The sequence below is a fragment of the Alistipes megaguti genome (assembly GCF_944320325.1).
GTDB lineage: Bacteria > Bacteroidota > Bacteroidia > Bacteroidales > Rikenellaceae > Alistipes > Alistipes megaguti.
This window is the reverse complement of record NZ_CALUHA010000021.1, coordinates 1-43,227: the sequence shown is the minus strand read 5'-3', so window position 1 is coordinate 43,227 and position 43,227 is coordinate 1. Positions and strand designations below refer to the sequence as shown.

Annotated in this window: 30 protein-coding genes and 1 tRNA gene; 11 read left to right on the top strand and 20 right to left on the bottom strand. The window is 60.8% G+C overall.

Going from position 1 to position 43,227, the window contains the following annotated elements:
• The 10 genes from PUQ42_RS07005 to PUQ42_RS06960 all read right to left on the bottom strand — a co-directional run.
• Positions 1–1,063, bottom strand: a 1,063-nt coding sequence (locus PUQ42_RS07005) for a TolC family protein (RefSeq protein WP_273372290.1), incomplete at its 3' end; no start/stop codon positions are given.
• A 26-nt stretch (positions 1,064–1,089) separates the two neighbouring features.
• On the bottom strand, positions 1,090–1,725 hold the full coding sequence (locus PUQ42_RS07000; RefSeq protein WP_273372288.1) for a TetR/AcrR family transcriptional regulator: 636 nt from the start codon (positions 1,723–1,725) through the stop codon (positions 1,090–1,092).
• Between the two features lie 263 nt (positions 1,726–1,988).
• A complete protein-coding gene (locus PUQ42_RS06995) occupies positions 1,989–3,185 on the bottom strand; it encodes a DUF4855 domain-containing protein (protein ID WP_273372285.1) in 1,197 nt (398 codons plus the stop codon).
• A 53-nt stretch (positions 3,186–3,238) separates the two neighbouring features.
• Complete coding sequence (locus tag PUQ42_RS06990) at positions 3,239–5,356, bottom strand: hypothetical protein (protein WP_273372282.1); 2,118 nt, start codon at positions 5,354–5,356, stop codon at positions 3,239–3,241.
• A gap of 97 nt (positions 5,357–5,453) precedes the next feature.
• Complete coding sequence (locus PUQ42_RS06985) at positions 5,454–7,739, bottom strand: alpha-N-acetylglucosaminidase (RefSeq protein ID WP_273372279.1); 2,286 nt, start codon at positions 7,737–7,739, stop codon at positions 5,454–5,456.
• A 162-nt stretch (positions 7,740–7,901) separates the two neighbouring features.
• On the bottom strand, positions 7,902–8,984 hold the full coding sequence (locus tag PUQ42_RS06980) for a hypothetical protein (RefSeq protein WP_273372276.1): 1,083 nt from the start codon (positions 8,982–8,984) through the stop codon (positions 7,902–7,904).
• Positions 8,985–9,021: 37 nt separating this feature from the next.
• Positions 9,022–10,995 (bottom strand): RagB/SusD family nutrient uptake outer membrane protein, encoded by a 1,974-nt coding sequence (locus PUQ42_RS06975; protein WP_273372274.1) that lies wholly within the window; start codon positions 10,993–10,995, stop codon positions 9,022–9,024.
• A gap of 11 nt (positions 10,996–11,006) precedes the next feature.
• Positions 11,007–14,147 (bottom strand): SusC/RagA family TonB-linked outer membrane protein, encoded by a 3,141-nt coding sequence (locus tag PUQ42_RS06970; RefSeq protein ID WP_273372271.1) that lies wholly within the window; start codon positions 14,145–14,147, stop codon positions 11,007–11,009.
• Positions 14,148–14,222: 75 nt separating this feature from the next.
• Entirely contained in the window at positions 14,223–15,395 is a 1,173-nt protein-coding gene (locus PUQ42_RS06965; protein WP_273372269.1) for a n-acyl-d-glucosamine 2-epimerase, read from the bottom strand.
• A gap of 17 nt (positions 15,396–15,412) precedes the next feature.
• A complete protein-coding gene (locus tag PUQ42_RS06960; protein WP_273372293.1) occupies positions 15,413–16,735 on the bottom strand; it encodes an MFS transporter in 1,323 nt (440 codons plus the stop codon).
• Between the two features lie 250 nt (positions 16,736–16,985).
• Between PUQ42_RS06960 and PUQ42_RS06955 the strand changes: the two genes are divergently transcribed.
• Positions 16,986–18,236, top strand: coding sequence for an ROK family transcriptional regulator (locus PUQ42_RS06955; protein WP_273372267.1), 1,251 nt, complete (start codon positions 16,986–16,988; stop codon positions 18,234–18,236).
• Between the two features lie 73 nt (positions 18,237–18,309).
• Here PUQ42_RS06955 and PUQ42_RS06950 read toward each other — a convergent pair whose 3' ends face one another.
• Positions 18,310–19,998, bottom strand: a complete 1,689-nt coding sequence (locus tag PUQ42_RS06950) for a peptide MFS transporter (protein ID WP_122120590.1) — start codon at positions 19,996–19,998, stop codon at positions 18,310–18,312.
• A 240-nt stretch (positions 19,999–20,238) separates the two neighbouring features.
• Between PUQ42_RS06950 and PUQ42_RS06945 the strand changes: the two genes are divergently transcribed.
• Positions 20,239–22,284: an alpha-amylase family glycosyl hydrolase gene (locus PUQ42_RS06945; RefSeq protein ID WP_273372262.1), complete on the top strand. Its 2,046-nt coding sequence runs from the start codon at positions 20,239–20,241 to the stop codon at positions 22,282–22,284.
• A gap of 238 nt (positions 22,285–22,522) precedes the next feature.
• On the opposite strand, the gene tpx is transcribed toward PUQ42_RS06945, so the two are convergent.
• From tpx to PUQ42_RS06910, 7 genes are all read right to left on the bottom strand, one after another.
• Entirely contained in the window at positions 22,523–23,035 is a 513-nt protein-coding gene (gene tpx / locus PUQ42_RS06940; protein ID WP_087405451.1) for a thiol peroxidase, read from the bottom strand.
• A 138-nt stretch (positions 23,036–23,173) separates the two neighbouring features.
• The gene (locus PUQ42_RS06935; protein WP_273372258.1) at positions 23,174–24,487 is read right to left on the bottom strand and encodes an amidohydrolase; all 1,314 of its coding nucleotides are present in this window, start codon (positions 24,485–24,487) and stop codon (positions 23,174–23,176) included.
• A gap of 22 nt (positions 24,488–24,509) precedes the next feature.
• Positions 24,510–24,986 carry a DUF1573 domain-containing protein gene (locus PUQ42_RS06930; RefSeq protein WP_273372255.1) on the bottom strand — a complete coding sequence of 159 codons (477 nt, stop codon included), beginning with the start codon at positions 24,984–24,986 and terminating at the stop codon, positions 24,510–24,512.
• Positions 24,987–24,993: 7 nt separating this feature from the next.
• Positions 24,994–25,683, bottom strand: coding sequence for a TonB family protein (locus PUQ42_RS06925; RefSeq protein WP_206384450.1), 690 nt, complete (start codon positions 25,681–25,683; stop codon positions 24,994–24,996).
• Positions 25,684–25,687: 4 nt separating this feature from the next.
• A complete protein-coding gene (locus PUQ42_RS06920) occupies positions 25,688–26,095 on the bottom strand; it encodes an ExbD/TolR family protein (RefSeq protein ID WP_087309124.1) in 408 nt (135 codons plus the stop codon).
• Positions 26,096–26,101: 6 nt separating this feature from the next.
• Positions 26,102–26,776 carry a MotA/TolQ/ExbB proton channel family protein gene (locus PUQ42_RS06915; RefSeq protein ID WP_087309123.1) on the bottom strand — a complete coding sequence of 225 codons (675 nt, stop codon included), beginning with the start codon at positions 26,774–26,776 and terminating at the stop codon, positions 26,102–26,104.
• A gap of 26 nt (positions 26,777–26,802) precedes the next feature.
• On the bottom strand, positions 26,803–31,530 hold the full coding sequence (locus PUQ42_RS06910; protein ID WP_420534954.1) for a translocation/assembly module TamB domain-containing protein: 4,728 nt from the start codon (positions 31,528–31,530) through the stop codon (positions 26,803–26,805).
• Between the two features lie 61 nt (positions 31,531–31,591).
• Between PUQ42_RS06910 and tsaD the strand changes: the two genes are divergently transcribed.
• Both tsaD and PUQ42_RS06900 read left to right on the top strand, forming a co-directional pair.
• Entirely contained in the window at positions 31,592–32,614 is a 1,023-nt protein-coding gene (tsaD, locus tag PUQ42_RS06905; RefSeq protein WP_122120582.1) for a tRNA (adenosine(37)-N6)-threonylcarbamoyltransferase complex transferase subunit TsaD, read from the top strand.
• Between the two features lie 225 nt (positions 32,615–32,839).
• Positions 32,840–33,394 carry an outer membrane beta-barrel protein gene (locus PUQ42_RS06900; protein WP_273372244.1) on the top strand — a complete coding sequence of 185 codons (555 nt, stop codon included), beginning with the start codon at positions 32,840–32,842 and terminating at the stop codon, positions 33,392–33,394.
• Positions 33,395–33,524: 130 nt separating this feature from the next.
• Here PUQ42_RS06900 and terL read toward each other — a convergent pair whose 3' ends face one another.
• Together terL and PUQ42_RS06890 are read right to left on the bottom strand one after the other, a co-directional pair.
• Entirely contained in the window at positions 33,525–35,027 is a 1,503-nt protein-coding gene (gene terL, locus PUQ42_RS06895; RefSeq protein WP_273372241.1) for a phage terminase large subunit, read from the bottom strand.
• Between the two features lie 141 nt (positions 35,028–35,168).
• On the bottom strand, positions 35,169–35,456 hold the full coding sequence (locus tag PUQ42_RS06890; RefSeq protein ID WP_273372239.1) for a hypothetical protein: 288 nt from the start codon (positions 35,454–35,456) through the stop codon (positions 35,169–35,171).
• Between the two features lie 139 nt (positions 35,457–35,595).
• Between PUQ42_RS06890 and PUQ42_RS06885 the strand changes: the two genes are divergently transcribed.
• The 7 genes from PUQ42_RS06885 (at position 35,596) to PUQ42_RS06855 (ending at position 43,227) form a co-directional block, all read left to right on the top strand.
• Positions 35,596–36,267: an XRE family transcriptional regulator gene (locus PUQ42_RS06885; protein WP_273372237.1), complete on the top strand. Its 672-nt coding sequence runs from the start codon at positions 35,596–35,598 to the stop codon at positions 36,265–36,267.
• A 155-nt stretch (positions 36,268–36,422) separates the two neighbouring features.
• Positions 36,423–37,265, top strand: a complete 843-nt coding sequence (kduI, locus tag PUQ42_RS06880) for a 5-dehydro-4-deoxy-D-glucuronate isomerase (RefSeq protein ID WP_087309117.1) — start codon at positions 36,423–36,425, stop codon at positions 37,263–37,265.
• Between the two features lie 321 nt (positions 37,266–37,586).
• Positions 37,587–38,381 carry a gluconate 5-dehydrogenase gene (locus tag PUQ42_RS06875; RefSeq protein ID WP_087405443.1) on the top strand — a complete coding sequence of 265 codons (795 nt, stop codon included), beginning with the start codon at positions 37,587–37,589 and terminating at the stop codon, positions 38,379–38,381.
• 696 nt (positions 38,382–39,077) lie between these two features.
• Positions 39,078–40,922, top strand: a complete 1,845-nt coding sequence (locus PUQ42_RS06870) for a 2-oxoacid:acceptor oxidoreductase subunit alpha (RefSeq protein WP_273372233.1) — start codon at positions 39,078–39,080, stop codon at positions 40,920–40,922.
• Positions 40,923–40,926: 4 nt separating this feature from the next.
• On the top strand, positions 40,927–41,958 hold the full coding sequence (locus tag PUQ42_RS06865; protein WP_273372230.1) for a 2-oxoacid:ferredoxin oxidoreductase subunit beta: 1,032 nt from the start codon (positions 40,927–40,929) through the stop codon (positions 41,956–41,958).
• 98 nt (positions 41,959–42,056) lie between these two features.
• Positions 42,057–42,938 (top strand): carbohydrate kinase family protein, encoded by an 882-nt coding sequence (locus PUQ42_RS06860; protein WP_122120578.1) that lies wholly within the window; start codon positions 42,057–42,059, stop codon positions 42,936–42,938.
• Between the two features lie 212 nt (positions 42,939–43,150).
• Positions 43,151–43,227: transfer RNA gene (locus tag PUQ42_RS06855), tRNA-Ala, on the top strand.

Genomic DNA, 43,227 nt, shown 5'->3' with positions numbered 1-43,227 from the left:
CCAGCTGCTGCCGCGCATAGGTGCGCTGCAGGGAGGTCTGCGCAATCTGGTTCTTCAGCTCCCGCGACCGGTTCATGCGCGTCAGCCCCGCAAAGACCGGCACCGACAGCTGCACCCCCACCGAGATCGGATGGGTCCAGAAATAACGCGAATCGTCCCCGCTGCCGAAACCCATGAAGGGCTCCATGTCGTTGCCCGTCCAGGAGGCCGTGCCGAAGGCCGCCAGCGTCGGCAGACGTCCGGCGTTGGCCGCCCGCAGCGACCGCCTCAACAACTCCTCCTGCAGTTCGAGCATGCGCAGGCTGCTGTTGCGCGACACGTCGGCCGTCAGACCGTCGGTCCCGGCCAGCACCTCGCCGCGCAACGCGTCGAGCGACCCCTCGACCTCGATCTCCACCTGCTCGGGGATCGACAGGTACATCTTCAGCATCAGCTTGGCCAGCTTGATCGAATTCTCGGTCTGGAGGATCGTCGGCCGCAGGTTGCTCAACTGCACCTGGGCCGTCAGCAGGTCATACTCCGACATCAGGCCGTGGTCGTACTGCACCTGCGTGTCGTCGACCGTGCGCTGCACCGTGGCCTCCGATTCGCGCAGCACCGCCAGCGACTGTTCGGCCAGCAGGATGTTGTAGAAGGCCTTGCGCACCTCGGCCACCAGGTCGATGCGCGACGAACGCGCCGCCTCGACCGCCGCCGCACGCTGTGCGTCGTTCATCTTCAGTGTCCGGTAGACCGACGGCGCAAAGAGCGGCAGCGTCAGGTCGCCCTGCAGCGCAAAGGTGTTGTCGGCGCCGAACGACAGCCCGCCCCGCATCTCCGACTTGACGATCGAACGCGTATAGTTGCCCGAAGCCGTGAGCTGCGGCAGCAGCGATCCCCACGTCTGGCGCCGCACGTAGTCGTAGCGCGCGACCTCCATGTCGGCCACCTTCACGGTCGGGTTCTCACTCAGGGCCAGTTCGAGCGCCTGCTCCAGCGTCAGGCGCATCTGCCCCGCCGCATCAGAAACGCCCGCAAGGAGAGCAAGCATCCCCACGGCGAGCGTATACAGCATTTTTTTCATGGCGTGTCGGATGTTTTTGTCATGAGCTAGGATTTCGGCACTCCGCAGGCCGGCGAAACATAGCGTTTGCGGTAGTCGTCGACCAGCCGCAGCCCCTCGGGGGTCGATATCCCCCGGAAAAAGGTGCTGACGACCTGCAGGTAGGCCTCGCGTTCGCTCATGCCGTCGGGCAGCAGCAGATCCTTGCGGTCGGTGACCGCCGAGGCCGTATAGTAGAGGACCGAAATGGCCAGCTCGATATTGATCGCAGCGACAAACAGACCATCGGCAATGCCCCGTTCGAGCATCTGTCGCAAGTCGCGACGGCTCTTGGCCGCGCCTTCGCTCATCAGCCGATCGTACACCGCCGGATAGAACTTCCGCAGGCTGTTCAGCACGCGATGGATGGACTCCGAGTCGTTCAGCACGCAGTCCAGCACCCGGAACATCGCCTCGAGGACATTGCCCGCACCGGCTCCGGCCCGTTCCCGTTCGAGGCGTTTGCATTCGAACCAGTGTTCCATGGCCAGATAGAGCAGGCTCTCCTTGTCGCCGAAGAGCTCGTAGAGCATACGTTTCGAGACGCCCAGCTGACGGGCGATATCGTCCATGCGGACGGATTTGATTCCCTCCGACACAAACATCTGCATCGCCTGAGCGACGATACGATCCTTCTGATCCATGGTATAGAGTGTTGTCCGAATACAAAAATAAAAAATAAACCGGAACAACCAAAAGAGTTTTCCGGTTTATCCCGCAAAGATTCGGCCAAACCGTCGTCCGGCCGGGACCTGCCCCTTTCAAAACGAGCCTGCCCCTTTCAAAAAAAGCCCTCCCGCCCCGAAAGGACGGAAGGGTCAAATGGCGGATCAGGCCGCGATCGGAACCGGACCGGCCGCGATCAGAATTTGCGGATCTGCCCCGATCGGAACCGGACCGGCTGCGATCAGAATTTGCGGACAGGCCGCGTGATCAGCCAGTCGCAGAACTCGTAGTAGAGCGAGTGCACATTGTCGTTGGTGGAGTATTTCATGCTCCGCACGGCATCGTCGCCCACATAATAGGCCATGTTCTGCGTCTCCCAAGCGCCGTACTCCTTGAAATACTTCATGTAGCTGCGCAGACGGTCGGCCTTGACCGAATCGTTGAGCAGCGTGTCGTCGAACTCCATCTCCAGATTCATGTTGTACTTGCGCGCCAGCTGGCAGGCTTCGTCAAGCTGCGAAACCGGCGTGTTCAGATTGAAGAAATAATTGGGCTGGAGATAGGCCGTGTTGAACCCGAATTCGGCCCAGCGGTAGTATCCCTCCGCACCGAAATAGGGAATCCAGTTGAAGCTGTACTTGAGGCTGCTCAGGTAATCGCCGACCGGTTTGAGGATCTCGGACGAGGTCGAAGCCGTCTCGGCCACCCAGTAGAACCCTCCCAGTTCGATGTGCCGGTAGTTCTTGGCGTAGAAGCGCTCGCGGATCGAATCCACATACCACTTGACCGCCTTGATACGGTCTTCGGTCTCGTGGAAATTCATCGCCTCGCCGTCGAGGTTCCCCCAATAGACGCTCAGCTGCGAATTGGGGCCTTCGGTGATGATCGGCTCGGGGATGAAGATGACAACGCCCAGCTTCCGGTCTTTCAGACCCAGTTCATCCGACACCTCGGCATAGGCCTGCTCCAGGGCATCCAGCGGCGCTATCTCCGTATTGAGCCCCGTCTTCTCGAAATAGTAGTCGATCAGCGCCTGCCAATCCTCCTTGTGGGCCGAATTGAGGCCGTACCCGTCGGCAAAGGCCCTTTCGGTGGCCACCACTCCGTTGTACTGCCCCGAATACATGAACTCCAGGAACAGGAAGGCATCGAAAAGCAGATGCTTACCGCCCTCCTGATCCTCGTAGAGCAGATAGTCCTTGATGCGATCGGTATCCCACGTGCTCGAAGCCTTCCGGTGAGGAGACCCGCCGTAGGCCAGCACCATGTCGTAGTACTTCGGGATCGAGACCCGCTGTGCCTCGTCTCCGTAATAGTCGAGCTTCTCGTCCGACGACGATCCGCTGCCGGGCAGCTGTTTCGGAATCTCGTATCCGTTGCTGCATGCCCCCAGCAGAACAATCGTCATGGCCGTGAGCGTTCTTCCCAAATAACTCATATTCGTTGTGTATTTTCTGGTGAAATTTTGCGAAAGTTAGAAAAAAAAGGCGTTTATTCGAGCATCTTCTCGAAAAGATCCCGATCGTTCCTGCCGATGGTCGAGCCTTCGGTCAGATCCCAATACGAGGTGTTCATCTCCATGAGGGCCTGCGTGGTCACGATCCAGCTCTGGATCCACCCCGTCAGGGTCGACAGCGCACCCCAGCCCACATCGGCATCCGAAGCCCAGTAATCCCAGTTCTCGTAGTTGAAGGCCCGGAACCAGGCGCCGTCGACATTCCGCACCCGGTCGCTCTTCGCCTGGATGCGGATCAGGAAATCGGAGAGCTGCTCCGTGGCCCGGATCATCGTCTCGGAACCGGTCGCGTGAGCCGCCTCGTTCAGCCCGAAGAAGGCAAAGTTGCACGTATACAACATGTCGGCAATCGGATCTCCGTTGTCAAAGATCAACGGAGCCTCGCCCGTTCCGTAGGCCGCATTCGACGCAACCTTGCCGAACGAACCGTAGGAGGCATCGCCCAGCTCCTCGCGGATCGCCCCGCACGGCTGCTGGTTCTTGAGGAACTCCGACACCATGAACTCCAGCCATTGACGGTGCTCATCCGTCGGCGACACCCGGTAGAGCCATGCCAGCGGCAGAATCATCCGCGCCTTCTCCTGCTGCAGACCGTTCGTCCAGTTCCAGCGGTCGGGATAGGCCTCCATCATCCGCGAAATGGCATCCTCGCACATCGTCAGCAGCGGCTCGTAACCCGTCTGCCGGTAGAGCCACAGGTAGCAGGCCCACAGCCACGACTCGAAATGCGCATGCAGATTGATCAGATCGCGCTGGTGATAATAGCGCCAGCCGTGTTTCTGGATATCCTCCTCGAGCAGGCACCCGAAGCGGAAGCCGTGAATGCCCGTCGTCCGGTAATTGGCCAGAATCGCCTCCATGATCTTCCGGTCCCACTTGGGGTTGCCGAGCAGATCCGCCGCCAGCGTCATGCCCAGGATCGAGCGCGCATTGTCATCCCCGTAATAGGTGTTCCGCGTGGTGACCGCCCAGCTCAGAAGTCCGTAGGTGGGGCTCTTCGGGTCGTTGCGCGGCCCGTCGCGGAACTCGTCGAACGAATAGTCGACCAGATTCGACGCAATGCGCCGGTAGGACTCCCGGTCGAAGAGCTCGCCGGCGATGGCAAAGGCCATCGATGCCTCGCCCTGCACGTCGTTGCGCATCCAGTAGCGATAGGCCTGGCGGCCGTTGCCGTCGATGGCCGAGCAGTGCCCCTCGAGAATGCCCAGGGTTCCGTCGCCGTCGGCCGCATCGTCCGGAAGCGACGGCCCGACAGGCATCCGCCCGTCACCCTGGTAGCGGTCGAGCCACTGCGCCTTCCAGGAGGAGTCCACCAGGAAATGGCCGTTGAAGAACCACTGGACTCCCCGCCGCACCGAGGCCAGACGGGCCGAATCGGGCAGCTCCTGATGCTCGCCATAGGTCGGATGGACCAGCGACTCCCAGGTCCGGAACTTGACGGGATGCCCCAGAAGATCCCCCATGAGCGTCTCCCAGAAGGACTTCCACCGGAAATCCGGCGCAAAACGAACCCGTGCGTAGTTGCTCAGCTGCGAGGTGCTGACCCACAGATTCTCCTCCGCCTTGTAGACCAGCGGATAATTGGGCGTTTCGGCCAGTCCGTAGACGGCCGTATCGAAACCGGCCACCTTGGCAATGACCATCAGCGGATGCTCCGCCTGCTGGCGGATGTACCAGCCCCGGTTGACGGAGAGCAGATCCATCGGACACAGCTCCGGCGAGAGGCTGTCGACCACCACGACCCGTTCGAAGGTGATCGTGTCCGGCTGCGGAACAGTATCGCTCAAAGTGGCATATTCGGCAAAGACCCGCAGCCGCTTCTCGCGGATCAACGCCCGCTGGGCGGGGGTCAGCGCCTGGGCCCGCTCCGGATAGCCCGCGCTGAGCAGCAGCACGGCCGAAGCCTCCGGAGCCTGCTCCAGAACCCGCTGCACGTCATCCTTGCGGACTACGCGGTAGCCCTCGTCCTCGAGCAGCGAGAGCAGATCGTTCTCCCCGCCGGCGCAACAATAGACCGTATCGGCCTGTCGGCAACCCGGCAGCGCGAACAGCAACAGCCCGGCCAAAGCTCCGAGTACCGACCATCGCCTCATTCGGGTCGCATCAAATTTGAATTTTCTCCACATAATTTTGGTTGGGTAGTGAAACAATGTATCTCAGTTGATGGGTTTGCCGGGATCGGCGTCCCCGTCATTCGAACAGGGGCCGGTAGCGTTCATGAAGCCGGCGGCACACGGCCACCTCATCCCCGGCGGGATCGACCGCATACCGGTCCGAACCATCGGTCCAGCGCTTCTCGAAGTCCAGACAGGTCCTCTTGAAGGCTTCGCTGTCGAATCCCCGGCCCGAGGCCAGCGCCTCCCGCTCGGCCTCGTAGAAGAGGGCGAACCGATGGCGGTAGAAATCCCGCACCAGACCGGCCCACTGCTTGCTCGCATAGTCATTCAACGGACTCCCGGGCTTGCCCCACAGGGTGATCTGCGTCTTCGCATTCCACTCGTAGAGGACCTTCTCCGCCGCATTGGTCCCCAGGGCGCGGGCCGACTCGACCCACGGTCCGAGCAGGAACTCCCGACGCGTCGAGAGCAGCGTGTCCAGGTCGAGAATCAGCGTCAGCACCCGCTCCGTCCCGCGGTCGAAGGCCTCCGTATCCGCGGCGTGCCAGGCCCGCTGCGTCTCGAAATGCAGGCTGTCGAGCAGCTCGACCAGCGACTGCCGGGTCACATCCACCAGATCGTAGCGGAAGCCGTCGCTCGGCGCCAGCTCCTCCGCACGGCCGATCAGCAGATCCCACGCCCGCAGCAACGAATCCCGGACAAAGAAGTTCCGCGGACAGCTCAATTTCGCACGGTCGGCCTCGAAGACCGGACGCTGCGTCAGCACCGACTGCTTCCCGCCGTCGGGGTTCGTGTGGTTGGAATAGACCGAATGGAGCAGGCTCCGCCAGGCCTCCGACACGTCGGCCACCGTCGCCGAGGAAGCATCCCGCAAACCGTAGCGGTTGTGCAGATACCCATCGAGAAACGAGAGGCGGTCGACGGGCGTATCCCGCCAGACATTCTCCAGCATCAGTGCAAAGATAAACGGATTCTGGTTGATTCCCTCCATCGTAAGCCCGATTCCCTTCAGGTTTCCCGCCTCGGGATCGTGCAGCAGCCGGGCAGGTTCGCCGGCAACCGTATCGGAGGTGCCGCTCAGACATTGCCGCTGTCCGAAATTCTGAAGCATGCACCAGATCCAGCTCTTGCCGTGGAAGGACTCGGCACGCTGCCAGACGGGGCTGTAGTCGGCAAAGAGATCGAGCAGCAGCATGCGGTCGTCGGGAACGGCCCCGAGCAGCGCCTCGATCCGCTCCGGAGTCCAGAAATCGGACTGGTGGTAGAACAGCCACGCCTGCATGAGCCACACCGCCTGCGGATCGACCGACCGCATCCCCTCATAGACGGCTGCCGACATGCGGGCCAGATAGGTCGAATCGGAGTCCGGCGGCAGATTCTCGTTGAACGTGTCGGCCGTATAGAGATGGTTGGTGCCGTACGTGGCGATCTGCTCCTCGAGAAACAGCCGGGCGATGCGCCCGAACATCTCCTCCGAAGGATTCAGCAGCGTGACGGCCGGATAGTCGAGCCACTCGGTCTTGCTCACCTTCACGCCGGGAAAGTGCTTCTCGAAATCGGGCGGAACGTGCCCCGTAAAGGCCGGAAGCACCGGCATCATGCCCAGCGAACGCTCGCCGGCCAGGATGAAGCGCTGAAGCGCCTCGTGCCGGTCGATGAACCGCTGCGGAAGCGGCCCGCCCCAGCCGTCGAGATTCCCCATCCAGAACCAGTTGAAGAAGGCCGGACCGCTGAAAAACCGCTCCAGCTCCCGGTCCGTGAAGCCCAGACGACGGTAGACCTTCTGCCAGACCGTATTCTGTCCCGTCAGGGCCAGCGGCAGGTTGATGCCGTTGAGCGCCATGAAGTCGATCTCCTGCTGCCAGCGGGTCTCGTCCCACCAGCTGATCGAGTAGTTGAACGTGCAATAGTTCAGATAGTAACGGTAGGTGTAGGGCGAACTCTTCTCCTCGCGCGACTCCGGGCGCGGCAATCGCGCCGGAAGCTGCGTGTGACGCCCGCACCAGCTCAGATGGTAATCGCAGTAGCGCTTCAGATAGTCGTGCAGCGCACTGGCCACGCTCACCCCCGTATTGCCCTCGAGGACGATCCGGCGGTCGGCATCCGTATAGTAGGCAAACCAGTCCCGGCCGTTGCGCTGCCCTGAAGTGATGACCACCCGGAAATCGGAGGCATGTGACCCCGTAATCCGACCGACCAGCGCCTCGGCGGCCCTGGCCTGCTCGCGGGGCGTATATTCGGACTTCGGCGTCCCGCCCCGACAGGTGTCAATCCCCGCGAACATCGTGCCCAGAACAGCCAGCAGCACCACTGCCGCCCGGCGGAACACCCGCTGTGCGAGACGACTGCCTGCCTTCATTTTGAATATCTTCCAATCAAACATAATCCTTTTCGTCAAACCCGACCCCGCGCGGACAACTCCGCCGTCGGGCCGGATACAATGCGACCGGAGCGCCCCGGACGGAGAATCCCCGTCCGAGGCATCCCGACCGCTCTGTCAGACATCGCAATCTGCCACACGCTATTTGATTTCGTAGGCTGTCACGTCCATTTCGGAGAGTGCGAAACGATAGTTCCAGGCATCGTCTTCATGGTTATAGAGAGCCCGGTTCGTGAGCTTCAACCGATAGTAGCGCGACGTGGGGGCCTCATCGGCTTCGAACTCGATGATCGACGGAACCTGCGGATCGGTCGCTCCGGCAACGGGTGCCGGCAGCTTGGATTTCTCCGTCTCGTCGATGCGTCCAACAAACTCCCAGTTCTCCCACTGGCCGACATTCGGATCGACAGCCACATACTCCTGGGGCCGTCCGCTCGGGTGCATCTTGACCTCGATCTCGTCCGTGCCTACATACCGGTAGATGTCCACATAGACCGTATATTCCCATCTCGAATAATCCCAATAGGGCCACAGCGTGAGTTTGGCCAACGTCGTGGGACGGCCGAAATCGATGATCGGGGCGGCCGAATACTTGTCCTTGATCTCCTCGGGAATCACCTCGCCCTCATTCTCGACGTTCACGCTCATGCCGAAATAGGCCCAGTCCCCATAAGTCTGCCAGGCTTCGGCTCGCACGCCGTTCACCAGATAGGAGAATCCGAAGTTCTCGGTTACCCGGTCTGCCGGCAGATCGCCGTAGGTTCCGAGAATGGCGCTCATCTTCGTCTTGTCGGCCTCGTACTCGGTGACCACCACCTCGACGTTCACAATGGCCGAGATCGTGTAGGTGACATCCTCCTTCAGGTTGGACAGCACCAGCGTGATCGGATTGGTCAGGTCAGCCGACATCTCTTCGGGATACTTGTCCAGCTGGGCAAGCCGCTGCGCATACTCGAAGCGAAGCGTGATCTGCGACAGATCCACCTGCTTCTTGAACTCCAGCTGAACCGTGTGCTGCTGGTTGTCCACCCCGCCGTTCAGGTCGGCTACCGCCTCAACCTCCTCGCCGGTCTCGGGCGAATGGCCGACGGCCGTCACCGACTTGATGATATTCTCCAAGGCATGCTCGGGAATCTCTTCACTGAATTTCGCCTCCTTGTCGCAGGAGACCAGCCCTGCCGCGAGGATCAGCCCCGCAGCCAGAATGGATATGATACGTTTCATGGTTTTTGCTTTCAATTTTCGGTTCTACTCTTCAATTCTACCACTTGGGATTCTGAACCAGACCGGGACTCTTGTCCAGCTCCGTCTGCATGATCGGGAACAACGAGTAGCAATCCTTCCAGATACGGCGGTCGGCCGGATTACCGTCGTTCAACCCCGTACGCTTGTAGAAATCCGTGTAGGCAAAGCTGTTCGTTGCCGGATCGCCGCCCCGGACATTCAGACCCCAGATGGTCGCATCCTTGAGCACCGAACTTGCCAGCTTGCGGCGGCACAGCGTGAAATAACGGTCGCCCTCGATGGCCAGCTCGACCTGACGCTCGCGAATGATATACTTGCGCTGAAGCTCCTTGTTGCCCTCAAGCCCCGAGATCGTCGTATAGATGCTCGGCAGTCCGGCCCGCTTGCGCAGCAGATCCCAGTACTTGCGGATCTCCGGATCGCTCGGATTGACCTCGTTGAGCGCCTCGATATAATCGAGCAGGATCTCTCCGTAGCGGACGTACATCGTCACGTAACGACCCGTCGGGCTGAAATCGTTGATGCTCTCGTTCGGCACGATGAACTTCTGCGGGCACATGCCCGTGCGCGAATAAGAGTCCGTCTCGCCGGTGTTCGAGATGCCGCCGTAGTACATCTCGACCCGTCCGAAACCGTCCTGCTGGCCCGGCGAGTTGAAGTTGTCGCGGACCGCCTTGTCGGTCGAGTAGACCAGCTGGATGCGGTGGTTGTAGTTGATCGTGGCGTAGAATCGCGCCTCGCGGTTGGCAAACATGTAGCCGTCACCGGCCGAATGGCCCCACGCAACACGGTTCTTGTAGTCCTTGAGCAGCGCCGTGCGGTTGGCCCCCGTGGGATCATTCTCCAGGTCGTAGTTGTTCGGATTGAAATGGGGACCGTTCTCCGTCGCCAGGGTCAACTCCTTGGCTTCGTCCGGAACATACTCCGTTCCGTCCTCCATGTAGAAGGCATCCGCCAGATTGAGCGTCACGCCGATGATCAGCTGCGAAAAACCGTTCTTGTTGACCGGCGTGCAGTACTGCATCCACGTACTGCGGCCGCAGTGTCCTCCCACATTGAAGATCGATCCGAAGAGAACCTCCTTGTTCCAACCCACGTTGAACAGATCGTAGAACGACTTGAAGGGGTTGTAGTCCGAGGATTCGAGCGAAACGTTGTCGGCCGTATAGAGCCCGATGTGGTCGGGATTCTCCTCGGCCAGGTCGATCACGTCGCGGGCCGCATCGGCTGCCAGCTTCCACTTGTTCGGATCGTAGGTCGAGCTGGCCAGCGGCGTGCCGTCGTGGTTGCGGAAATCGGCATAGTCGGGGTTGCCGTTCCACTGCTCCGAGGCGGCCAGCAACAGCGCCTGCGCCTTGACGGCCCGGCAGGCCACCTTGGTGGCATGACCGCACTCCTCGGAGTCGGCCGGCCAGAAGGTCGGAAGCATCGCCTCGGCACGGTCCATGCACTCCACCACGTAGGAGATGCACTCGTCGAAGGGCGTTCGCGGCATGTTGGCAAAGTCCGCCGAGTTCGACGGCAGGCTACGCAACAGTACCACCGGCCCGTACAGCCGCAGCAGGTCGAAATAGTAGTAGCCGCGCAGGAAGATCGACTCGCCCACGTAGCGCGTTTTCAGATCCTCGGACAGCTCCTTGCACCGATCGATGTTCTGCTCGAAGACAAAGGTCGCACGGATAGCCTTGTAGTTGAGCGACCAGCGGTCCGGATAACCGAGCGATGTGGGGCTCCAGTCTCCGCGGGCCATGCCGTAGGGGCGCAGATTGGCCGAGGAGATCTCGATATCGTCGACGATGCCGATCCAGGGATCCTGCTCGGAACGGCACGCCTGACGAAGGGCCGAATAGCAGTTCGTAAGATATTTGAGGACTTCGGTCCGGTTGGTCCAGACCATCTCGTCGGTTTTCTGGTCGTCGGGCATCTTGTCCAGATAGTCACATCCGGCAAGCGCCGCCGCCATCGCAAGCATAATGATATATCTCTTCATAATCGGAATTGTTAAAAGGTGAGTCTCAGACCAATGTTGTACTTGCGGGAAAGCGGATACTGGCTTCCGTCCTGCGAACCCGTCTCAGGATCCCACATGTCCCACTTGGAGTGGGTCCAGAGGTTGCTGCCCACGAAGTAGATCCGAAGCGCCTGACATCCCCACGACTTCAGCCACGGAGTGCGCAGCGTATAGCCGACCTCCATGTCCGAAAGACGGATGAAGCTGCCGTCGTAGATCGTCCGGGTCGATTGAACCTGGTTGTTGGTCGAGCTGGCCGCCGAAAGACGCGGATAGCGTGCATTGGGATTCGGATTATCCACACTCCAGTGGTCGACCTGGTTGGCAAAGAGGTTGTTGAGTCCGATACCCTCGCGGAACGGGAAGTACAGACCGCCCAGATAGTAGGTCACGCGTGCCTGTCCGCGGAAGAAGAGTCCCAGATCCAGCCCCTTCCAGCGGAACTGTGCTCCGAAACCGTAGTTCACCTCCGGGATGTTCGAGTAACCGATGGCCACGCGGTCGTGTTCGTCCACCTTGCCGTCGTTGTTGTAGTCCAGATACTTGACATCGCCCGGACGAACCGTTCCGTAGGACTGCTCGGGACTCGACGCGATATCCTCCTCGTCCTTGAAATAGCCCAGCGCAATCAGACCGAAGCACTGTCCGATCGGACGTCCCGTCTCCATGCGCCAGGGATCCGTCTGAGGCTCATCCTTCTCGATGATCCGGTTGCGGGCGAACGAGAAGTTGCCGTACAGGCGGAAGTCGACCGGCCCGACATGGTGGTTGAATTCACCCGTCAGCTCGAAGCCGTGGTTCTTCACACGGCCCATGTTGGCCAGCGGCGTGACGTTGAGTCCGGCAATCGCCGAAATCGTCTGTCGCTGGATGAGAATATCCCAGCGGTTCTCCCAGAAATAGTCGAAGTCGAACGAGAACATCGAATTGAAGAGCTTGATCTCCATACCCACGTCCCGCTTGAGACCCTTCTCCCAGGTCAGATCCGTGATACCCTCCTTGTCCTCACCGGTTACGCCCGGGCTAATGGCATTCGGGCCGAAGCTGTGGGCATAGAGCGTACCGTCCGAGGCTATGATACCCGATCCCCACGTCGAAAGATAGGCGAAACGGTTGCCTCCGGCCAGTGCGTCGGAACCTACCAGACCCACCGATCCGCGGAACTTGAGGTGGTTCACATACGGCCGGATCGGCTCCCAGAACGACTCGTTGGAGACCAGCCAGCCCAGGGCGCCGGCCGGGAAGAAGCCGAACCGGTGTCCCTTCTCGAAGTTCTCCGAACCGTTGTAGCCGGCGTTGAACTCGGCAAAGTAACGGTCGTCGAACGAATAGGTCGCACGGAAGGCCAGACCCTGCTTGCGGTAGGGAAGCGAGAAGATCGCCGAGCCGGCACTCAGGTCCACGTAGTTGCGCTGGTAGTACATGGCCATCGCACCCACACGGTGCCGATCGTTGAAGTTGCGGTCGTAGTTGATCTGAGCCTTCAGCTCATCGGCCCGGTTGCCCGTCGTGGAGTGTCCGTAGGAGAGGAACTCCTGACCTTCACGCACCGAAAGATCGTAGAGACCCGTATCGTCATTGACCCCAAGAACCATATAGGTCGACGAGGTCTTGGTCCGCGCCTGGATCGACTGCGTGTAGTAGTCGTACGAGAAGGAGACGTTCGCACTCAGTCCCGGCGTCAGCATGCTCAGATCCTGCTTGAGGATCACCTGCGAGAGAATCTGCGTATTGTAGGTCTTGTTGTATCCCGAACCGAAGAGTCGCTCGGCCGGGTTCGTGCCGCCGGTCGAGGAGGTTCCCCAGCCCCACTCCACTTCGCCGGACTCGTCGTAGCCGATCGGCACCCGTACGGGCATCGACGTCGGGTTCATGTTGTAGACGTGCGTGAACAGCGAACTCACCTTCGACGAATATTCCGTCGACGAAGCAACCGTCGCCGGCTGGTGGGCATCGGTCATGTTCGCACCGAGCTCCAGCGTCAGAACCGTGCTCTTGGTCAGGTTCATGTCGATGTTCGAACGGAAATTGTAGCGCGACACGTGGATGTTCGTGCTGTAATCCGTATCGGGATTGGTGTAGAGGTTGCCGTTGTCGCGGATGTAGGCCGCCGTCACGTAGTAGCGCGCACGCTCACCGCCGCCCCGGATGCTGATCGAGGCCGAGGCGTTGCTCGAATTCTTGGTGAAGATCTGGTCCATCCAGTTCACATTCGGGTAGAGATAGGGATCGGATCCGTTTGCCGTGGCGGCAATCTGCTGGGGCGTGTAGAACTCGGAGCCCAACGCCTCGTTGTACATGCGCATGTAGTTCGGACCGTCGATGAACTGCGGCAGCTGGCCCATGCGCGAAACACCGGCCTCCATCTTGACGTCGATCTGAGGCGTCTGCGCCGCCTGACCCTTGCGCGTGGTGACCAGCACCACGCCGTTGGCCGCACGCACACCGTAGACCGCCGTGGCCGATGCATCCTTCAAGACGGAGATCGACTCGATCTCCTCGATGGCCAGATTGCTCATGTCACGCTCCACGCCGTCGACCAGAATCAGCGGCGCCGTGGCATTCAGCGAGGAGAGGCCGCGAATCCAGAACTCGGCATTGTCCATGCCCGGCTCACCGCTGCGCTGAACAACCACCGCGCCCGCAATCTTGCCGGCCAGCGAGTTCGTCAGGTTGCGGTTGGGGATCATCAGCTCGTCCTTGGCTACCGACGAGATGGCTCCGATGACGGAGGCCTTGCGCTGATGACCCATACCTACGACCACGGCGGCTTCCATCTCTACGGTGTCCTCCTCGAGAACCACCTCCAGGGCCAGACGCCGGGGTACGGCCTGCTGCTGGGGCTTGTAGCCCAAAAACGAGAAGTCGAGTTTGGAGTCCAGCGAGGGCACCTCGATCTCATAGTAACCGTTGGCATCGGTTACCGTACCGGTCGTCGTTCCCGATACGACGACACTCACACCGGCGATGGGTTTTCCCGAAACGTCCATCACCTTACCGCGGACGATCAGCTCGTCCTGTTCGGCGGACGCCGCCGCAATCCGCCCGCTCCGTGCGCCCGACTCCGCGGCCTCGACCATGGCGGGCATCGAAAACAGAACGAACAGTCCGATGCAGAACAGCGTCTTCATGTTAGTAGTTTTGTCTGTCATATTGTTGAGTTTATTGAGTTGTTGTTCAGGTTGTGTGCGCGAATGACCCGCCGGTCAGTTCTCGATCCGGGAGAGGATCGTCGATATTTGATACAGGCCTCTGGGTACATGGAAGCAGCCCTTCCATTTGCCCCCCTTGAGCGGAAGAAGCACCTCCCCGCGGCGGTTCAGATAACCGAACCACTCGGGATACTCCTGATCCCGGAAATGGGTCCACATGTAATCGTCCAGCTTCTCGAACCACTCCAGACACTTCGCATTGCCGGTCAGCTGGTAACCCTTGATCATCGCGATGGCCGACTCGAGATGCACCCACCAGAGCTTCTGGTCCCACTCAAGTTTCTGGGGCGGATAGCCGCAACGGTCCATGAAATAGAAGATCCCGCCGTACTGCTTGTCCCAGCCCCGCTCGATGACCGACAGCGAGATCGACACGCACTTCTCGATGAGCGCCCGGTCGTTCAGCCGCAGCCCCAGATTCATCATGAACCACAGCGCCTCCAGATCGTGGCCCGGGTTGATCTCGCGGCCTTCAAAGCAGTCGATCAAGCTCCCGTCGCTGGCGTTGACATTCTCGACCATGCAGCCCAGCTCCGGGCGGTAGAACGTCCGCAAGATCTCGTCCAGACAATCCTTGATCGTGGTATCGAGAATCTGCTTGTCCTCGAGAATATCCTCAACCTCCAAGGCCATGTTGCAGATGATCATCGGAAGGGCAAATCCCTTCATCGCCCGGGTGCTTGCGATCGTCTTCTCCCAGATCCCCTTGGGCGAGTTGCGCCGTTCGAGGATGCGGCGGAAGGTCTGGCGCGCAATCTCCGCATATTCGGCATTGCCCGTCGCCTTGGCCAGCTGCGCGAAGGCCATGCAGGCAAACGTGTTCGAGAAGATGTTGTAGGGCTGAACCAGCGGCCGGCCCGCCCGATCGAGCGAAAAATAGAAGTCGTAGTTGCCGTTGTGGCCGTGCTTCTTCAGGAATTCGGCCCCGTGGACGGCCACGTCGAGCCACTCCTGACGCTTCTCCAACTGATTGTACAGCATGGCGAACATCCACACTTCACGCCCCTGCAACCAGACGAACTTGTCCGTGTCATAGACACTGCCGTCCCGGTTCAGACAGGTAAAATAGCCCCCGCACTCCCGATCGAGCGAATGATTCACCCAGAAGGGAAGCACGTTGTCGAGCAACTCCCGCCTGTACCTCTCGGATGTTTTCTTTAGATCCATAAGCTTTTATCGTTTAATTACCTGGATTCCGTCTTGTGCGCATACCAGTATGCCTCGATCTCCTCCAGAGACTTACCGGTCGTCTCGGGAATGAGTTTCCAGACGATCAGCATGTAGGGCACGCAGATCACCGCAAAGAGCAGGAACGTACCCTGGGGTCTGAGCGTCTCGAGCAGCACGGGGGTCAATTGGCCAATGAGCCACGTACCGATCCAGAGCGAAAACTCCGCAATCGACATGGCAATCCCCCGCACCCGGGATGGAAACATCTCGGAGAGCAGAACAAATATGACCGCACAAATCGAAATCGCACAAAAGAATATGTACAACAGAAAAAACACCAGAAGAATGTAGCTCGAGAGCGCCCGGCCGAACTGAAAATACCAGGCTATGCCGAGCAGCGTGACAATCATGCCCGTCACCCCGAAATAGACCAGCCGCTTGCGTCCGACCCGGTCGATGATGAAGAAGGCGATGAGCGTCGTGACCACATTCACCAACCCCACCAGCACCTGGTAGAAGAGCGAATCGCCCGAGGCCAGCCCCGACTCCTCGAAGATCGAGGGCCCGTAATAGAGAACCGCATTGACCCCCATGAACTGACCCAGGATGGCAATGGCCGCTCCGATCAGCACGGCCTTGCGGATCGGCGGCCGGGAGACGGTCTTCAGCTCCGCAAGCAGCGAACGCTTCCCGTTGCCCCGCATCGAAAGCCACACGGGACTCTCGGGAATGAACAACAGCAGCACGATGAACGCAACGGCCGGCAGCGTCTCGGCGAAAAGCATCCCCCGCCAGCACTCGTCGACGAAGACCTTCGCGAAGAGCCCCTCACGGATCCCGTCGGCCGTCTGCGCATACTCCAACAGAAAATAGTTGACTACATACGCCGCCAGGAATCCGACGGTGATGGCCAGCTGATAGAGCGATACCAGGCGTCCGCGGTGCCGGGCCGGTGCGATCTCGCTGATGTAGGCCGGCGCCACAACGGCCGAGATACCGATGCCGATACCCCCGACCACCCGATACAGAACAAGAGCCGCAAACGAATTGCTGACCGTACACCCCACGGCCGAAACCGTATAGAGAATCGACGAGAGGATCAGCGCCCGTTTGCGCCCGACCCCTTCGAGCAGTCCCGAACCCAGTACGCCGACGATCGAGCCGAACAGCGCACAGCCCACATAGGTGCCCTCCATCGAGGCCGTCAGGTGAAACTGGTTGACCACCATCGAGATCGTTCCGGAGATCACCGCCGTATCGTAGCCGTAAAGGCCGCCGCCGAGCGCCACCACAAAGGCTATGAAATAAAAATAGCTCATCGACCGCTCGATTTCCATGTTTCGTTTGGGTTCCATCATCTCTTGTTCGGTTTGTTCATCACAAATAAAATACATTTGAAATAAAAAAATAATTTTCTTGATTCATTTATTAAACAGCCGGCGATCTTATACCACAACATACTGTTATACAGATAAATAAATAAAACATACTTGTATTTATATAAAAAATCATTTTTTATTTTAAGATCAAAAAGTTGCCTTTTTTAATAAAATGATTTATTTTTATATCAAAATTGATCCTCCTGCCATGATCTCCAATTCAACGCTTCCGCGCGAAGCCTTCTCCGGTTCCGAAAAACGGTATGCCAATGCCGCCATGAAAAAAAGCATCATCGACTGCTTCTTCCAGCAGGGACAACTGATGATCCCCGAGATTGCCCGGCTCACCGGTTACAGCATCCCGACCATTGCCCGATACGTCCGCAACGGCGTCGAGGCCGGCTACGTGCGCACCTCGAAAACTTCGCCCCAATCACAGCTCCGCGGCCGTAAGGCCACCTGGTACAGACTCAATCCCGATTCGGCCTATTTTCTCGGCGTGGACCTCAAACACTACATGATGGTCATCAGCCTGATGAACCTCGAGGGCGACACCGTCGCCGAGCAGGAGTACCGGGAGCTCCAGTTCGCCAACACGCCCCAGTTCTTCGAATCCATGTGCCACCAGGTCTGCGACTTCATCCGGAATTCCGGCGTGCAGGAGCGCATCGCAACGGCCTGCTTCAACATATCGGGCCGCGTCAACTTCAGAAAGGGTCTCAGCCACAGCATCTTCGCCTTCGAAAACAACGAAGACAAACCCCTGGCCGAGATTCTCAGCGACGGGATCGGCGTCCGCTCCGTCATCGAAAACGACACGCGTGCCATGCTCTACGGCGAATTATACAAGGGAAACATCAAGGATTACAAGGACTGTCTCTATGTCAACGTCAGCTGGGGACTCGGGCTGGGCATACTGACCAATGGCGAGATCTATCGCGGAGCGGATGATTTCGCCGGTGAGTTCGGGCATACAAAAGTCTTCGACAACGAAATAATCTGTCATTGCGGGAAAAAGGGGTGTCTCGAAACCGAGGTGTCGGGCAATGCCGCCATCCGAATCCTCTCCGAACAGCTCGCCGCCGGAAAAACCTCGATCATCAAGCCCGGCAGGACGGATTCCGACTCTCCTTCGATTCTGGACATCATCCAGGCGGCCAACAACGAAGATCCGCTTTGCCAGGACATCATGGAGGAGATGGGTCGGAAACTCGGCCTGCAACTGGCCAATCTCATCAACATCTTCAACCCCCGGGCCATCATCATCGGAGGAAGCCTCTCGAAGGAGAACGACATTCTGTTGGAATCCGTCAAAATGAGCATCAAGAAGTATTCGCTCAAGCTCATCCATCGCAATCTGGTAGTCGTCAACTCCTCCAACCCCGACCGGATCGGCGTGACGGGGGCCTGCCTGATTGCCCGGGAGAAATTCGTACAGGACAAGTTGACCTGGATCTGAACACCGGTTTGCTGATTCGAAGAAGCGGGCCCGGACGACGATCGTCCGGGCCCGCTTCAGTGTTGGATCGGCCTCAGGCCGCTGTGGCATTCTCGAGTTTGCGCATGATCGAGAAGATGAAGAGCGCCGAGAGCAGGCACAGCACGATCAGCACGCTCCAGACCATCCACAGCGCCATGCCGCTGCCCCACAGATAGCCGATCAGCGAGGTGGCGTAGTTGCCGATGGCCGTGGCGGCGAACCAGCAGCCCATCATCATACCCTTGTACTTCGGAGGGGCCACCTTCGAGACAAACGAGATTCCCATCGGCGAGAGCAGCAGCTCGGCGAACGTCAGCACCAGATAGGTCGAAATCAGCCAGTTCTGCGAGACAAACTGATCACTCGCCCCGGCAGCCTTCACCTCGGCCGGCGACATCAGTCCCACCGAACCGATGGTCAGGATCAGGAAGCCCAACGCGGCGATGATCATACCCAGACCGATCTTGCGCGGAGCCGAAGGCTCCTTGCCCTTGCGGGCCAGGGCCGTGAAGATGGCCACCGAAATCGGCGTCAGACCCACCACGTAGAAGGGGTTGAACTGCTGGAACTCCTGCGGCAGGATGTGAACCGGATCGGGCGTAAGCGTATAGCGGTAGATCAGCACGCCGGCGGCTACGACCACGGCGGCGGCCGAGATCAGTTTGCCGCGCCCCTTCTCCGACTGGAAGAAGCCCACGATGCCGTAGACTCCCACCAGCACCAGCACCAGATTGAAGATATCGAAGCCCATGCGCGTAATGCCCGTCGCCTCGGAGGTCGTGTAGTCACGCGCGAAGAAGGTCATCGTCGAGCCGTTCTGGTGGAAGGCCATCCAGAAGAAGATCACCACCGCGAAGACAAGCATCAGCGCCGTGATGCGCGACTTGGTCTGTGCCGGAGTCAGTTCGGCCGTCTTCACACCGGCCGAGGTGGCGGCGGCTGCCTGCTGCTTGGCCGTCACGTCGGCATGCTTGAACGTCTTGCGGAAGCCCACGTAGATCAGGTAGGAGACAACCAGCGAGAGGCACGCCACACCAAAGCCCATGTTGTAGGCCGTCGAAAGCTTGTCGATATAGTGGCGCGAGAATTCGCCCAGATCGGTGATCGTCGTACTCATCGAGGCGGCCAGCTCCTGCAGTTTGGCCAGCGGTTCGGCGGGCATCTGATCGCCCAGCTCGAGGTACTGGTGAGCCAGGGCCGGAATCTGTCCGTTGTAGATCAGACCGTCCTGGGCCAGGAAGTGGTTGGTGATCCATTTGGCCATGCCCGGGGCGAACATCGCGCCGATGTTGATGGCCATATAGAAGATCGAGAAGGCGTTGTCGCGTTTGGCCTGGTAGGCGGGGTCGTCGTAGAGGTTGCCCACCAGCACCTGGAGGTTACCCTTGAAGAGGCCCGTACCGCAGGCGATCAGCGCCAGGGCGCCGAACATCATCGCCTGACCCGCAAAGCCCGTACCCGTCGGGATCGAGAGCAGCGCATAGCCCGCAAACATCACGAAGATTCCCAGCGTGACCATCTTTCCGAAGCCGAACCGGTCGGCCAGAATGCCGCCGAAGAAGGGCATGAAATAGACCGCAGCCAGGAAGATGCCGTAGATCTGGGTCGTAACCGCTTCGGTGTAACCGAATTTTGCCTGCAGAAACAGCGTGAAGATCGCAAGCATGGTGTAGTAGCCGAAGCGCTCGCCCGTATTGGCCAGCGAAAGGGCGTACAAACCTTTGGGTTGTCCTTTGAACATAGTTGATTTTGGATTTTAGAGAGTGTTGCTTTTTTGGTTTGACCACAAATTTAGAATTTTTTTCGAGAATTACGAAGAACACGGGTTACCGTTTCGCAAAAAAAGGGGCCCAAAATCCGCATTTTTCACCGACTGACCCCGCCGATCTGAAAAAAATCCGCTCCCGATCCGACAAAAAACTCCCCGGCAGATGATGCCCGGCTCCGGGATTTTTCGTACATTTGTATAAACGACTCCCCTATGGAAAAAGAGAATACGACCCCGAAACGACTCCCGATCGTCGAACACGACGAGTGGCTGCAGCCCGTCGAGGAGCAGATGAACGAGCGCCATGCCCGCTACAGGGCCAAAATGGACGACATCGTCCGCTCGGCCGGCTCGATCGTCGACTACGCCAACGGCTACCGCTACTTCGGCTGGCAGTGGGACCCCACGCTCGACGGATGGTGGCTGCGCGAGTGGCTGCCCGGGGCGCAGGACGTCTACGTCTTCGGCGACTTCAACAACTGGCAGCGCACCGAGATCCGCATGCACCGTGACCAGGCCGGGGTCTGGAGCGCCTTCTTCCCCGCGGCGATGTACCGCGACCGACTTACCCACGGATCGCTCTACAAGATCCATGTCCACGGCGATAACGGCTGGATGGACCGCATCCCGGCCTATGCCCGCCGCGTGGTGCAGGACGAGCAGACGAAAAACTTCACCGCCCAGTTCTGGCAGCCGGCCGAGCCCTTCGACTGGCAGGGCGACGCCTTCGACGCCTCGACGCTCGGCAGCCTGCTCATCTACGAGGCTCACGTCGGCATGGCCCAGGAGCGCGAAGGGGTGGGCACCTACCGCGAATTTACGGAGAAGATCCTCCCGATCATCAAGCGCGACGGCTACAACGCCGTGCAGCTGATGGCCATCGCCGAACACCCCTACTACGGTTCGTTCGGCTACCACGTCTCGAGCTTCTTCGCCCCCACGTCGCGCTGCGGAACCCCCGAGGAGCTGAAGGAGCTGATCCGCCGCGCCCACGAGATGGGGCTGGCCGTCATCATGGACCTCGTCCACGCCCACTACGTCAAGAACCTCAACGAGGGAATCAACGAACTCGACGGTACGGACCACCTCTACTCGCGTCCGGGCGAGGAGGGAAACCAGCCCTACTGGGATTCGAAACTTTTCGACTACGGGAAACCGGAGGTGCAGCACTTCCTGCTCTCGAACGTCAAGTACTGGCTCGACGAGTTCCACTTCGACGGATTCCGCTTCGACGGCGTCACCTCGATGATCTACCACCACCACGGTTACGTCACGTTCGATTCGCGCGACCGCTACTTCGACGCCGGCGTCAACGAGGATGCCATCACCTACCTCACGCTGGCCAACCGCCTGATCCACGAATTCCGCCCGGCGGCCGTCACCATTGCCGAGGATGTGAGCGGAATGCCCGGCATGTGCATCCCGATCGACGACGGCGGCATCGGATTCGACTACCGTCTCGGCATGGCCATCCCCGACTTCTGGATCAAGCTGCTGAAGGATATTCCCGACGAGGAGTGGAACATCTGGGAGATGTGGTCCGTCATGACCGACCGTCTGCCCCAGGTCAAGACCGTCGCCTACGCCGAATCGCACGACCAGGCCCTCGTAGGCGACAAGACCATCGCCTTCCGTCTGATGGACAAGGAGATGTACTTCCACATGGACCGCGCCTCGCAGAACCTCATCATCGACCGCGGCATGGCCCTGCACATGATGATCCGGCTGATGACGATCTCCACCGGCGGACAAGCCTACCTCAACTTCATGGGCAACGAGTTCGGGCACCCCGAGTGGATCGACTTCCCGCGCGAGGGCAACGGCTGGAGCTATGCCCATGCGCGGCGGCAGTGGTCGCTCTCGCGCAACCGTCTGCTGCGCTACTCGTGGCTGGGGGATTTCGACCGAGCGATGATCCGGCTGGTCAAGAAATACAGGGTCCTCGCGGACGGCTATCCGTGGAACCTGCTCATGGACGAGCACAACAAGACGATGGCCTTCTCGCACGGACGGCTGCTCTTCGTCTTCAACTGGCACCCCACGGCCTCGATCCCCGACTATGAATTGCCGGTGCAGGGCCCGGGCAAGTATGTGCCGATCCTCTCGACCGACGAGCGGCGTTTCGGCGGGCAGGAGCGGCAGTCGATGGACTCGGAGCACTTCTCGTTCAACGTCACGGGCGACGACGGGAAGGAGTACCCCCGCATCCGTATCTACAACACCTCGCGCACCGCAACGGTCTACCTGCGCAAGCGGTAGCAGGCCGGAGGAGGGGGCTGCAGGAGGGGGCTCGTAAAGGGGCAACCCGGCAAAGGGACGAACCGGCGAACCGACAAAGGGGCAACCGGCGAAGGGACGAACCGGCGAACCGGCAAAGGGGCAATCCGGCCAAAAAGCAATCCGGCTAAGCACCGGCAATATCCGCAAAAAAGGCGGCGATCCGCATGGGATCGCCGCCATTCTCCATTCAGTGAGCCGGAGTCATCCGCCCGGGTCTCTACGCGCCAACCAGCGTGCGGGCCACCTCAAGCGCCGCCTCGTAATCGGGCTCGTGCGTCACCTCGGGAACATACTCCACGTAACGCACCCGATCGTCCCGGTCGACCACCACCACGCCCCGGGCCAACAGCCGGAGCCCCTCCAGCACAAAGCCGTACTTCATGCCGAAATCCAGCTCGCGGTAGTCCGACAGGACATGCACCCGGTCGATCCCCTCGGCCGCGCAGAAACGTTTCTGCGCAAAGGGCAGATCCACCGAAATCGAGATCACAACCACCTCGTCGCCCAGCTTCGAGGCCTCGCGGTTGAAGCGGATGTTCTGCAGCGAGCAGACCGACGTGTCGACCGACGGGAAGATGCTGTAGATACGCACCTTGCCGCTGAAGCGATCCGACGGTACCGGCTGCAGCGCAGCATCGGTCAATGTAAACGAAGGGGCCTTCTCCCCTACCTGGCAGTGGCGGCCCTCCAGCTTCACGGGCCGGCCGCCGAATGTCACCTGATAATCCATCTCGTAAAATTTAGTTAGGTTTTAAAAATTTTCCCGCAAATCCGGTGCCGCAGCCATTTGCCGCCAGCATCCGCAAAGACTCCCATCCCAGGGTCCCGATATCCGGTATGCATGCCGGAGTCGGACACCGCCGCGGGATCAGCCCTGCGTCGTGATGCGGCGCACCGCCTCGCCTACCCGGGCGTAGAGATCCGGCAGATCCACCCCGGCAATGCGGCGGTTCTCGACAACGATCCGTCCGTCGACCACCACCGTCTCGACGTCCGAAGCCTTGCCGCAGTAGGCCAGATTCGACGCGACGTTGTGAATCGGCTGCAGGTGGGGTTTCTGCAGGTCGACGACAATCAGGTCGGCCAGCGCCCCTTCGCGCAGTACGCCCAGCTCCCCGTCGGCATACCCCATGGCCCGGGCTCCGTTGGCCGTGGCCATCCGCAGCACCTCCCAGGCCGGGAGGGCCGTCGGGTCTCCCGTAGCGGATTTCTGCAGGAAGGCCGCCGTACGCAACTCCTCCCACATGTCGAGGTCGTTGTTCGAACAGGTGCCGTCCGTGGCCACCGTCACCAGAGCCCCGACCCGAAGCATCTTCTCCACGGGAGCGACGCCGCTCGAGATCTTCATGTTGCTCTGCGGATTGTGCGATACGGTCACACCCCGTTCCACGAGCGTCGCCAAATCGGAATCCGTGACATGGACACAGTGGGCGCCGATCATATGCGGTCCCAGAAGCCCCAGGGCATCGAGGTGTGCGACCGGCGTGCGGCCATAGCGCTCGCCCACGATCCGGATCTCGTCACGCGTCTCGGCGATATGGGTCATCATCCCCAGATCGAGCCGCTCGGCCAGCTCCCGTCCCCGCACCAGATTCTCCGGCGAGACCGTATAGGCCGAATGGGGCGCCACGGCGATCCGCACACGGCCGCTTCCGGCGGCGGCCCGTTCGACGGCCCGCTCCACCTGCGGGAAGACCTCCCCGATGTTCGAATCGAAGTAGTTGCAGCCCAGCACCGCCCGGATCCCCAGCCGCTCGGCCACCTCCACGCACCGATCCTCGTCATAGTACATGTCGACGAACGACGTCACGCCGCCCAGCAGCATCTCGACGATGCCGAGCGTCATGCCCAGCGCCACCTCGTCGGGCGTCTGCCGCGACTCGAAGGGCCAAATGTAGTCGTTGAGCCACTCCATGAGCGTGATGTCGTCGGCATAGCTGCGCTGAAGGGTCATGCCGGCGTGGCAGTGGGTGTTGATCAGCCCCGGCATGAGGAGTTTGCCGCGGCAGTCGATCTCGCGCAGACCGGCGTGTGCCGTGCGGAATGCCGCAGCCTCCGTCTCCGAGTCGGTCACCAGCGTCAGGCGGTTTGCGTCGATGCCCACCCAGCCTCGGAACGTGCGGGGGGCATCCTCCGCCGAGGTCATCGGCAGAACCGTAGCATTGGAAAAGAGTAGTGCCATCGTATTATATAGATATATGGTATTACTTGTTTCTGGGTTTCGGGGTTTTCGGACGCGTCTCCCGGCTGCGTTCCAGCTCCTCGTCGTCGAGCGAATTGCCCTGCACGGTGAGGATGTCGCGCCCGTCGACCGAATTGGAGTAGATCTGGATCACCTTGTTGAAGGCGCCGGGTTCACTCTTGTGCGGCTCGTAGATGATGCGGATCACCCCCGAATCGGCCGGAGCCACGGGGCGCTTCGAGAACGACGCCCGGATGCACGAACACGACGTGATGACGCGCACCAGCACCAACGGCCGTTCGCCGTCGTTCACAAAGCGGAATTCGTGCACCAGATCGTCGCCCCGGCGCGGCACGTCGCCGAAATTCCACGACGTCTCCTCCAAACGCAGATGGGCGCCCGCTCGCTGCGGCGCCTCACGACCCGCACGGGCGGGTTTTGCCGCGTAGGCCCCCGTCATGAGGAGGCTCCCGAGCAGCACGAGCAAAATTCGTTTCATCGGTTCATCAATTCAGTGTGAATACATAGGTTATCGTTCCGCCCTGCACCGCGGCACGGCTCTCCGTGAAGCGCGCCTTGAGGGCCGCCTGACGCGCCGCTGCAACCAGTTCCGGAGCATCGGTCGTCGAACCCACCGGTTCGTAGGAGGCTCCCGTGACCCGGCCCCGCGCGTCGACCGTCACCCGGATCACCACCTTGCCGCTCTTACCGCCCGGGTAGGACGGACGCGGCAGGTCGCCCACCAGTCCGCGACCCTGGAGCCCCTTGTCCAGCTGGTCCAGTCCGTCGGGATTCAGACCCGGACCCCGGCCCGAAGCCTTGTCCTCGCCCTCCCGGGCGCGTGGATTGCCCGCATTGTCGGGTTCGTCCGCCCCGCCGCGGTTCATCTTGAAGAGTGCCTTCGGATTCGGGGTCTCGGTCACCTCGTCCTTGCCCGCAGCCTGGGCCACCTGCTCCACCGGAGCAGCCTCGTCGTGGACGCGCGGCTCCTCGGCCACCTGCACCGGAGGCCGCGGCGGCTCCTCAGGCACCGGCTCCGTGAAGTCGACAAGGATCGTGTCGCCCGGCTTCTCGAGCGCCGGCGTGAAGTCGAACGACACCGCGGCGAACGATCCCGCGAGCAGCACGCCATAGACCGCTGCCGCCACAATCGCCCACCGTCGCGGGGACCTGTTATCGGGATCATAGTAATACATACGGCTATCGCGGCGTGGTGGCCAGTATCAGTTTGTAATTGTTGTCCTTGGCGATGTTCATCACCTTGACCACCTCGTCGACGGCCACCGTCTTGTCGCAGTGCAGCGATACGGTGGGCTCCTTCTGCCCGTCGAGGCGCGCCTTGAGTGCCCGCTCGACCCCTTCGATCGAACCCACCTCGTTGCTCTCGACGTAATAGCGGTAGTGGCCGTTCTTCAGATCCTGCACCGAAACCGTCGTCATCGCCTTGTCCTTGAGCTGGTTCGAACTTTTGGGCAACATCAGCTTCAGGGCATTGGGGTTGATCAGCGTCGTGGCGATCAGCAGGAAGAGCAGCAGCAGGAACATCAGGTCGGTCATCGACGAGGCCGAAAACGATTTATCGACTTTCGAACCGTGTTTGATTGCCATGGCCGTCTATTTTTGAACGGGTTGATTCAGAATGTCCATGAAGGCGATCGAGTTGGCCTCCATCTGGAAGACCAGCTTCTCGATGCGGGCCACCAGATAGTTGTAGCCGAAGTAGGCCGGGATGCCGACGATCAGACCGCCGACGGTCGTCACCATGGCCACGTACATACCGCTGGCCAACAGCGCCAGGTCGACCGTACCGCCCGCCGCCGACATGTCCATGAAGGTCTGCACCATGCCGAGCACCGTGCCGAGGAAGCCCAGCATCGGGGCGCCGCCGGCGATCGTCGCCAGGAACGGAAGCCCGTTTTCGAGCTTCGAAACCTCGAGATTGGCCACATTCTCGATGGCTGTCTGCACGTCGCTCATCGGACGTCCGATGCGCTCGATGCCCTTCTCGACCATGCGGGCGATCGGCGTGTCGGTCTTCTTGCACAGGTTGACGGCCGTCGAGATCTTGCCGTCCGAAATGTAGTCGCGGATGCGGTTCATGAAGTTCATGTCCAGCACCGAGGCCTTGCGGATGGCCAGAAAGCGCTCCACGAAGATGAAGATCGTCACTCCCCCCAGCACCAGCAGCGGCCACATCAGCCAGCCGCCCTTGGTAAACAGCGTCCACAAGCCCATGCGGGTCTCTTCACTTACGGCCACCGCCTCGGCGGCCTGCAAAAATGTTGTCATAGCGTTTTGTGTGAATTATTGGTGTTTTACTTGATTGAATGCTCCTTTTTGATGCGGCGCCGCGCGCTGTCCCCCGTCTGAACGGCCGGCTTTTCGGTCTTCTCCGGCGAGGGGTCCTCCTCGTAGAGCGGCTCCGCAAGGCTGAACGGCTGCGGCCCCTCCTCCGCCTTGTCCGGGGCCGTTGCGGACTCCTTCGCGCGCTCCGACGCTTCGGAAGCCTCCTCGCGAGCCCGCAGCTCCGCCTTCTCGGCTTCGCGCAGCGTGCGACGCGCCATGCGGCGCGCCTTGCGGCGCTTGTTGGTGAAGCGCTCCCGGATCCGGTCGCGCAGGTCGCGCAGATTGTCGAAATCCTCCTTGAAGTAGACGCCCATGCCCGTCTCCTGCAGACCCTGGTTCTCGTCGAAACGGTCGATCGTCTGCGTGAAGGCCTTCAGCTTGAGCGTCCCGGCGCGGTCGATCAGGTAGGTGATGTAGGCCTCGCCCATGAAGTTCGACATCGTATTGTTGTTCACCGCCTGTTTGTTGTCGATCAGGTAGTTGCCCTCGACCTCGACGAAGAGGCGGTTGTTGATCAGGCTCTTCGACAGCCCGAAGTCCACCTCGTCGCTCGTCAGCTCCGACTTGGGCCGGTAGCGGATCACCACGTTGTAGTCCGACGACGAGAGCCACGTGCTCACCATGTTCGAGACGAACTCCAGCCCCGTGGCCGCCGAGACCGAACTGCCGATGTTCGACGACGACTGCGACGTGCTCTCCGACATGAAGCTGTTGAAGAGCAGCAGGTAGAGGAACTGCGTGTCGACCGTCTCGGGGGTCGACAGCGCACTGGCCACCACGGCCGCCGTCTCGGGATCCGACCCCGGCACGCGCACGTCGAACGTGATGCTCGGGTTCGAAAGCGACTCGCCCAGGTGGATCACACACTCGACCGGCACCGAACGGTCGCCGCCCAGATTCTCCGACGTCCCCTGCAGCAGCGGCTGCAGCGACGCCTTGACCTTGTAGATGCCGTCGATGTTGAGCTGCGCCTCCATCGGCGAACCGGTCCACTGGATCGACGATCCGCTCTCGATCGTAAAGCGCTTGTTGATGATCTGCTGCAGCGAGAGCAGGAACGTTCCCTCCTCGATCGTATAGTCGCCGTTGATCATGAAAAGGTTTTCGCGGGGATTGATCTCAAGGTTCAGCGCCCCGGCGCCGCGTCCGCGCACCGTATTGCCCGCCACGTCGAGCTCCATCTCGACATTGGGCCGCACGTCAAGCGCCATGTTGATGTTCATGCTGCTGCCGGCGTTGAACTCCTGGCGCCGCCGGCGCTCGAACGAGAGTTTGCGCCGCGCCACATCGTCCAGCGAGTCGATCCTGCGCGGCTGCACGAAGCGGACGAAATCGGCGCTCGAGATGTTCGACCGGCTCGACAGCGGCATGACGAACGACGAATTCTCGTCCGTCGAGGCCGTAATGTCCATGTCAACCGAGCCCTTGTTGCCCGCAATACGGGCCATGCCCGTGGCGTAGACCCGTCCGTGGAAGAGGTCGTTGTCCTCGGCCGTCGTATTGAGCACAAGCATCCGCTGCGGGGCCACCCGCACGTCGTAGGAGATGTTCGACAGGTGTTCGAGATTCAGATCGAAGTCGAAACGGCCGCGGTTGCCCTGCGGGTCGTAGACCGGGACATTGGCGGCCTGGAAGCGGTTGTCGTGCACCGTGAGCAGCGCCTCGGGCATGGCGTAGGTCACCCGCGTGAAGTCGACCGTCGTGCGGAGCCCCGACACGCGGATCTCACCCCCCAGATCGGCCTCGCGGCCCTGCCCCTGCAGCACCAGATCGGCCGAAGCCAGCCCCTCGGTCGAGGAGATCACCCCCGAGAGCAGCGGATCCAGAAGCCCCATGTCGAGGCTGTCGACATCCATCCGCACATAGTAGCGGCTGCGCGTCGGAGCGTAGAAGCCCCGCACAAGCGTATCGCGTTTCTCGCGGTTGGTGACCGTCACGCCGGCCCGGTTGCGGGCAAAGTCCCAGCGCGAGGCCAGCCGCATGGGCGGTGCCGGGATGTCGTTCACCTCGACGCTGTCGAGCAGGATGTCGGCCGTCACCTCGGCCCCGCGCAGCACCGATTTCATCGTCGCCCGTCCGTTCGTACGCCCCTCGATGTAGTAGCCCATGCGTTCGGCCACCTGCGTGAAGGGCCCCAGGTCGAAGTTGCGCAGTGACAGGGTCAGCGAATCGTCGCGGCTGCGCGAGGCGATGCCGTCCAGGAGCAGCTCCTGCTCGTCGTTCATCACGAAGAAGTGGTCGATGTCGATCCGCGCCGTATCGAGCTGGATGCGGTGGGCGAAGATCTGCCAGGTCTTGTCGCCGCGCGTGATGTGCGAAGGCTGGATATGGAGTTCGACCACGCGGCCGTTGGGGCCGTTCTCGTCGGCCACCCGGGCCCGGAGCCCCACCAGACCCGAAGCCCGGCGCGTCGTATCGTTGAATCCCGCCGAAAGCTCCACGCGGCCCTGTTTGGCGCCGCCCATGAGCGAGAGCTGCGGCAGGTGCAGCATCCCGGCATAGAGATCCTCGGCCGAGGCGTAGAGGGCCAGCGAATCGCCCCGGTTCAGGGCATTGACCGAGAGGCGCGTGGCCAGCATCCGCCGCCGTTCGATGTATTCGGCCGAGGCCTTGAGCGAGAACTGGTCGCTGGCCGGATTGAAGAGCAGCTGCATCGACGCTCCGTCGGCAATCTGAAGCCCCGCGGCCACGGCATCGGCCACCGGATTGAAGTTGTGGATGTTGACCGACAGCAGCGAGAAGTCGTTGGCCACGGCCGCCTTGCGCGCCACGGAGTCGGCCGCCGGCTCGCCGCGTCCCAGAATCGGCAGATAGCGCCAGGCGCTCCGCCGCAGATACTCGAAGACGGTGCGGTAGCTGGTCTTCGAACGGAAGGTGGCGTCGGCGAAGTCCGAACGCAGTTCGACGAACTTGCTGTCGGCCGAGTTTTCACCGCGCACGTCGATCTGCTCGGCGGTGACCTCCTTGTCGTTGTAGCGGTAACGGGCGTCCGAGACGCGGATCGAACCGTTCAGGTCGTCGAGCGAGCGTCCGCTGGCGTTGGCCTCCAGAAAGGCCGAGAGCCGCGACACCGAATCGCGCTGGTTGATCTGCAGCCGGGCCAGGTCGGCATGACGCAGATCGAGCGAAAAGTCGTAGTTGGGAACCGTATCGTTGAAATCGACCTTGCCGAAGAAATCGAAATCCAGATTGGGGTCGCGGGCCGCGATCCGGCCGTCGAATTCGCGGTTGCGGAGCCGGCCGTCGAGCCGCAGCGAGTCGTAGACGTAGCCGTTGAAGCCCAGATCGGCGACCGTGCCCGCGATGTTGGCATCGGCAATGCCCCGGCCGATCATGCCGTCGATGCGGGCCGTGAGCGAGGCGTCACCCAGCAGCTCCTCGCGTCCGAGCAGTTCGCCCAGCCGGAAGTTGCGCGTCTCGACCCGTCCGCGGATCGAGCTCATGCCCCGCCTGAGGGGAGCCATCTCCAGCGAGCAGGAGACCTTGCCCACACCGGTGGCGGCCCCCAGACGCATGTCGAAGGCCGAGAGGCGTCCGACGAAGCGTCCCTCGAGGTCCAAACGCCCCGAATTCCCGACCACCGAGGCCACCTGTTCCGGAAGGCCGCTTCGGGCGATGGACCACGAAAGGCGGTCGAGGGCCTCGGCCGTCGACTGCAGCCGCGAGAGCGTGATGTCGAAACGCGTCGTGCGGATCTCGGGCAGGCCGCGGACGGCCAGTTCGGCCGCCAGATGCGTCTCCCGGTCGAGGGTCAGACGGCGGATCCGCCCCGTGAAGTCGGCCACCGTACCCGTGAAGTCGAGATCGGCCTCCGAGAAGTCGACGTGCCAGTCGCGCAGCGAGGGGGCAAACCAGGCGATGTCGTCCGACGAGACCTTCGAATCGCGGAGCGCCGCGTCGATCCGCACCTCGTTGACGAAGTCGCGGTACTCGTCCCACGAATTGCCCACGAGCGAGATGTAGGGAATGTGGATATCCGACCGGCGGGTGCGGATCTCCGTATCCTCGAATCCCAGACACCCCTGCGTCATGTAGAAGCGTCCCGAGAGGCGTTCGAGTTCAAAACCGCTCCGTTCGCGGGCCGCCAGGCGTTCGATCGAGGTATAGATGGCCTGGCCGTCGATGGTGAAATCCTCGACGAAGGCTGTCATGTCGCAGAGATGCATGTGGGCGAAATCGATGCCGAACTCCGGATCGCGGCGGTCGAGGCGCTCCAGACAGAGCTCCATGCCGTCGATCGAGGCCTTGCGCAGCCGCAGCCGGAAGTTGCCCTTCTTCTCGCGGTCGGGGTCGGAGATGCGGTTGACGACCTGCTTGATGTTCATCTCGCCCGAGGGGGTCTGACGCAGGTAGAGCCTCGCATCGGCAATCTCGCCGCGGCTGAGCTCCAGCCCGCCGCCCAACAGCCCCAGACTGGTGACATAGGTGTTCAGATGGCCGACATAGAAAAGCGTATCGCGCTGATAGTCCTCGACATAGAAACCGTCGACACGGATCCGCGAGAAGAGTCCGATGTCCACGTGGTCGATCGAAACGGTGGTCTCCAGCCGCCGCGACACCAGCTCGGCCAGACGGTCCGCGACGAAGTTCTGCACCGAGCGGATATCCAGCAGCAGCGACAGCCCCAGGGGAAGAATTATCAGCAACAAAACCGCCGCCGAGAACACCATTCCCAATATTTTTATACCTTTGCGCATCGGAACACCGTTATAACGGGCAAAGTTAGCGAAAAAGTTAAAATAACAGCGAAAAAACCGGATGGATATTACAATTCTCGGCATCGAATCCTCGTGCGACGACACCTCGGCAGCCGTCCTGCGCAACAACGTCCTGCTTTCGAACGTCATCGCCTCGCAGGCCGTACACATGAAGTACGGCGGCGTCATCCCCGAACTGGCCTCCCGCGCCCATCAGCAGAACATCATCCCGGTGGTGGACACTGCCCTGCGCGAAGCCGGACTCACGGCCTCGGAGATCGACGCCATTGCCTTCACGCGCGGTCCCGGTCTGCTGGGATCGCTTCTGGTGGGCGTCTCCTTCACCAAGGGGCTCTCCATCGCCCGCAACATCCCGATGGTCGAGGTCAACCACCTCCAGGGGCATATCCTCTCGCACTTCATCGACCTTCCGGACCGGCAGCTGCCCCACCCCGATTTTCCGTTCCTGTGTCTGCTGGTCAGCGGCGGCCACACGCAGATCGTGCGCGTCAACTCCCCGCTCGAGATGGAGATCATCGGCACGACGATCGACGACGCCGCCGGCGAAGCCTTCGACAAGTGCGCCAAGGTGATGGGACTCCCCTATCCGGGCGGCCCGGTGATCGACCGCCTGGCCAAGGAGGGCAACCCCAAGGCCTTCCGCTTCGCCCATCCCCATGTCGACGGCTACGACTACTCGTTCTCGGGCCTGAAGACCTCGTTCCTCTACACGCTGCGCGACGCCGTGGCCCAGGACCCCGACTTCATCGAGAAAAACAAGGCCGACCTGTGCGCCTCGCTGCAGGCCACGATCGTCGAGATCCTGCTCGACAAGCTGATCCGCGCCTCGAAGGATACGGGCATCCGCGACATTGCGGCCGGCGGAGGCGTCTCGGCCAACTCCGGACTGCGCAACGGCATCACGGAGGCCGGACGGCGCCGCGGCTGGCGGACCTTCCTGCCCGAGTTCAAGTTCACGACCGACAACGCCGCCATGATCGCCATGGCCGGTTACTTCCACTACCGCAACGGCGAGTTCGCCTCGCTCGACGTCTCGCCCGTGGCCCGTCTCGAAGAGCTGTAGACGACACGCCCCGCTTGCGCGTGGCATCAGGTCCCGTCTCCGTCCGACCGGAGGCGGGACTTTTCGTCTCCGGCGGCGACGCCCCGAAACCGTCTTCCCGAACCGAGCAGCTCATTTTCAAAAAAATAAACTCGAAAAAATTGCCCAACTCCCGGAAATTCGTTATATTTGGTTCAACATTCCGACACAAATCTTTCAACTCCATCACAAAACCCCAAACTCATGATGAAAAGAATCCTCTGCTGCGCTCTGTTCGCAATTGCTTCATGCACCATCGCATCCGCCCAGGAAAGGGGCGAAATGTACATCGGCGGCATTCTCGGCGTCTCCACCCACTCGTTCAACGGCGACGACACCTCCATCTCGGACACCTATTTCCAACTCGCCCCGGAATTCGGCATCTTCGTCCGCGACAACCTGCGCGTGGGCGGAAAGATCGACTACAGCCTCGCTCCGCTGATCGGGCGCACCACCCATACGGTAGCCATCGGCCCCAACATTGCCTATTACCTCAGGATCTGCGACCGGATCTACTATGTTCCGGAGGTCGGTCTGGGATTCGCCTATGCCTCCTACGACAAAATGTCCGGCGTGGGGTTTGTCTCCGAATTCAGGCTCGGAGCATTCGAATACCGCCACTCCGAGAAATGGAGCTTCTCGCTGAACCTCATGTCGCTCGATTATACGACCCTGTCGTTCTCGAAAGAAAAGGTCACCAGCAACGAAGTCAACTTCCAGCTGGGCATCAGCCCCACGGTCGGCATTAAATTCTACTTCTAATTCCGAGTCGGCCCGCCCCCCTGCGGTCCTCCTATCTCACCAGACACCCCTGCCGGAGCATCCGACAGGGGTGTTTTCGTGAGAGGCGGGGAGGGAAAGGCCGGGGCGGGGCCCTCACGAAAAGCGGCTCTCACGCAAAGTGTACCCCGCGGAGACGCTTGCGGCTGCGATCCACCACTTCGTGCTCGACGATTCCCGTCACGACGTCCGCCGCATCGTGCCAGCGGTTGGAGCGGAACTTGCGCCGATAGGTCGTCAGATGGGCGTAGAGGTCGGGCCAGCGCAGGTTCCATCCCCGCGGCCACCGCACCAGATGGAGCACCGTGGCGGCATTCGACAGAATGCGCGCCTCCTTGTTGGCACTCTGGTGGAACCACTCCACCCGTACATCCGGAGCCAGCGCCTGCACGGCCCGGGCAAAACCCCGCCCGCCGTTGTTGCTCTCGATGAGGGCCTGCCGCGTTGCCGAGCGCACGAGCAGATCCCCCACCAGCGGCTCGGTCTCCTCCATCGGCGCCCGCGAATAGACGGCGTCCGTCACGTAGATCACCCCGTCCGCATCGACCGCATAGGAGATCGAACAGAGGTAGTCGTCGCCCGTATCGGCCGTATCGGTGTAGTTGGCGCGGCGGACGATCTCGTGCGGCAGGTCGTCGTACTCCGTGAAGTTCAGCCCGTACAACAGCCCCTCGCGCACGGTCGGGTGGCCCTGGTACATCGCCTCGAACTGCACGGGATCCAACCGCCGCTTGGCTGCCAGCAGCGTGGCGCCGTGCTGCGTCTCCCAGAGTGCCTCACCCGGCTGCCGCGGGTCGAGTTCCGTTGCGGGCGAGGCCTTCAGCGCCTCGAAGTTCAGGTGGAGCCACCCGTCGGCCGACGGACGCTCGAGCTGAGCCCACGTACGGAGCTCCTCAACCGGTTCGCGCCGCAAGAGCGTCCCGATGAGATCCTCCTCGTGCCATCGCGTGAAGACGATCAGTTCGCGCGAGGCGTTGTGCATGCGCGTCCGCACCACCGACGTATACCACTCCCAGCAGTTGGCCCGCACCAGCGGCGAATTGGCCTCCATGGCATCCTTGTAGAGGTCGTCCAGGATGAAGCAGTCGACGCGGTTGCCCGTCAGCGAACCCTCGCGCCCGACCGAAAGCAGCCCGCCCCGGTGGTCGATCACCTCGACCTCCTCCGAGGTGCGGATGTAGCCGGGCGGTTTGGTCCCCTGCTTGATGCAGGTCGCAGGGAAGAAGGCCCCGTACTCGCGCGAGTCGAGGATGCGCTGCACGCGGCGGTTGAACTTCGAGGCCAGCGACCCCGAATAGGAGGCGATCGCCACCCGCAGATCGGGATCCAGTCCCAGCATGTAGGCCGGCAGCAGCGTCGTGGAGCCGACACTCTTGCCGTGCTGCGGGGGCATTGTCACCATGAGCCGGCGCACCCGCCCCCGGGCAAAGGCCTCCAGCACGCGGTAATAGACCCGGTGAAAGGACTGCAGCTCGAGAAACGGATAGACCCCCAGGGCGAACTCCGTGAACGAAGGGGGCTCGGCCGCTCCGGGAAAGCACAACTCCCCGATGTCGGGAACAAAAATCTCTGCGGGAGAGACTCCCGCAGAGACCGATTCGGTTTTTTTAACCATGTGAACAGTTTTTTCGTAAGGTCGGGACCCGGTGCTGGCGGCGCCGCGACGGGCGGGTCCTCGATCCCGGTGAAAGATTGCCTGAGGCTCCGGCGGGCGGCGCCGCGCCCGGGATTGGCGGTCCGGAGCCGTACGGGGGGCTCAGAAGAGTGCCCGCACCTCGGAAAACGTGAAGTCGTTCAGCATTTCGCCCTCCGGGCCCGTGGTGTGGAACTCCCACCAGACGGGCACCAGATCCGCAATCGCATCCCGATCCCCTTCCGGATAGCTCTCCCGCCGCCGGTAGACGATCACCGAGGCCGTCAGCCGGCACTCGATGCCCTCCCGGTCGAACGTCAGGCTTCCCGAAAAGTAACTTCCGCCGCCGATGGCCTCCACCAAACGCGTGACCACCTCCTCGTAAAGTTCCGTTGATACCGAATACATCATTGATAATGAAGCTTTTTTTGCAAAACGCTTTGCAGAAGAAAATAAATTGTTTAACTTTGCTCCACAAAGATAGGTTCAAAATTTGAATTTTGTACCAGGAAGTTCAAAAATTTTATATCAATTTTTTTGATCAAAAGCCATGAACGAACGGGTAAAACTGATACGGAAACAGCTCGGAATGACGCAAGAGCAGCTGGCTCAGCGACTTGGAATCGGAAAGGCAGCCCTTTCGATGATCGAGACCGGCAAGGCGGGACTCTCGTCGCGCAACCGCAACATCCTGGTTCAGGAATTGAACGTCAACCCGGAGTGGCTCGAAACCGGCACGGGCAAGATGTTCAATGCCGACCCCGACCTGACAGCCTACATGCACCGCACGGACAATTCGCTGCCGCTACAGAGTGTCCCCCTCTACTCGATCGAGGGGACGGCCGGGCTCGTACCGCTGTTTACCGACCAGCACCAGATGAAGCCCGTCAACTACATCCACATCCCCAACCTGCCGAAGTGCGACGGAGCCATCTACATTGTCGGCGACTCGATGTACCCGCTGCTCAAGAGCGGCGACATCGTCCTCTACAAACAGCTCAAGAACATCGACGACGTCTTCTGGGGGGACATGTACCTGCTGTCGATCGACATCGACGGCGAGGAGTATGTCACCGTGAAATACATCCAGAAATCCGACCGTCCGGGTTATGTCAAACTCGTCAGCCAGAACCCCCATCACGCCGACAAGGAGGTCGAGATTTCGCGCATCCGCGCCATCGCGCTGGTCAAGGCCAGCATCCGCATGAACTCCATTCGATAAACGGCGGAGATTCCGCCCGAATTATTTCGTATTCAAAGCGGTCTATTCCGATTTTTTTATTATCTTTGCCGAAGCGACAATTGGTCAGCCAATTTCGGATTTGGCGCCCAATTTCGCGAGATTCGCATACAAAGTATTAATTTTCAATATATTCCATGAAAACCAATTACGAAATCCGCTATGCAGCGCATCCCGAAGATGCCAAGCATTACGACACGGCCCGTCTGCGCCGCGACTTTCTGATCGAAAAGGTCTTCGCAGCCGACGAAGTCAACATGGTCTACTCGATGTACGACCGCATGATCGTGGGCGGCGCCATGCCCGTCAACGAGACCCTCAAGCTCGAGGCCATCGATCCGCTGAAGGCCCCCTACTTCCTGACGCGCCGCGAAATGGGTATCTTCAACGTCGGAGGCCCCGGCGTGGTGAAGGCCGGCGACGCCACCTTTGAACTCAACTACAAGGAGGCCCTCTACCTGGGCCGCGGCGACCGTGAGGTCACCTTCACGAGCAAGGACCCCAAGAATCCCGCCAAGTTCTACTTCAACTCGACGACCGCCCACTGCGCCTACCCCGACAAGAAGGTCACCAAGGAGAACGCCGTCGTGGCCCACATGGGTTCGCTCGAAGGTTCGAACGACCGCAACATCAACAAGATGATTGTCAGCCAGGTGCTCCCCACCTGCCAGCTGCAGATGGGTATGACCGAACTGCTTCCGGGCAGCGTCTGGAACACCATGCCGGCCCACGTACACTCGCGCCGCATGGAGGCCTACTTCTACTTCGAGGTGCCCGAGGAGCACGCCGTCTGCCACCTGATGGGCCAGATCGACGAGACGCGCCACATCTGGATGAAGGGCGAGCAGGCCGTACTGTCGCCCGAGTGGTCGATCCACAGCGCCGCAGCCACCCACAACTACACCTTCATCTGGGGTATGGGCGGTGAGAACCTCGACTACGGCGATCAGGACTTCTCGAAGATCACCGACCTCAAATAACCCCGGAGCCGAGAGGGAAGGGGCCGTGCAGGACCAGGCAGAAACAGGCAGGACCAGGAAGGAGGATCAGGCAGAAACAGGCAGAAACAAAGCTAGGGGCCAAGGACCGGGCGTACTCCGAATAGGGGACCAAGCCGGATACCGGGCGGGAACCGGAGTCTGACACGAGGACCGAGTCCGGAGGCTGGAAGTGAGAGAGAAAGCGGAGAGAGAAACCAGCCACCTGCACCGACTCATGCACCGGAGAGACTCCGAGGCGACACCACCCATCACCCCACAAAAAACAACAAACCAATCAACCCATCTAATACCAAGTAAAAAATGGTAAACTTTTCATTGGAAGGTAAGGTAGCACTCGTAACGGGTGCCTCTTACGGAATCGGCTTCGCCATCGCTACGGCCTTCGCCCGCCAGGGCGCCAAGATCGTCTTCAACGACATCAAACAGGAGCTCGTCGACAAGGGCCTCGCCTCGTACAAGGCTGAAGGCGTCGACGCCAAGGGCTATGTCTGCGACGTGACCAACGAGGAGCAGGTCAATGCCATGGTTGCCCAGATCGAAAAGGAGGTCGGCGTCATTGACATTCTGGTCAACAACGCCGGCATCATCAAGCGCATCCCGATGGTCGAGATGAGTGCCAAGGATTTCCGCCAGGTAATCGACATCGACCTCAACGGTCCGTTCATCGTATCGAAGGCCGTCATTCCCTCGATGATCAAGAAGGGCCACGGCAAGATCATCAACATCTGCTCGATGATGTCGGAGCTCGGCCGTGAGACCGTATCGGCCTACGCCGCAGCCAAGGGCGGCCTGAAGATGCTGACCCGCAACATCGCTTCGGAGTACGGCGAATACAACATCCAGTGCAACGGTATCGGCCCGGGCTATATCGCCACCCCGCAGACCGCACCGCTGCGCGAGCGTCAGCCGGACGGTTCGCGTCATCCGTTCGACGCCTTCATCGTTGCCAAGACGCCGGCAGCCCGCTGGGGTACGACCGAGGACCTGATGGGTCCGGCCGTCTTCCTGGCATCGGAGGCTTCGGACTTCGTCAACGGTCACATTCTCTACGTCGACGGCGGTATTCTGGCCTACATCGGCAAGCAGCCCAAATAAGCGGCCGGATACGATCGGACATGTACGCAACGCCTTCCCTGCACGGGGAAGGCGTTTTTTTGTGTGGCCCCGGCAGATGCGCCCACACGGAACCATTTCTTTCCGAGCTCCGAACTACCGTTCCCACCACATCCGTCCCGGTCCAAACTGCCGTTCCGGGCCAATCTTCCACACCACGCACGCCCCCAACCATGCCCGGCCATTTCTTGCCCCGGTCAGCCACCGCCCGTTCCCGGTCCATCCATCTGGGGATCCAGACTGCCGCCTCGGCCAATCTCCCGCAACAGGCACGCCCCGACCACGACACTCCGGAGTCAGCCGATCATCTCCCTACCCGGTCTCAAACACTCGTGACTCGATTGCGGATCCGCTTCCCCATCCCCATCCCGAACCAACTGTTCCTCTCCGAAATCCGTCTTCCGGCAAGCAAAATCCAGACTGAAGACCCATCGATTTGAAAAAATTTTTAATAACTAACCTGTCTTTCGATCTGAAGCCTCAATCCGCTATTTTCATAACAAAAAAGCAGCTTACAAACCTTGAAAAAGGTGATTCTTAACCAAATCAGTCCCAGACAATTTCCCGAAAACGCATAAAAATTCTTAAAAAACTTCCATTCGACACCTGTTTTGCCAATTTATTTTATATATTTGTCAAAACTTGTTCACCCATTACACTAATCTGAAACCAAAAATCATGGAACATTCCAACGTGAGGGAGTTGCAGGATGTGGTCATTCGATTCTCCGGAGATTCGGGCGACGGCATGCAGCTCACGGGTACGCTCTTCTCCGACACCTCGGCGCTGCTGGGCAACGGAACCTCGACCTTCCCGGACTATCCGGCCGAAATCCGCGCTCCGCAAGGTACCGTAGCCGGCGTCTCCGGTTTCCAGGTCCACTTCGGCGATCACCGCGAAATCAACCCCGGTGATTATTGCGACGTGCTGGTGGCAATGAATCCCGCCGCCCTGAAGGCCAACCGCAAATGGCTGAAGCCCGAAGCTACGGTCATCATCGACGGCGACTCCATCACCGAGGAGCACCTCAAGAAGGCGGGCTTCAAGACGCTCGACCCGTTGGCCGAACTCGGTCTGAACGAATATAACGTCGTTGTGCCCGACATCACCTCGATGACGCGCGAAGCCCTCAAGGAGACCGGGCTGGACAACAAGGCCGTCACCAAGTGCAAGAACATGTTCGCCCTGGGCATCTGCTTCTGGCTCTTCGACCGTCCCGAGGAGTATGCCCTGCGCTATCTGGACACAAAATTCGCCAAGAAGAACCCGGCCGTGGCCGAGGCCAACAAACTCGCCATCAAGGCCGGATACAACTACGCCGCCAATACCCACCAGTTCGCCAGCCACTACACCGTGGCACCCGCCGCACGCGAGAAGGGAACCTACCGCTCGATCAACGGCAACGTCGCCACGGCCTGGGGTCTGTGCGCCGCTGCCGAGAAGGCCGGACTACCGCTGTTCTGCGGCTCGTACCCCATTACGCCGGCCACGGTGATCCTCGAGGAACTGGCCAAACGCAAGGATCTCGGCGTGAAGACCGTTCAGGCCGAGGACGAGATCGCCGGCATCTGCACGGCAATCGGTGCCGCCTTTGCGGGCAACTTCGCCGTGACGACCACCTCGGGCCCGGGCCTTTCGCTCAAGAGCGAGGCGCTGGGGCTGGCGGTGATGACCGAACTGCCGCTCGTCGTGGTCGACGTACAGCGCGGCGGACCCTCGACGGGTCTGCCGACCAAGACCGAACAGAGCGACCTGATGCAGGCCCTCTACGGCCGCAACGGCGAGTGTCCGGTGATCGTGGTGGCCGCCTCGTCGCCGAGCGACTGCTTCCACTACGCCTTCGAGGCCGGACGTCTGGCCATGGAACACATGACCCCCGTGGTGCTGCTCACCGACGGCTTCATCGCCAACGGTTCCGAACCGTGGCGCATCCCCTCGATGAAGGATTATCCGAAGATCTGCCCGCCGATCGTCGACGTGGCACCCGAGGGCGGCTTCATGCCCTACGTGCGCAACGAACAGTTGGCCCGCGGCTGGGCCTTCCCGGGCAAGGCGGGACTCGAACACCGCGTCGGCGGTCTGGAGAAGGATGCCGTCAAGGGCAGCATCTCCCACGACCCGGCCAACCACCAGAAGATGGTCGACACGCGTGCCGCCAAGGTGGCCAAGGTCGTCGACGACATTCCCGCACAAACGGTCTGGGGCGATCAGGAGGGTGAACTGCTCGTCGTCGGCTGGGGTGGAACGCGCGGACACCTTCAGAACGCCGTCGACGAGATGCGTCGCGAAGGCCACAAGGTTTCGCTGTGCCACTTCAACTACATCAACCCGCTGCCTCACGGCGTGCGCGAAATCTTCGCACGGTTCCGCCGCATCGTGGTCTGCGAGCTCAACGAAGGGCAATTTGCCAACTACCTGCGCCAGAACTTCCAGGAGTTCCACTACGAACAGTACAACAAGTGCGAAGGCCAACCCTTCACGGTGGTCGAGCTGAAAGAAAAATTCGAATCCTTACTGAAATAACGCCATGGCAGACTTCAAATATACCCCCGCCGATTTCAAAAGCGACCAGGAGGTACGCTGGTGCCCGGGATGCGGCGACCACGCCATTCTGAATGCCGTACAGCGCGCCCTGCCCGAGGTGGCGGACGCCCTCGATACGCCCCACAACCTCTTCACCTTCGTGTCGGGTATCGGATGCTCGTCGCGCTTCATCTATTACATGAAGACCTACGGTTTCCACTCCATACACGGACGCGCCAATGCCGTGGCAACGGGTGTCAAGGTGGCCAACCCGCGGCTGTCGGTCTGGGTGGCCACGGGCGACGGCGACTCGCTGGCCATCGGCGGCAACCACTTCATCCACGCCATCCGGCGCAACGTCGACCTGAACGTCATCCTCTTCAACAACGAGATCTACGGCTTGACCAAGGGCCAGTACTCCCCCACCTCGAAGCTGGGCAAGATCACGAAGACCTCGCCCTACGGAACGGTCGAGAAACCCTTCACCCCGGGCGAACTGGTCATCGGCGCCAAGGGGACGTTCTTCGCCCGCACGGTCGACATGGAGGTCCAGCTGACGAAGGAGTGCCTGGTCGAGGCGGCCAAGCACAAGGGCATGTCGGTGGTCGAGGCGCTGCAGAACTGCGTGATCTTCAACGACAAGACCCACGCCGCCTACGCCGGTGACAAAGCCACGCGCGCCGAGCATACGGTCGTGCTGCGCCACGGCGAGAAGATGCTCTTCGGCGCCAATAAGGAGAAGGGTCTGGTCTTCGAGAACATGAAGCTGAAGGTCGTTACGGTGGGCCAGGACGGCTACACGCTGAACGACATCCTGACGCACGACGCCCACGAGCGCGACACGACGCTGCACATGATGCTGGCGGCGATGAAATACCCGGACTACCCGGTGGCGCTGGGCGTGATCCGCGCCGTGGAGGACGACACGGTCTACGACCGGGCCGTGGAGCGTCAGGTCGAGGAGGTCAAGGCCTCGAGCAAGATCCACTGTGTCGACGATCTGCTGCACTCGGGAGCCACCTGGGAGGTGAAATAGCCCGACGACAAGAAAAGGATCCGGCCGGATTCTCCCCAGCGGAGGGTCCGGCCGTCGTACGAAAAACAATCGCAGAGAAACCAACAGAACGAAAAGTCATGAAAAACGAATGCATCATCGGATTGGGCGAGGTGCTTTGGGACATGCTACCCGAAGGATGCAAGATCGGCGGCGCCCCGGCCAACTTTGCCTGGCACATGGCGCAGTTCGGCTACGATGCCCGGGCCGTCAGCGCCGTAGGCAAGGATGCGGACGGCGAAGCCATTCTCGGCAACTTTGCCGAGCGGGGACTGAAGGCCGAACTGGCACAGGTGGACTACCCTACGGGACGCGTGGAGGTGACGCTCGACGCGGAGGGAATCCCGCAATACCGGATTCTCACCGACGTGGCGTGGGACCACATCCCCTGCACCGAGGCGCTCCGCACGATGGCCCGTACGGCGCGCTGCATCTGCTTCGGGTCGCTGGCCCAGCGCAGCGAGGAGTCGCGGCGGACGATCACGACGCTGCTTGACGAGGCACCGCGCGAGGCGCTCCGGGTCTTCGACATCAACCTGCGCCAGCAGTTCTACTCGCGGGAGGTGGTCACGGAGTCACTGCGCCGGTGCAACGTACTGAAGATAAACGACGAGGAGGCCGTCATCGTCGCACGGATGCTGGGCATCGCCTCGGAGGATATCTGCGAGATCGCCGAACGGCTGCGCGTCGATTACGGTCTGCGGGCCACAATTCTCACGTGCGGCAGCCGTGGCAGCCACGTCTTCTACGACGGAGGGCGTTCGGATCTCACAACGCCGAAGGTCAAGGTGGCCGATACGGTCGGAGCCGGCGATTCGTTTACGGCGGGCTTCTGCGCGGCGTGGCTCCACGGCTGCGACATAGCGACGGCCCATGCGCGGGGCGTAGCGGTTTCGGCCTATGTCTGCACGTGCGAGGGAGCGACGCCGCACCTACCCGAGGAGTTGACCCGCTTCGAATAGGCTCGCCGGGGGCGGTAGAAGATACGGAATTCGTAAGGATTGCCCCCAAGGAGGAAATGGACAACCGGACAGCAGAGACGCCTGATTGCTATCAACAAACTGGAAATCACAAACTTACATATAAACCCAGGAAAATTCGCAAAAAAAATCGGCATTTTTCTGCGGAAAATTTGTGGGAATTAAAAAAATCCGCTTATCTTTGCAACCGCAATGGGGGATTAGCTCAGCTGGCTAGAGCGCTTGCATGGCATGCAAGAGGTCACGAGTTCGAATCTCGTATTCTCCACCA

Excerpts from the sequence above, each read along its gene's own strand:
- PUQ42_RS07000 (WP_273372288.1), bottom strand. The coding sequence starts at position 1,725 with ATGGATCAGAAGGATCGTATCGTCGCTCAGGCGATGCAGATGTTTGTG.
- PUQ42_RS06995 (WP_273372285.1), bottom strand. The coding sequence starts at position 3,185 with ATGAGTTATTTGGGAAGAACGCTCACGGCCATGACGATTGTTCTGCTG.
- PUQ42_RS06990 (WP_273372282.1), bottom strand. The coding sequence starts at position 5,356 with ATGAGGCGATGGTCGGTACTCGGAGCTTTGGCCGGGCTGTTGCTGTTC.
- PUQ42_RS06985 (WP_273372279.1), bottom strand. The coding sequence starts at position 7,739 with ATGAAGGCAGGCAGTCGTCTCGCACAGCGGGTGTTCCGCCGGGCGGCA.
- PUQ42_RS06980 (WP_273372276.1), bottom strand. The coding sequence starts at position 8,984 with ATGAAACGTATCATATCCATTCTGGCTGCGGGGCTGATCCTCGCGGCA.
- PUQ42_RS06975 (WP_273372274.1), bottom strand. The coding sequence starts at position 10,995 with ATGAAGAGATATATCATTATGCTTGCGATGGCGGCGGCGCTTGCCGGA.
- PUQ42_RS06970 (WP_273372271.1), bottom strand. The coding sequence starts at position 14,147 with ATGAAGACGCTGTTCTGCATCGGACTGTTCGTTCTGTTTTCGATGCCC.
- PUQ42_RS06965 (WP_273372269.1), bottom strand. The coding sequence starts at position 15,395 with ATGGATCTAAAGAAAACATCCGAGAGGTACAGGCGGGAGTTGCTCGAC.
- PUQ42_RS06960 (WP_273372293.1), bottom strand. The coding sequence starts at position 16,735 with ATGGAAATCGAGCGGTCGATGAGCTATTTTTATTTCATAGCCTTTGTG.
- PUQ42_RS06955 (WP_273372267.1), top strand. The coding sequence starts at position 16,986 with ATGATCTCCAATTCAACGCTTCCGCGCGAAGCCTTCTCCGGTTCCGAA.
- PUQ42_RS06950 (WP_122120590.1), bottom strand. The coding sequence starts at position 19,998 with ATGTTCAAAGGACAACCCAAAGGTTTGTACGCCCTTTCGCTGGCCAAT.
- PUQ42_RS06945 (WP_273372262.1), top strand. The coding sequence starts at position 20,239 with ATGGAAAAAGAGAATACGACCCCGAAACGACTCCCGATCGTCGAACAC.
- tpx (WP_087405451.1), bottom strand. The coding sequence starts at position 23,035 with ATGGATTATCAGGTGACATTCGGCGGCCGGCCCGTGAAGCTGGAGGGC.
- PUQ42_RS06935 (WP_273372258.1), bottom strand. The coding sequence starts at position 24,487 with ATGGCACTACTCTTTTCCAATGCTACGGTTCTGCCGATGACCTCGGCG.
- PUQ42_RS06930 (WP_273372255.1), bottom strand. The coding sequence starts at position 24,986 with ATGAAACGAATTTTGCTCGTGCTGCTCGGGAGCCTCCTCATGACGGGG.
- PUQ42_RS06925 (WP_206384450.1), bottom strand. The coding sequence starts at position 25,683 with ATGTATTACTATGATCCCGATAACAGGTCCCCGCGACGGTGGGCGATT.
- PUQ42_RS06920 (WP_087309124.1), bottom strand. The coding sequence starts at position 26,095 with ATGGCAATCAAACACGGTTCGAAAGTCGATAAATCGTTTTCGGCCTCG.
- PUQ42_RS06915 (WP_087309123.1), bottom strand. The coding sequence starts at position 26,776 with ATGACAACATTTTTGCAGGCCGCCGAGGCGGTGGCCGTAAGTGAAGAG.
- PUQ42_RS06910 (WP_420534954.1), bottom strand. The coding sequence starts at position 31,530 with ATGCGCAAAGGTATAAAAATATTGGGAATGGTGTTCTCGGCGGCGGTT.
- tsaD (WP_122120582.1), top strand. The coding sequence starts at position 31,592 with ATGGATATTACAATTCTCGGCATCGAATCCTCGTGCGACGACACCTCG.
- PUQ42_RS06900 (WP_273372244.1), top strand. The coding sequence starts at position 32,840 with ATGAAAAGAATCCTCTGCTGCGCTCTGTTCGCAATTGCTTCATGCACC.
- terL (WP_273372241.1), bottom strand. The coding sequence starts at position 35,027 with ATGGTTAAAAAAACCGAATCGGTCTCTGCGGGAGTCTCTCCCGCAGAG.
- PUQ42_RS06890 (WP_273372239.1), bottom strand. The coding sequence starts at position 35,456 with ATGATGTATTCGGTATCAACGGAACTTTACGAGGAGGTGGTCACGCGT.
- PUQ42_RS06885 (WP_273372237.1), top strand. The coding sequence starts at position 35,596 with ATGAACGAACGGGTAAAACTGATACGGAAACAGCTCGGAATGACGCAA.
- kduI (WP_087309117.1), top strand. The coding sequence starts at position 36,423 with ATGAAAACCAATTACGAAATCCGCTATGCAGCGCATCCCGAAGATGCC.
- PUQ42_RS06875 (WP_087405443.1), top strand. The coding sequence starts at position 37,587 with ATGGTAAACTTTTCATTGGAAGGTAAGGTAGCACTCGTAACGGGTGCC.
- PUQ42_RS06870 (WP_273372233.1), top strand. The coding sequence starts at position 39,078 with ATGGAACATTCCAACGTGAGGGAGTTGCAGGATGTGGTCATTCGATTC.
- PUQ42_RS06865 (WP_273372230.1), top strand. The coding sequence starts at position 40,927 with ATGGCAGACTTCAAATATACCCCCGCCGATTTCAAAAGCGACCAGGAG.
- PUQ42_RS06860 (WP_122120578.1), top strand. The coding sequence starts at position 42,057 with ATGAAAAACGAATGCATCATCGGATTGGGCGAGGTGCTTTGGGACATG.